Raw genomic sequence first — 57,671 nt, 5'->3', positions numbered from 1 at the left:
ATGGAGGGCTCGAAGGACGCAGGCGTGGCGCCGCCGGTGATGTCGTTTTCCAGCTCGTCCAGCGTATAGCCGATAGCGAGCTTGGCGGCGACCTTGGCAATCGGGAAGCCGGTTGCCTTGGAAGCAAGAGCCGAGGAGCGGGAAACGCGCGGGTTCATTTCGATGACGACCAGACGGCCATCCTTCGGGTTCACGGCGAACTGCACGTTGGAGCCGCCGGTCTCGACGCCAATCTCGCGCAACACCGCAATCGATGCGTTGCGCATCATCTGGTATTCTTTGTCGGTCAGCGTCAAAGCAGGGGCAACGGTGATGCTGTCGCCGGTGTGCACGCCCATCGGGTCGATGTTTTCGATGGAGCAGATGATGATGCAGTTGTCCGCCTTGTCGCGGACCACTTCCATTTCATATTCTTTCCAGCCGAGAACGGATTCTTCGATCAGCACTTCGGTGGTGGGCGATGCGTCGAGACCGCCGCCGATGATTTCGAAGAATTCCGAGCGGTTATAGGCGATGCCGCCGCCTGTGCCGCCCATGGTGAAGGAAGGGCGGATAATGGCGGGCAGGCCGACGACGTCGATGGCCTGCGCGGCAATGGCCATGGCGTGGCTGATATAGCGCTGCTTGCGGTCCGTCTCGCCGAGGTTCCACTGGTTTTCGAGGTTGTCGAGAGCCTTGTCCAGCTCTGCGCCTGACAGTTTTGCCTTGAGTTCAGTGCGGGCGGCTTCGTGCGTCTTGCGGTCGGCGTCCTTGATTTCAGTGGCGTTGGCGAGCATCGACTTCGGCGTTTCAAGGCCGATGCGGGCCATCGCCTCGCGGAACAAAGCGCGGTCTTCAGCCATGTCGATGGCTTCGGGCTTGGCGCCGATCATTTCGACATTGTAGCGATCGAGAACGCCCATGCGCTTGAGAGAAAGCGCAGTGTTCAGCGCGGTCTGGCCGCCCATGGTCGGCAGAAGCGCATCCGGGCGCTCCTTGGCGATGATCTTGGCGACGACTTCCGGTGTGATCGGCTCGACGTAAGTGGCATCGGCAAGACCGGGATCGGTCATGATGGTGGCCGGGTTGGAGTTGACCAGAATGACCCGGTAACCCTCTTCCTTCAGCGCCTTGCACGCCTGCGTGCCGGAATAGTCAAATTCACATGCCTGACCGATAACGATCGGTCCCGCGCCGATGATGAGGATGGACTTGATATCTTGGCGCTTCGGCATGGCTCTCTCGTTCCGCTTTTTGGTTGCGCAAAGCACCAGCCAGGGTGACGGATCACCGGCCGGTGCGCGCAATTCAAAGTTTTCAGGCTAGAAGCGGCTTATAGGCAAATGTTTTTGAGAACGGAACCCCATAAATTCCGGAATCGACAGAAACCTTAACGGATAGGGACTTGCGTGGCGAAACGGGCCTGTACCGCAGCACGGTAAGAGCGGCTAACCGGGATTTCCGTGCTGTCTCTCGTCATGACATGCAGACGACCGGCCTGTTTCCGGAGGGAAACAATGTCGGCATCGGCAATCCAGTGGGAACGATGCACCTGCAGGCCCGCCGTCTGGCCGAGTTCTTTCAGCGCATCGGCAAAACGCAGCAGAACCAGCTGCTGCCCGCGCGTGGTGACGATTTGCGTGTAATGATCCTGCACGGATAGTCGCAGCAACTCTCCGCGCTTTTGCGGCGGCAGCCGCTCCAACAATGGGATACTGGCGTTCACGTCAAGATCGGCATCTGCATTTATGTCCGTTGCAGCCTCCACCACTTTTTCGAAGGACCGGCAGGTCGTGAGATAACTCAACAGGCAAAAGATCGCGCAGAGGGGCAGGGATGAGAGGCTGCTTTTCAGAACCGATGCAAGAGCCATCTCCCTGCCGTAGAAAATCTGATTGGTGACCGTGAGCAGCAGCCCGATAGGCAGTGCAGACGTCAGCGAGCCGATCATCATGCGTGTCAGCATGTTGCCGATGTGGCCTGCAAGGATTGTATTGGCGATGACCGAAAAGGATATGGCGAACATCCAGGCGCCCCCCTGGACGATCGTCCAGTAAAGCAGCCGATCGGCGAAGCTCATGGTTTCGCTGGTCCCGAAAGGCCCGGTCAGAATGAAAATCGCCAGCACGGCAAGAAATGTCAGCCACAGCCTGCGCGATTGCAGGATGGCGCGCATTTCACGAAGCGTGGATTGCAGATACGGGTGATCCACGAAGTTTTCCTGCTGATGGCGCCAATCCGTTTTTCTTGTCCGTATGTTTCGCTGAAATTGCCGGTGATTTCAACCGAGCCGAAGCAGCGCCCATGTCATTCCAGCCTTTGTTAGATGCACCGCTTGCCGTGCAGTTCCATGTCGCCACCGTTATACCTGCAGCCGTTCTTGGCGCCTTCATTTTCCTGCGTCCCAAGGGCACCGCCATCCACCGGCTGCTCGGCAAGATCTGGGTGGCGCTGATGGTCGCGACATCAGTTTCGACCTTCTTCATCCATGAATTGAAGGTGTTTTATGGTTTCAGCCCGATCCATCTGCTGTCCATCTTCACCATTTACGGCTGTCTGCAATCGGTCTATTTCGCGCGCCGCGGCGATATCCGACGCCATAGGCGCATCATGCAGAGTGTTTATCTCGGCGGTATCGTGATTGCCGGCGGCTTCACCTTCCTTCCCGGACGTATCATGCATGAGGCCGTTTTGGGTGACGGAAAAGCCGATTTTGTGGCCCTTTCCGCCGGTGTGCTGGTGTTTGCCTTCCTGTTTCTGACGGTATTGAAACAGCGCCGTCGGACCATATGAAAGGTTCCGTTGGCCTCCTCTGCTTTCTTCCGGAACAAGATGTATTATAGTGCCGTTATAAAGCAGCTTGTTGAGGCGACGTTCGCCGGGAGAAAAATATGGAATGGAAAGGGCGTCGCCAGTCGGACAATATCGAGGACCGGCGCGGCATGTCGGCGGGTTCGGGTGATCCTTTTTCCCGAGGCGGGATGCGCGTGCCAATCGGGCGTCGCGGCGGCGGTATAGGGATTGGTGGTCTTCTGGTCATTCTTCTGATCAGCTGGGTGCTTGGCATCAACCCACTGACGCTGCTGACCGGCGGCGATATGTCGATGGATGGCGGCGGCACGACGCAATCGGGAACCCAGCAATCCGGCACACGTCCGCAGGGCCAGTCATCCGATGAGACGACGGCTTTCGTGCGCACCGTGCTGGCGGAAACCGAGGATACCTGGAGCGGTATCTTCCAATCCGCCGGTGAGACCTATCAGAAACCGACGCTGGTGCTGTTCTCCGGGCAGGTTTCTTCCGCCTGTGGCAATGCTTCCGCTGCCAGCGGCCCGTTTTATTGCCCTGGTGACCGCAAGGTCTATCTCGATACCAACTTCTTCAAGGAACTGGATCAGCGTTTCGGCGCGTCCGGCGACTTCGCGCAGGCCTATGTGATTGCGCATGAGGTTGGCCACCACGTACAGAACCTCACCGGTGTCCTGCCGGAGTTCAACCGTCGCCGCCAGTCGATGAGCCAGACGGATGCAAACAAGATGTCGGTGCGTGTGGAGCTTCAGGCGGATTGTTATGCCGGCATCTGGGGCAAGTTCACCGAACAGAAGGGCATTCTCGAGACCGGCGATCTTGAGGAAGCGCTGAATGCGGCCCATCAGATCGGCGACGATACGTTGCAGAAGCAGACGCAAGGTTATGTGGTGCCTGACAGTTTCAACCACGGCACCTCGGCGCAGCGCATGGAATGGTTCAAGCGCGGCTTCCAGAATGGTCGTGTCGAGGATTGCGATACTTTCTCGGCGAATATCTGAGAGATCAGATGAAAAAGGGGGCTTTCAGCCCCCTTTTTCATTCAGCTCATCAAGAGCGCCACGGCATACATGCCCAGCGCGAAGATGGTATGGGCCACGAGGTTCAGGATACGGACCTTTGTGGGGTTCGGCGTCTTCGATGCCGCCCAGCCGATGCCCAGCCCCGGCTGCAGCAGGAACCAGCCCGCGCCGACCGTTACGATGCCGACGATCCACGGCTCGATGAAGGACGGATTGGCAAACCATGCGGCCGGGACGACCAGCGCGAGAATGATGCCGTAGAGGATGCCGACGGCGTAATGCGAAATCCAGCCGAGCGCCAGTTCGTGCTCATAGGGTGTCGCCGTGGCGATGCTGTCGTGAAATATCCGACCCTTCGGCACATGCCAGAACCAGCGGCCGACCGGCGCCCAGTTCGGCGCGGACTGGCCGAAAAACCGGTGCAGAATGATTGCCCATATATCCATAAACACGGTGCCGCCAATGCCCATGGCAATGCCGCGCCAAATCAGTTCCAGCATAGATCCCTCCGCATGATCATGATCGATCAAGCTCTAGCGGATTGGGTCGATGGCGGGAATGGTCTATTGCCGGGGTGGCGAAGAAAAATGGCCGGATTGCTCCGGCCATGAGATTGGTGAGAGACAGGCTAAACCTCTCCTCCGTCATGCTCGGGCTTGTCCCGAGCATCTGCAACGTGTCGATCAATGAGACGTGGTTAGATCCTCGGGACAAGCCCGAGGATGACGCCAAGAGGGGGGTAATGTTTGACGGATGTCTGCCTGCTGTAGCGAATCCAACAAATTGTTTATCCCGTTAAGCAGCCCGACCATATTCCGCCTGCCGCCGCGTGGCGGCGGCGAGCTGGAACTGTGCAAGCAACTCGTTGAGCGCCGCCGCTTCCGAGGCAAGGCCGTGGCTTGCCGCCGTCTGTTCCTCGACCATGGCGGCATTCTGCTGCGTGCCCTGATCGATGGTGTTGATGGCGGTGTTGATTTCCTGAAGTCCGGTCGACTGTTCGCGCGACGATGTCACGATGGCATCGATGTGGCGGTTGATCTCCTGCACTTCGCGAACGATGGTTTCCAGCGCCTTGCCGGCATTGCCGACGAGTTCGACGCCGGACTGCACCTGCGATGTCGAGGCGTTGATCAATGTCTTGATCGCTTTGGCGGCATTGGCGGAGCGCTGGGCGAGTTCGCGCACTTCCTGTGCGACGACGGCAAAACCCTTGCCGGCCTCACCGGCGCGGGCGGCTTCGACACCGGCATTCAGCGCCAGGAGGTTGGTCTGGAAGGCGATCTCGTCGATTACGCCGATGATGTTGCTGATCTCCGACGAGGATTTTTCGATGCCTTCCATGGCACGCACGGCATCTTCCACAATGACGCCGGACTGTTCGGCATTGCCGCGGGCGCGATCGACCAGACGGCCGACTTCTTCGGCACGGCGGGCGGAATCCTTCACCGTCGTGGTGATCTCTTCGAGTGCTGCGGCGGTTTCCTCGACGGAGGCCGCCTGCTGCTCGGTGCGGCGTGCCAGATCGTCGGCGGACTGGCGGATTTCGCCGGCTCCGGCGTCGATGGCGAGCGCATTCTGGCCGACCGTGCTGAGCGCCGCATTCAGCTTCGCAACGGAATTGTTGAAATCGTTACGAAGGCGATCGATGCGGGTCACGAAAGGCGTGTCGATGCGATAGTTGAGATCGCCATCGGAAAGATGCGCCAGACCCTTGGCAAGCGAGTCGACCGCGAACTGGATATCCGCCGCGTCTTTTGCTGCGGTTCTTTCGCGCTCGTTGCGCTCCTGTTCGGAAAGCGTGCGGTTCTGTTCGGCATCGCCCTCAAGGCGTAGGCGCTCCATTGCGTTCGAGCGGAACACGGCGACGGCTGCAGCCATGGAGCCGATCTGGTCGGTGCGTTCCTGGCCGGGAATGCCGACATCGAGATTACCGGCGGCAAGACCTTCCATGGCAGAGGTCATCTGCGTGACAGGGCGGACGATGAAGCGGGACAGCACGGTCGCCAGCAGGCCAATCATGATCGCGGCGGCGAGAACCGTTGCGATGGTCGCCGCCAGGCGGAACTGGCCGATCGCGCTGTAGGCGACGTCGGAATCCACGACGAAACCGAGATACCAGTCGACCGAAGGCAGGCCCGCAACCGGGATGAAGCTGGTGATCTTGCCCTTGCCGTCGATTTCGGTCTGGGAAATCGCGGAGGAAATCGCCGGCGTATCGACCTTGAAGAGATCGGCCAGCGGCTTGTCGACGAATTTTGGATCCGGATGAATGAGGATTTTGCCGTCCTTGCTGACGAGGAACGCGTAGCCATCCGTGCCGGCATCCACCGACTTGATCATCTTCACCAGCGAATCCAGCGAGAAATCGCTGCCTGTCACACCGGCAAGCTTGCCATCGATGGAAACGGGAATAGCGGCGGTGATGATAAGGCCTCCGGTCGAGGCGTCATTATAGGGTTCCGTCAGAACCGTCTTGCCGGCTTTCACCGCATCCAGATACCACGGACGCTTGCGCGGATCGTAACCTTCCGGCAGCGGTGTCTTCGGGAAGGTGGTGAAGGTGCCTGTCTCGGCATTGCCGAAATAGGTCGACATGAACTGTGCCGTCAGCACGTCATTTTCCAGAAAACGCAGCTTTGCCTCGTCATCCGGAAGCTTGGCCAGGGTTGCCGCCACCGTTTGTGTCAGCATGATGCGACCGTTCAGCCAGTTGGCGATGCTTTGCGCAGCCTGCTTGCCGGAAGAATCAATGTTTTCCGCGACTGCTTCGGTAGTAACCCGATGCTGGAGGCTGTCGATGTAATAGGAAAAGCCTGCAAAGGCTGCAACGACAAGAGATGACGCTGCAACCAGAATGCGCGTCATAAGATTGGTTTTCTTTGGCAAGCTACGGATCCTTGAAGCCGGATGTACCGTCGAGGTCATCTTTAACATTGATGGGGGAAACATGCCTCAAAGGCGGGAATAATCTGCGTCATGCAGCTTATGATTTTAAAAGAGCTATCCGATGTTCTAATAGATAAAAGCGAATGGTAAAATTGGACTAAATTTATCTTGTGTCAGGACGCAATACGGTCGGATTTCGCGTGGTTGCCGATGTGCGTAATTTTTAATCACGCACTGCTGCCGGTTGCGTGCAGGATGGGAATATTTTATTCATCCTCGTGCTGCCGTTGCGCAATTCGCGGGCAACGGCCAAGGTTCAGGTGAATTACAATGTCTTCGTCGGTTGTTGCAGAAACCGTTCCTTCCGGATCGGGGTCGTGGTTTTCGCATTTCAAGGCTACGCTCGTTCTCGGGATTCCGCTTATCGGCGCCCAGCTTGCTCAGCTTGGTATCCACACCACTGATATGGTGATCGTCGGTCAGCTGGGAGCAGAGAAGCTTGCGGCCATGGTGCTGGCCGGACAGTTCTTCTTCGTCGTCTTTATTTTCGGCTCGGGCTTTTCTGTTGCCGTCGTGCCGATGGTGGCGCAGGCTTACGGGCAGGGCGATGCGACATCGGCCCGCCGCTCGCTGCGCATGGGCATGTGGGTGGCGATCGCCTATTGGCTGCTCGCCTTGCCGATCTTCTTCAATGCCGAACGCATTCTGGTCTATCTCGGGCAGAACCCCAATGTTGCGGCACTGACCGGCCATTATCTCGCCATTGCCAAGTTCGGCCTCCTGCCGGCGCTGCTTTTTTATGTGCTGCGCGGGCTTGTCAGCGCCATCGGCCGTGCAGGCATCATTCTTTATGTCACCATCATCATGCTGGTGATGAACGGTCTGATGGCCTATGTGCTGGTCTTCGGCCATTTCGGATTGCCGGCGATGGGCATGAATGGTGCTGCCGTTGTTGCCGTCATCGTTAATGCCTTCAGCTTCATCTTCATCGTCGCTTATGTGCAGACGCGGGAGGAAACGAAGAAATACGAGCTGTTCGTGCGCTTCTGGCGGCCGGACTGGCATGCGCTTTTCGAAGTCCTGCGGCTTGGCCTGCCGATCAGCATCACCATTCTAGCCGAAGTGACGCTGTTTGCGGCCGCTTCGATCCTGATGGGGCAGATCGGCACGGTGCAACTTGCCGCCCACGGTATTGCCCTCCAGCTCGCCTCCATCGCCTTCATGATTCCGCTTGGTCTTTCCCAAGCGGCGACGGTGCGTGTGGGCGTGGCGCGCGGGCAGGGGGATTTCAAAAACCTCATCCGCGCCTCGATCATGATCTATGCCATCGCCTGTGGCATCGCCCTTTGCGGTGGCATCCTGTTTGCGGCCGTGCCGGAATTCCTGGCGAAATGGTTCCTCGATCCGAAATTGCCGGAAGCTGCTGAAGTGCTTGCCTATGCCAGCAGCCTCGTGGTGATTGCCGGCATCTTCCAGCTGGTGGACGGCATTCAGGCCGTGACGGCAGGTTTGCTGCGTGGCCTTAAGGATGCACGCATACCGGCGATGCTGGCGCTGATTTCCTATTGGCCGATCGGGCTGGCGCTCGCCTGGACCATGGCCTTTCCGCTCGGCTTTGGCGGGCGCGGCGTATGGTTCGGTTTCGTGATCGGTCTTTCGACGGCCGCCGTTCTGTTGACGGTGCGCTTCGTGCTCTTGGTGAAGCGCGAAATGAAAACGGCCCGCTAAAAGCGGGCCGTCGGGTGGTCATCCGGCCATGGCGCGTCTGCGCCTCGAAAAGAGTTCCTCACGGGATGCCTCAATCGCAAGCCTTGTCTTGTCTGGGTTCTGTTGGCTTCAACAGATAACTCGTAACTTCCTGATCGACGCACTTGTCGGACCCCGTAAGTACCAAAGTGTGACCATCCGCGTTTTTGCTGACGAGTGGGCTACGAAAATAGTCTGCCATACGCCGCGCGTTGATATGGGGCGTGGTCGGATCATATTTCTGAGCAACAAACAGCAAAGCGGGCAGGTTGTCGGGCAGAGTGGGAATGCGGGCGCTTAATTTGCCAGCGAAGGGCCACATATCGCAGACATTGATTTCTATGACGTCAGGGTTATAGTTGGCATAGGGAGCTGCTTCCTTGACTGCCTTTGCGCGGGCGATTCGCTCCTGCCGATCCTTCGTCGGAGATGCAGAATCTGCACAGGTGATCGCCACGGAAGCATCAATCTCGTCTTCTTTCAGTATTGTTTCGGCCAATTCCTTGATCTTGTCCGCTTTGCCGTTCGATAGCGCTTCAAAGGCTTCGCCGAGTGTCGGCCAGTGCGTTTTCCACAACAGGCCGTAGGTCGTGACGGCCAGAACCTCTCTCGTCGTCACTCTGTAGCCGCCGGTTGTTGAAAACGGCCTGTTGTCGACGGCTTGCAGCAGTCGATGAAAATCGGCCGTTGTTTTTTCGACGCTGTCCTTGAAGGGACACGATTTTTCCAGATTGCAAAAGGAAACAAAGCGTTCGAATGTATTTTGATAACCACGCTGCTGGTTCAATCGCATCGTTTGCCAGTCCTCTGCGAGGTCTACGACGCCGTCCAATACAATTGCCCGAACTGAGCCAGGATAACGTTCCGCGTAGAGAGCGGCGACTTGGGTCCCATAGGAGTAAGCGATCGCCGTAAGGAACTCTTCCCCGAGTTGCCGCCGCAGAAGATCGAGATCATCGACCGCTTCGTTCGTACCGATGTGTTCAAGAACTGTTCGCCCGGTTGTTTTTATGCAGGCTTCAACATAGGCGGCCATCGCCCGATCGCCTGCGTCGTCAACCACCAGCGCGTTTTCGCGGCTTACGTATGAAGCACATGAAATTTTTGGAGTCGATTGTCCGACCCCACGAGGATCGTAGCGGATAATATCGTATGACTCTCTCAACCGCTTGACCGCGTCTGTTCTCGGGTCGAGCAGTTGAATAATGCCTGACATCCCTGGACCCCCCGTAATAATGACGAGGCTTCCTTGTTTTCGGCCCGTTGCAGGCAATCTTGTGATCGCAAGCGAGACTCGCCGTCTGGGTGGAGATGAACCCGCCTCGCGCCGATTGGAATATATTAACGGTGCTGCCATTCTTGCGCATTCAAGCATAGGCGGCGGAAGTCTGCCTTCGAACCAAAATTTAAATTGAGGCTTGGTGCAAGGCAGCCAGTTTATACGTGATTTATTGAATGATGATGAAGCTGCTTCCGCAGGTGGTGACAATAATATTATCAAGGAAAGTGCGATGCAATCTGTAGTAATTACAATGATGTTTTTTATATATAAATTTATTGATATCATAATGCTTTCCTATAATTTAGGAATCTATGATGATAGAGATATTTACTTTATAATTTTACTAATATTTTCGATTAAATAATAAAATTATATAAATATACGTGATTTTTTACGGAAATGTATTTAAAAACCGTCTTTATTAATTTTTTTACTGAAAGTCTTTAAGGCTCGCGCAATTTTTCCATAAGCCGGCAGCTACCTTTAAAAGAATGCGTTCCCAAAGATTTTTCTGTCAGCGGCCGGCCTCAATGCCGATCGCGGCCGTCAACGTTCGCTGCCTGTAAAGATGCCTTTCAGCGCACGCAAATTGAAACGGTTGATAAGGTCGCACTTCGGATTTCTCTCGCTTAATACAACGAGTCACGATGAGCGCGCAGATGCGTAGTATGGTGGGGAGCTGGAAAATTTTACGATTAAACGAGGACAACGGGCGCAGGGTCTCGCAGACCCTGCCTTCCGCCGAGTATTACAATCAGTTGTCCGACCGCAGCTCTCGGGAGCGGCGGCGGTTCTTTCACGATTTCCTCGGATTGTCTCAGCGCTCGGCGAGTGCTGCCTCACCCTTGTTTTCGCGCAGCAGGTTGACGAAGCGGCGGAAGAGATAGTGGCTGTCCTGCGGGCCGGGCGATGCTTCCGGATGGTGCTGGACGGAGAAGACCGGCTTGCCGACGATGCGCAGGCCGCAATTGGTGCCGTCGAACAGCGACGTGTGGGTTTCCTCGACGCCCTCGGGCAGCGATTTGGTGTCGACCGCAAAGCCGTGGTTCATAGAGACGATTTCCACCTTGCCGGTGGTGAAGTCCTTGACCGGATGGTTGGCGCCGTGATGGCCCTGATGCATCTTTTCGGTCTTCGCGCCAACGGCGAGGCCAAGCATCTGGTGACCGAGGCAGATGCCGAAGATCGGCAGTTCGCTCTTGATGAGGTTCTGGATAACAGGCACGGCATATTCGCCCGTCGCGGCCGGATCTCCCGGACCGTTGGAGAGAAAGACGCCATCCGGCTTCAGCGCCAGAATATCTTCAGCCGAGGTCTGCGCCGGAACAACCGTCACCTTGCAATCGAGGCCGGCAAACAGGCGCAGGATGTTGCGCTTGACGCCGAAATCCACGCAGACGACGTGGTATTTCGCATCGGCTTCACCGAGCGTGCCGTAACCCTTGTTCCATACCCACGGCGTTTCCGTCCAGGTGGAGGACTGGCCGGACGTCGCTTCGATGGCGAGGTCGAGGCCGACGAGACCGCTCCATGCCTTGGCTTCGGCCTTCAGCGCTTCGATGTCAAAGACGCCGTTCGGGTCATGAGCGATGACCGCGTTCGGCGCACCGTTTTCGCGGATCCAGGCCGTCAGCGCGCGTGTATCGATACCGCAGAGGCCGATGACCCCACGCGCCTTCAGCCAGGCATCCAGATGCTTGACGGCGCGGAAGTTCGAGGGGTCGGTGATATCGGCCTTGAAGATGACGCCGACGGCGCCGCGACGGGCGGCGGGCGTCAGGTCTTCGATGTCTTCCTCATTGGTGCCGACATTGCCGATATGAGGGAAGGTGAAGGTGACGATCTGGCCGAGATAGGAGGGGTCGGTGAGGATTTCCTCGTAACCCGTCAGCGCCGTGTTGAAGCAGACTTCGGCCTGAACCTTGCCGGTTGCACCGATGCCTGTTCCTTCAATCACCGTGCCATCGGCTAGAACAAGCATTGCGGTGGGTTTGCGGGTAGTCCAGGGCGCTGTCTCGGTCATCTCGTTCCGTTTCTGCCGCTTCGCACCCCGCCTCTTGAAAGGCAGGGGGTAAGGGGCCATTTCTGTCGCAGGCTTCGTGACATAAAGGGGCGCGCGATAAAGCTCGCGTTCCGACCCTTCGTTAAAATCTCGTGCAGGTGCCGGAAAATAACGAAAGCAGCCCAAGCGGTCAACCGCAGGCCCAAGATTTACGCGGATTTAAGCTGTCGTAGATTCAAGGGTTTATGCAATTGATTTGCTTGAGCGTGTTTGCTCGTTTATGTCGTTGCGAAAAATAAGGCGGAAAGTTTGCCGATCAGGAAGCTGCGGAATGAGCTTTCCCAAGGAGAAGAAAAATGCTGCGCGACACGTTCGCTAATACTTTGAAAGACGCTTTGAAGGCTCGTGATGCACGCCGCACCTCGACCGTGCGTCTCATCCAGGCGGCCGTCAAGGATCGCGATATCGCCAATCGTGGCGTGGGCAAGGACCCCGTCAGCGATGAGGACATCATGCAGATCCTGACCAAGATGGTGAAGCAGCGGGAGGAGTCCGCCACCATCTATGAAGGTGCCGGCCGTCCCGAGCTTGCCGCTCAGGAGCGCGAAGAAATCGTCATCATCAAGGAATTCATGCCGGAAGAAATCCCGGCCGAGAAGGTGCGCGAACTCTGCCAGGCGGTCATCAGCGAGACCGGCGCATCCGGACTGCGCGACATGGGCAAGTGCATGAATGCGCTGAAAGAGCGTTATCCAGGACAGATCGACTTTGCGAAGGCCTCCGGCGTCGTCAAGGACTTGCTGAAGTAGCGTTGGTCACTTCTGAAAAAGTAAAGGCAGGGTAGCCATGGCTACCCTGCCTTTTTTCTGCCGACGAAGATGCATTCCGGCGGATCAAAATGCTCTCCCGCGCAGGCTTTTCGGGGGGACGTGCCTGCGGGTGTCGGCAGATGTATGGAAATGTTCAGACACTGCCTTTGACTGTGTTTCGTTTTTACATCGTCGCAACGCGTCGCTCAAATTACAAAAACATAATTTTTAGTGATGTTGCGCTGCCATAAATTCGCCGGAAGCAGGCGCCAAGGCGGCGTCGGTTTTATCTCTGTGGCCTGTGAATATCGGGTATTGTCTTTCTTTGGGTTGGTGCTCAAGCCTTTCTGCGCTTATATGAAAGACTGGCCTCGAACAGGTAACCCATGCGCTTTTCCAATTCTTTTCTCGATGAGATACGCGACCGCGTGAACATCTCCGATGTGATCGGCCGACGTGTGTCCTGGGATAAGAAAAAGACCAATGCGCCGAGGGGGGATTATTGGGCCTGCTGCCCGTTCCATGGCGAGAAAAGCCCGAGCTTTCACTGCGAAGACCGCAAGGGGCGCTATCATTGTTTTGGTTGCGGCGTTTCTGGCGATCATTTCCGCTTTCTGACGGAGCTTGAGGGGCTGAGTTTTCCCGAAGCCGTGCAGCAGATTGCCGATATGGCCGGCATTTCCATGCCGCAGCCCGATCCGCAGGCGGAAAAGCGCGAGCGCGAGCGCACCTCGCTGCAGGACGTCATGGAAATGGCGACGCTGTTCTTTCAGGATCAGTTGCAGACCTCGCTCGGCGCGCGGGCGCGGGCTTACCTTCGGGATCGCGGGCTGACCGGGCGCACCATCGAGACCTTCCGGCTGGGTTATGCGCCTGACAGCCGCAATGCACTGAAGGAGCATCTTGCAAGCAAGGGCGTGTCCAAGGAGCAGATGGAAGCCTGCGGGCTGGTGGTGCATGAAAACGTGCCGGTTTCCTACGACCGGTTCCGCGACCGCATCATGTTCCCGATCCTGTCGTCGCGGGAAAAAGTGATCGCCTTTGGCGGCCGCGCCATGGCGGCGGATGCGGTGGCGAAATATCTCAATTCCAACGAGACCGAACTCTTTCACAAGGGCAATGTTCTCTACAATTTCGCCCGCGCGCGCCGCGCTTCGCAGGCGGCCGGCGGCACTGTTATCGCCGTCGAAGGTTATATGGATGTCATCGCGCTTTATCAGGCGGGTGTCGAAAATGCTGTCGCGCCGCTCGGGACGGCGTTGACCGACAGCCAGCTCGATCTCCTCTGGAAGATGTCGCCGCAGCCGGTTCTCTGCTTCGATGGGGATGGCGCCGGCATTCGTGCCGCCAACCGTGCGGCTGATCTTGCCCTGCCGCATATCAAGCCGGATCGTTCCGTCAGCTTTGCCCTGTTGCCTGACGGCAAGGATCCGGATGATCTTGTGCGGCTGGAGGGGCGCGCGCCCTTTGACCGGGTGCTTTCGGAAGCCAAGCCGCTTGCCGCGATGATCTGGAGCCGCGAGACATCAGGCGTCACGTTCGATACGCCTGAAAAACGGGCTCAGCTTGAAAGCCGCCTGCGTCAGATCGTTACCGTGATTGCCGACGAGACGGTGCGCCGCTTTTACCAGCAGGATATGCGCGACAGGCTGAACGGCTTCTTCCAGCCGCGCTTTCAGCAGGGCGGCTCGCAGGGCGGGAATTTCCGCCGCGACGGCGGTCAGGGTGCCGGTCGCGGTTTCCAGCGCAATGCGCCGGGGCGGGGCGGGGCGATGTCTGCGCCGGCCAGCAGCATTTCCGACCGGCTGACGCAATCCGGTCTCGTCAGGGGGCATCAGACCAAGCCGTCTCTGCGCGAAAGCGTTCTTGCCATCACCATCGTCAACCATCCCGAGTTGCTGCTGGAGGAATATGACGAGATCGCCGCCATCGATTACGAGAACCGCGATCTGCAGCGGCTGTGGTCGACGGTGTTGACCTATGCGGCCGAGAGTGCAGCGGACATATCGCGGGCAGGGCTGATCGACCGGCTGTCGCAGCACGGTTTCGAGCCGTTGTTGAAGACCATGGATCAGCAGGTGCGCAATGCGCGCCTGTGGACGGCGACGGAACAGGCGGCGATGGAGGATGCGCGCGAAGGTTACGTGCAGGCACTTTCGCTGCATAAGAGAACCAAATCCCTGCTCTGGCAGAAACGGGAGCTGGAGCGGGAAATCGCCGAGGCGACCGATGATGAGCGTGGCACGCTTCTGGTGCGGGCGATTGCCGAAGTTCAATTGGAAATCGGCCGCATGGAAAATCAGGAAGCGATCATCGATGGTTTCGGGGTCATGTCGGGCCGGGTGAAGGGTCCGGCCTTTGGCCATGGCTGAGAGGCTGGCCAAGAATAGAAAGACGTGTGGGGTTGCCTTTTGCGGCAAGCGTCCTAAATAGGGGATAGTCTGGTGATAACCGCGAAATGCGGCCTTTTTTGAGAATTTCCGTGGCTGTCTCGCCCTCAAAGGCTTGACGGGGCGGTAAATAGCGGGAATCACCATTTCAGGAAAAGTAAGGTGGAATGAGCCTTGGCGGATAGAAATTGCATGAGCAAGCATTTCCGGGTGCACTGTCTTTGCATTCTGCCTGAGGCTGCCGTGGTTAATCGGCAATTAAAGATCACTCCGTTAGGTGTCTGACAGTGATTCGCGGCAAACCGCTGGATGCTCAAGGGGCGGACGGCGATGCGGCGGAACAGGTGTTAGCGTCAGGGAAAGCGACGAGATAGATGGCAACCAAAGTCAAAGAAAACGAAGAAGCAGAAAACGAACGCGACGGTGCGACGGACGGTCCGCTTCTCGATCTTTCGGATGACGCGGTCAAAAAGATGATCAAGGCCGCCAAGAAGCGCGGCTATGTGACGATGGACGAGCTGAATTCCGTCCTGCCGTCCGAAGAGGTGACGTCCGAGCAGATCGAAGACACGATGGCGATGCTGTCCGATATGGGCATCAACGTTATCGAGGACGAGGATGCCGAGGAAGCCGCGCCTGCCGAAGACGACGGCGATTCCGACAATGAGGAGTCCGAAGGCGGCGAACTGGCGCCGTCCGGCGGCACGGCGCTTGCGACCGCCAAGAAGAAAGAACCGACCGACCGCACCGATGATCCCGTGCGCATGTATCTGCGCGAAATGGGTTCCGTCGAGCTTCTGTCGCGCGAAGGCGAAATCGCCATCGCCAAGCGCATCGAGGCCGGCCGCGAAACGATGATTTCGGGCCTGTGCGAAAGCCCGCTGACGTTCCAGGCGCTGATCATCTGGCGCGACGAACTGAACGAGGGCACGACGCTGCTGCGCGAGATCATCGATCTCGAAACGACCTATTCCGGTCCGGAAGCCAAGGCTGCACCGCAGTTCCAGAGCCCGGAAAAGATCGAGGCTGACCGCAAGGCCGCCGAAGAAAAGGAAAAGACCCGCAGGCTGCGTGCGCCAACCGGCGACGAAGACGTGACTGACGTGGGTGGCGATGGCCTGCCTCCGGAAGAGGAAGAAGAGGACGACGACGAGTCCAATCTTTCGCTTGCCGCGATGGAAGCCGAGCTGCGCCCGCAGGTCATGGAAACGCTCGACACCATTGCCGACACCTACAAGAAGCTGCGCAAGCTTCAGGATCAGCAGGTCGAGGCCCGTCTCGCCTGCACCGGTACCCTGTCTTCCGGCCAGGAGCGTCGTTACAAGGAACTGAAGGATCAGCTGATCACGGCCGTCAAGTCGCTGTCGCTGAACCAGAACCGCATCGACAGCCTCGTCGAGCAGCTCTACGACATTTCCAAGCGGCTGATGCAGAACGAAGGCCGGCTGCTGCGTCTTGCCGAATCCTATGGCGTCAAGCGCGACAGCTTCCTCGAGCAGTATCACGGTGCGGAACTCGATCCGAACTGGATGAAGTCGATCACCAATCTGGCCGCGCGCGGCTGGAAGGAATTCGCCCGCGAGGAAAGCAACACGATCCGGGAAATCCGTCAGGAAATCCAGAACCTCTCCACGGAAACCGGCATTTCCATTGCCGAATTCCGCCGCATCGTTTCGATGGTGCAGAAGGGCGAACGTGAAGCGCGTATCGCCAAGAAGGAGATGGTCGAAGCGAACCTGCGTCTCGTGATCTCGATTGCGAAGAAATACACCAACCGCGGTCTGCAGTTCCTCGACCTCATTCAAGAAGGCAATATCGGCCTGATGAAGGCGGTGGACAAGTTCGAATATCGCCGTGGTTACAAGTTCTCGACCTATGCGACCTGGTGGATCAGGCAGGCGATCACCCGCTCGATCGCCGACCAGGCCCGCACGATCCGTATTCCGGTTCACATGATCGAGACGATCAACAAGATCGTTCGCACCTCGCGCCAGATGCTTCACGAGATCGGCCGCGAGCCGACCCCGGAAGAACTGGCGGAAAAGCTGGCCATGCCGCTTGAAAAGGTGCGCAAGGTTCTGAAGATCGCCAAGGAGCCGATCTCGCTCGAAACCCCTGTTGGTGACGAAGAGGATTCGCATCTCGGCGACTTCATCGAGGACAAGAACGCGCTGCTGCCGATCGACGCCGCCATTCAGGCGAACCTGCGTGAGACGACCACCCGGGTTCTCGCCTCGCTGACGCCGCGTGAGGAACGTGTTCTGCGCATGCGCTTCGGCATCGGCATGAATACCGACCATACGCTGGAAGAAGTCGGCCAGCAGTTCTCGGTCACGCGCGAACGTATTCGCCAGATCGAGGCAAAGGCGTTGCGCAAGCTGAAGCACCCGAGCCGCTCGAGAAAGCTGCGCAGCTTCCTCGACAGCTAAGTTTCCCGCTTCCTTCAAAATTGAACCCGGTCAGTGAGCGCTGGCCGGGTTTTTTGTTTCCCGCACTGGCGAACTCTGCGACAAGCCTTATGTGTGAAAACAGGCATTCCGCTTTACTGGAAATGCTCAGCTTCGATTTGGTTCGACAGGATGCAACAGGTTTCGGCAGGCAAATGGCGGCGGGGAGGATGGGCTGTGCCCGTCTCCGTGTTGCTGCATCTTGTCGTCGTTGCACTCTTCTTTTTCGAATTGCCGGAACGGATAGCCGAGCCGCAGGAGCCCGAAAGCGTCAACGTTGAACTCGTGCCGCCGCCCGAGGAGAAAAAAGAAGAAGCTGCCCCGCCGCCGGCTGCGGCGGCCAAGGCGGAGAAACCGCAACCTCCGCCGCCACCACCGCCCGCACCGCCGAAGGAAGATGTAAAACCGACGCCGCAACCGCAGGCGACGCTGCCGTCCATCTCCATGCGGCCGGAGGAAATGCAGGCCGACAAAGAGGACAAGCCGGGCAAGGCGGAAGAAGCTGAAAAGAGCCAAGCGTCCGAGGAGCCTGCAAGCCAGCCTGAAAAGGCCGCTGAGGAGAAGCCTGCGCCACCCGCCGCCAACAGCGATCTTCAGGCTTCCGCCGAGCAGGGGGAGATCGCGGTTTCACCCGTGAAGGAAGAAACACCGCCGGAGCAGCCACCGGTGCCGCAGGCCAAGCCGGCAGAGGAAAAGCCTGCGGAGGTTGCGGAGAAGAAACCCGCGAAGCTTCCTGCGGTGAAGAGTTTGCTATCATCGGCGTTGCTAACACCGGCGCAGCGACGACAGATTTTTGGCGATCTACCGCCCCGCCGTCGGATCGTGCAGCTTTGCCAGACGGAGGCGTTGGCGCAAATAAGAGAGGTTTATCCAGCTACCCGAGGCATGTACGGCTTTTCCGACACTGGTGGACGCATATCCGGCAATGTCCTTGACGCTACTGGGGGCGCATTCAACGTCGGCGACGTCTGGCACGATGTCACGTTTCAATGTGATGTGGATGTGGACAATTACGCGGTGACGGCCTTCAGATTTAAGATAGGGGATGTCATTACGCCGGCCGAAGCAACGAAGCGCGGTTTCACGGGGCGATAGCGGATCATTGGTCTGCGCGCGCCTCTACCTCATTCCTGTTACAAGCACAGGGATGAGGGGAGGCTACGCTCAAACCCGCTCCGTATCCCCCACCAACACCCCAATCCCAGCCATCAGCGCATCCTCGTCATAGGGTTTTCGGATAACCGGCACGGCGCCAAATTCATCCGGCACCATGCTGCCATCCGCATAACCGGTGGCGAAGAGGAACGGGATGCCGCGGCGGTGCAGTTCGCGGGCGACGGGGATGGAGGTGTCGGAACCAAGATTGATGTCGAGAATGGCGACGTCAGGCAGATAGGTTTTCAGCTTTTCAATCGCCATGGCCGACGAGGTCGCGGTTTCGATTGCCTTGATGCCATTATCTTCCAGCATGTTCTCGACATCCATGGCGATCAGCATCTGGTCTTCGACGAGCAATACTTTCAATGGCTCCTCCCGATTGTAACGTCTGGGTTGCGGCAGGGTTTCCGCCTCGGTTTTTGTCTCGAACGCCGCTGAGACCGATGATACATGGCGGAACGGCAGGAGAATCTCTGCCTCCAGCCCATTCGGCAAATACCGTATCGTGCTGCGCCCGCCGAGATCGTAGGGAATGCTGCGGCTGATGAGCGCCGTGCCGAAACCGGCGCGCGATGGGGCCGGCAGAGTGGTCAGCAGGGTCTCGCGCCATGATATTTCGCAATCGCGATTCTCGTTAACGTCCCAGCGCACATGCAATTGCCCGCCATTTTGCGAGAGCGCACCATATTTGGCGGCATTCGTCGCCAGTTCGTGCAGAACCAGCGCCATCACCGAAAAGGCGCGGGAATCGAGTGTGATCTGGGGTCCTTCGAGCTTCACCGTCGTTTCCGGCGAACGATGGGGCGACAATTCGGCCTCCAGCAGATCGCGCAGCGCGCCGCCGCCTTCGCCGCGAATGATCTGGTCATGGGCAAAGGACAGCGCCTGGATGCGGCCCTTCAGCGCGGTGACATACTCCTGCAGGGTCTTGCCCTCCTGCGAGGGATTGCCGACCAGCGATTTGATGATGGCGAGAACATTCTTGACGCGGTGATTAAGCTCCTCGTTTAGCATGCGCTGGCGCACCTCGGCGCGCTCTCTTTCGCCTGCCATCAACTCGCTGTGGTGGAACGCCACTTCGACAAGCGCGATTCTCGCGGCTTCGGCGATTTCCCGGTCGGCTTCCGACCAGGGCTGTGCCTGCAGGCGAACGGTCTCTTTCCAGATTGCGAAGCTTTTACGCGGCGTGAGGCGGTCGCCCATCGGGCCGGTTTCATAGGATTTTTCCGGATTGCCGGCCCAGTTCAGGTTCTGCACGATCTCCTTGCGGAAAAACAGGAGATAGTCGCTCTTGACCTGCGAAAGCGGGATAGCAAGCATTCCGGCCGCGGTGCCGGCGTATATTTCCGCTTCCGGTATGGCCTGCGACAGGGCGTGTGTTGCCCAGACCCTGCCTTCCGAAGCCGAAGCGACGAAACGCGCCAGCCTTGGAATGGCATCATGCGGTGGCGTTGCGCCATGGCCGTGCCAGTTGTTGCCGACCCACAGCCCGACACCGTCGCAGGGCATCAGATCGGCAAAATCCTGAAAACTGTCGACCAGCAGTTCTTCAATGTTGGCGTGATGGGCGGCCAGCCGCAGAAACCGGTCGAGCGCCGCATGGGCGTGGTTGATGGTGTCGAGGCGGCGCTTCTGCTTCAGAACCTGCAGATGCATGGAGAAAAATTCCCCGAACATTTCCGCAGCGATCCGAACTGGCATGCTCAGCACACGCGGCGAATAATGGTGGCAGGCGATCAGGCCCCACAGGGCGCCATCGACAATCACAGAAATCGACATGGAGGCGGCAACACCCATATTGCGGAGATATTCGCAATGGATGGGCGAGACGCTGCGCAAATGCGCGTAAGAGAGATCGAGCGGCTCACCGGAGACATCGACGGCTGGCAGGACCGGAATGCGGGTGCCGCTGGCATCGGAGATGATGCGCAAGGTGTTCTTGAGATAAAGTGCGCGAGCCTGCTGTGGAATATCGCTGGCGGGGAAATATTGCCCGAGAAAGCTCTCCAGCTCGGGCTGCTTGGCCTCCGACACGACCTTGCCGGCGCCGTCTTCCTGGAAGCGGTAGATCATCACCCGGTCGTAACCCAGCGTCGCCTTTACCAGGCGTGTGGTTCTGGAGATCAGGCTTTCGACGCTGTCGGCTTCGCGGATGCGGTCCACCATCTTGCGCGCCGTGCCGAGCGGCTGCGCGTCGCTGCCCGAGGGCTCGAATTCGATGATGGTGGTGGATTTGTAGCGATGGAGTGAAATATCGAAGCTGCGGCCGTCGCTTGTTTCCATTGCGGGCAGCATGGCGGGGCGCGTGGTTCTACCGGTGACGGTGAGCGCGTTGCGGAGATCGTGGACGAGCTTTTTGCCGAGCACATCCTCGGCGGTCCTGCCGTTGAGATCGCCCTCAAGTCCCAGCAGTTCGCCGCAGTTTTCGGAATGCCGCAGCACCATTCGCATGGCGTTATCGCAGGCGATGAGGCAGCCATGCGGTTGAATATAGCCTGGAATATGAATGGGTTCGCGGTCGCAATTGGTCAGGTCGACATGATAGTCCGTGGATGCCATGAATCAGTCTTTCGCACCCAGTGCATGAAGAAATGCCGTTTGCCGAATAAAGGGGAAGCCAAAGTCGATCATTCTTAAAGGTCTGCCCTTCCCCGTTCTTTGCAACTATCAACCGGTTTCTTTGTTGTATGGTTTGGAAGCCGTCGTTGCATAATTGATGTATCCCTAACGTTGCTGGATACAATTTGACATCATAAAACGTCGGAAACGCTGATTTTGTTCCGACTACCAGAAAGAAAAAATGTGCCGCAAAGAACAATAACCATCGCAACCCGCGGACAAGGCCTCTACGAGTTTACATCTGAAGCAGAAGCGATGGTGAGGCAGGCAGGGCTGGAGGAGGGGTTGCTGACGATCTTTGTCCGGCACACATCCTGCTCGTTGCTTATTCAGGAAAATGCCGACCCTGACGTCAAGCACGATCTGCTGACATTTTTCTCTCGCCTCGTGCCGCCTTCCAGCGATCCTTCCATGCGCTGGATCGTTCATACGCTCGAAGGTCCGGATGATATGCCCGCCCACATCAAATCGGCGCTGACGGCGGTTTCCATCGGTGTGCCGATCGGCGAGGGGCGGCTCGTGCTCGGCACGTGGCAGGGGCTTTACCTGTTTGAACACCGTGACCAGCCGCATCGCCGTGAAATTGTGCTGCATATCTCACCCTGAGATATGGATCCCGAGCGACATGCTGCGCGTTAAGCACCCTGAACGCCTGCTGAACATTCGGTTCTGCTGATATTCAGATGGGCGGGTCTAGGGTCTCGTCAATCGCCGGGGGATGTTCCCCTGTCGGCAATGACACAAACGGAGTGAGTTCATGTTCAGCAACTTTGCAAAAGCCGGCCTGGCTACCCTCATCGCCATTGGTGGAATTTCCTTTACGGCGCCGGCTGCTTCCGCAGGCCCGGATGTCCAGTACCGGGTTCAGGTCCAGGATGGCTATGGTCATCGTCCCGGTTGGGGCCGCCCGGACCGCCCGCATCGCGGTTGCTCGGCCTCGCTTGCAGAAGAAAAAGCCAGCCGCATGGGCCTTCGCCGTGCCCGCGTGGTTGACGTGTCGCCGCGCCGTGTCGTGGTAGCAGGCTTTGACCGTCGCGGCCGTGATCGCATCGTTTTCGCCAATGAGCGCGGTTGCCCGGTTATTCGCCGCTAACAGCAGCGATCTTCATTGATCTGTCGATATCCCCGTATGGCAGATCGATAAAAAATGCCCCTCGCTTCCGGAATGGCAGTGAGGGGCATTTCTTTTTATGCCTATGGCGGAAGTGAAGATGGCCAGGGCGGCACCAGGGTGCCGCCGCCGTCGATCTTACTGGTCGAGCGCGAAGGTGACGTTGACCACCACGCTATAATTGTTCTCACCCGAAGCGATCGGAACGCTGTCGGCTTCCTTCATCATCGAAGCACGCATCATGCCCGCCGGGACCGGCATGGGGCGCTGCGAGTTTTCGCTGATCTGAATGACGCGGCCGAGCTTCACGCCTGCGGCTTCCGTCAGCGTCTTCGCCTTGGCGATCGCATCGGCAACGGCCTGTTTGCGGGCTTCCGTTACCGTGGCTTCGGGCTTGTCATTGGTGAAGGTGATATCGCCGCCCTGGTTGATGCCGAGCTTTACGGAGGTATCGAGGATCGTGCCGAGCATCTTCAGATCGCGCACCCGCACCGTCAGGCCGTTGGAAACCTGATAACCGGTGATCTCGGGCGCGACATAAACGCCGTCCTTGGGCTCATAATGCTTGTAAAGCGGCTGCACCGAAAAATTGCTCGTCTGGAGGTCGCGGTCTTCGATGGCGGCCTCTTTCAGCGCCTTCAGCACCTCGGCCAGCGCCTTGGAGTTTTCCGTCAGTGCAGCCGCTGCGGTTTCCGCCTGCTTGACGACACTGAAGGAGAGGATCGCCATATCGGGCGCGATGGCCGCCTGGCCTTCGCCGGAAACACTGATGGTGGCTTCGCGCGGGGAAGCCTCCTGCGCAGATACCTGGGCGGCAAGCGGCATCGTGGTCGCCGCGGTCAATGCGGTGAGTGCGAAAAGGCGGGCCGTTTTAGTCTTCATGGTGTTTCCTCGTTGATTGAGTCCCTTTGAAGGGTATTGCCTTAGATTGTGTAGCTAATACGGCGACACTGCTTTGCGAAAGAAGGATTGGCTTGTCGGGCTGTAAAAATTGCGTTAGAGCGTGACCTGCCGGATTCGAGCCATTGCGAAACCGGTGTTTCGGATCGTTTTTTCCGAAAGGGCCTGTAGCTCAATGGTTAGAGCCGGCGGCTCATAACCGCTTGGTTGGGAGTTCGAGTCTCTCCGGGCCCACCATTTTTCTTCTGAAATCATATGCTTACGAGGATACCCCTGCCGCTGCGCAGGTTGGGAAGCGTGGTATCTCATTGGGAGATCGGTCTGGCTTGTGCATATGACAAACCAGACCTCAAGGTATCTCAGATCAGTTGCAGACCCGCATGCTCTCCATGTGCCAGCCGCCGTCATAGGCGTTGGGCACGCGGCGGTCTTCGAACCAGCAGCGTGGCGGGGGTGGCGGTTCGTAATAGCGCGGGCCGCCATTGCCGTTGGCGATGGCGCCGCCGATCAGGCCGCCGATGACGCCTGCGGCAAGGCCGCCGGCGATGGCTGCGCCATCATTGTGGCGGCGATGTTCGCGATAGGGCGGTGGGGGCGGACCGCCGCGGTCATAACCACGGTCGTAGCGCGGACGATAGGGATAGTCCTGCGCGGCAGCGGTGCCGTAGGACGCAAAGACGCTGCCGCTGGCGACCAGGGCAGCAATTGTGGAAAGAATTATCTTTTTCATCGGGGCTACTCCATAAGCCTGCTTGCGGAGATAGAGGCTCATTATGCCCGCATGATGGCATGGCACGGGTGAACGGCCTGTGAATGTTTCAGTGCCCCGGTGTTCATATTCAAACCTTCGGATGGGTGGATAGCCCACGCAGGCTTCCCACAAAAAAGCCCGGCGGATGGCCGGGCTTTTTACTGAACTTATGCGGTCGACTCAGAACTTCACGCCGAGACCCACTTTCACGGTATGCTGGTCGAAATCGGTGTTGATGCCGAAGATGTCCTTGTCGCCATAGTCGTTATATCGATATTCCAGCCTGCCGAAGACATTGTCGGTGAAGGCATAATCCACACCTGCGCCAACCGTGTAGCCGTTGAAGGTAGCTTTGTCGTCGCCGACGGGCGTTTCGATGAAACCGCGGGTGGCCGTCCAGCCGGCGGTGGCATAGATCAATGCGTGGTCAAAGGCATAACCGACGCGACCGCGGACAGAGCCCTGCCAGTCGGTGCCGACTTTGATGCCCGAATAGTCATTATCGTTCCAGTTATAATCGACATCGCCCTCGATGCCGAGGACCATGTTATTGTCGAACTGGTAATTGTAACCGGCGAAGGCGCCGAGAATTCCGCCGTTGAAATCATCCGAAACAACGGGGCCGCCCGCCGAAAAATCGCCATTTGCCCAGCCTGCGCCACCTTGAATACCAAGATAGGGGCCAGACCAGGTGAAGACCGGCAGGGTTTCCTGCGCAACCGGCGGGGCCGGGGTTTCGTAGACGGCATCCGCGGCCATTGCGGTGCTGGCCGACAGGGCCAGGAGTGACGTTACGATCAGCGTTTTCATCGTTTTCTCCCTGAGCTGACTGACATCCATAGCATAGATTAGCTACTTTTAATATGGGTTGGGGTTCGGCGGTTCCAAGAGGCGTTTTTGTCCTCCCGGCGTTCTGGCCGCTCTTGCCCCGGTTCGTGGCGTTCTATCGCCCCGTCATGCGGTTCTGATGCAGCGAACGTCCCTGCCCGCGTTTGGTTCCCATTGGTGTTTCGTCAAAGCTCGGGCGTGGCCATCAGCCGGTGTCACGCTTGGTTGTCTTGACAGAAGGGGAGGCGACCATAGAGTTGTGGTCGACAGTGATAATGCCGGTGCTTTGTGCCGCATCTCAGGACGCATCATCGCTGTCGAGACGATACCGCCACGCCCACGCCACGAGGGTGGTCGTTGCGGCAGGAAGGGCATGGGAGGATAAGATCGCATGGGGTTTTGTATTTGCTGGGGAGGAACGACGTGATTGTCGGAGCCGTTCTCAGCGCCATTCTTCTTCTCACCCTCATTGCGTTTCCGCGGCATCTCAAACCCGTCGTCATCTGCCTGCTGCTGATCTGGACGACCACTGCCGCCTTTGTCATTTATGACTGGTGGCGTGGCAGCAAGCGGATCGAGCATATCGTTGCGACCGCCAGTTTCGATACTGCCTGCGCGGATTCGGCCTTGCCCATTCGCGTCAGCTTCCGCAACGACAATAATGTCGCCGTGCAGCGGCTGACCTATACGCTGGAAGGTTTTGAACCGGCATTCCGCGCCTCCGTTGCCTTCGATCCCTACCAGGTGAGCGAAAGGCGGATCGAGGCCAGCGAGACTTTCGCGGCCTGCCGGTCTTTCCGGCTGCGCAACAATGAACGGGTGGAGCCGCAGCGGCTGGATTGGCGCGTGACCGTCATTTCCGCGGAATTCGACTGAGCTGTTCTCACGACATTTTGCGATCACGGGATTTTGAAAATTTTCGGCGCTGATGAATGGTGCGCGTGAAAGCCTTTGGCCACAGCGACTTCAGCGGAGAGGCGAATGCCTCGCGCCAGCGCTGGCAAAGCCGACGACTTGTTTTCGTCCATTTGCGATGCCATCTCCCCGTCCATCCGATGAATGTGACGGGCTGATGGTTTGTATAGTGTTCTGAAGTTTCTGAAAATCACGGCCATTGGCCTTGTCGCGCTGCCGGTTCTCGCCGGCGCGCATATGGGCATCGGCCAGCTGACGGGGAATTTTCACGAAGTCATTCCCGGCGAGCTCTATCGTTCGGCGCAGCCGAGCGGCAAGGACATCGCTGCTTATGCCAAGGCCTATGGCATCAAGACGATCATCAACCTGCGTGATGAAAAGCGTGAAGGCTGGTATGAGGCCGAAAGCCTTGCTGCGAAAAACAACGGCATCCGGCTCGTCGATTATCCGCTGAGCTCAAGCGAAAAGGTCTCGGTGGAGGATTCAGAAACGCTGGCGGCGGTACTGCGCAATGCGGAAAAGCCTGTTCTCATCCATTGCGAACACGGCGCGAACCGCACCGGGCTTGCCTCCGCCATCTACGTGGCTGTTGTGGCCGGCAAAAGCGAGGCCGCAGCCGAGTTTCAGCTTTCGCCCTATTACGGGCATGTGCCGATCCCCGGCATCGGGCGCTACGAAATGTACCAGTCCTGGGATGATTTTGAGGAAACCATCGGGTTTTGAGGGTTTTGGAACGCCTTTTGATTTACCTTGGCGGTGTCCTTTTCTGCGTGGCGTTATCCTCGGACTTGTTCCGAGGATCCAACCACGTTGGTCCAGTGGATAGGTAGCAGATGCTCGGGACAAGCCCGAGCATGACGGCAGAGAAGTCTTCGACGCCGTCGTCCGCTGGCATCCGTTTCCCCCAATGCACCTCAATAATCCCCGCCGCTCTCCTTGATCACCGTCGTCAGGCTTCCCGCTGCCGGGAAAAGCGGGATCAGGCAGGCCTGAAGCGCGTGGTAGATATCGCCCTTGCCGGGGAACAGCGTGTGGGCCGGCACCAGATCTTCCGTCAGTTCTTCGTGCCAGCCGCCATTCTCGTGATCGATGAAGTTGTTGGCGATGGTGCTCCAGATGCGGCGGTAGCTATCCTCGTAGAAGGCATCGGCCGGCAGGTTCTCGTTGAGGAAGTGGGCCGCACCCGCCGCCTCGCACATGGGCCACCAGAGCTTTGCCCGCTTGTCGGGGTTGTCGTTCCAGTCGAGCGTATAAAAGAAGCCGCCCTTTTCCCGATCCCAGCCGAGCGCCATGGATTGTACGAATAGCGATTTGGCGGCCACCGGCATCCAGTCGTGCTGGCGCTCACCGAGCACCCATAATTGCAGGATGAGACGCGCCCATTCCAGCCAGTGGCCGGGGGTGGAGCCGGAGGGGCGGAACATTTCGTTGCCGCGATACGCCTTGTCGAGCGTCCAGTTCTCGTCAAAGTGCTCCGGCACGCGGAAATCCAGCTCACCGGCGCGGCGGCGGATGACGAGATCGGCGATGCGTTCAGCCTTGGTCAGGTAGTTGCTGTCGCCCGTCGCCTCATAGGCGGCCATCAGCGCTTCGGTCAGATGCATATTGGAATTCTGGCCGCGGTAATTATCGATGGGCGACCAGTCGCGATTGAATTCCTCGGCGATGGCGCCGTGTTTTTCTTCCCAGAACCGGGTTTCCAGCACTTCGGTAATGTCGGCCAGCATCTGGTCGGCAAGCGGATGCCCGACGGTCTTGGCGGAAGAAGCGGCCAGAAGCACGAAGGCATGGCCGTAGCCCTGTTTGGTGGCATCCACTGGGCCGGCATCATTCACCTGCCAGAAGTAACCGCCATGTTCGCCATCACGATGATTGTTCCAGAGATAGGTCATGCCGTGGTCGACAATATCGCCGCAGCCCGGGCGGCCGAGCAGGTGGCCGATGGAGAAGCAATGCACCATGCGGGCGGAGGCGTGAATGCCGCGCACCGGGTCATTCGCCTGTAGCGGCGCGCCCTTGGCGTCCAGATCGAAGAAACCGCCGGCGGGGTTGAGGGCACGGTGCTGGAAGAAGTCGAAAAGTCCCTCGACCTGTTTTACCAGCCACTGGCGGTGCCAGGGCAGGGTATTCCAGTTGCGGCTGTTGTGATCGTCTTCGGGCATCTCGTCCTCCATGCGGTTTGCTGCTTCGGCTTATATCCTTGCCGTATAAACCTGTCATCTGTCAGCGATATTTCGTAACGTGATGGAATGGCGCAAAGCCATGTCTGTACCTTGAAGATATATTGACATAAACATATCTTTATGTGACTTGACTGCTTGCGATCTTGCAAATCGAAATGAGGAGTGTGCCCGTGTTTGACGACCTGTTTGGCCCTGAAGGGGCAAAGCGCGACGGCGCGGAAATTTTCAAGGCGTTGCGCGATGCCGCCAGCGAACGCATCCTCATTCTCGATGGTGCCATGGGCACGCAGATCCAGGGTCTCGGTTTTGACGAGGATCATTTTCGTGGCGACCGTTTTATCGGCTGCGCCTGTCACCAGAAGGGCAATAACGACCTTCTGATCCTGACACAGCCCGATGCCATCGAGGAAATCCACTATCGCTACGCCATGGCGGGCGCGGATATTCTCGAAACCAACACGTTTTCCTCCACCCGCATCGCGCAGGCCGATTACGAGATGGAGAATGCCGTCTACGATCTCAACCGCGAGGGCGCGGCGATCGTGCGCCGGGCGGCTCAGCGCGCCGAGCGCGAGGATGGCCGCCGCCGTTTCGTGGCCGGTGCCATCGGTCCGACCAACCGCACGGCCTCGATCTCGCCTGACGTCAACAATCCCGGTTACCGCGCCGTCAGTTTCGACGATCTGCGCATTGCCTATGGCGAGCAGATCGATGGCCTGATCGACGGTGGTGCCGATATCATCCTCATCGAGACGATCTTCGATACGCTGAACGCCAAGGCGGCGATCTTCGCCTGCGAGGAACGTTTCGAGGCTAAGGGCATCCGCCTGCCGGTCATGATCTCAGGCACGATCACCGACCTTTCCGGTCGCACGTTGTCCGGCCAGACGCCTTCGGCGTTCTGGAACTCGGTGCGCCACGCCAACCCCTTCACCATCGGCCTCAACTGCGCGCTCGGTGCGGATGCCATGCGCCCGCATCTGCAGGAACTGTCCGATGTGGCCGACACCTTTGTCTGCGCCTATCCGAATGCCGGCCTGCCGAACGAGTTCGGCCAATATGACGAAACGCCCGAGATGATGGCGCGCCAGGTTGAGGGCTTCGTTCGTGACGGTCTCGTCAACATCGTCGGCGGTTGCTGCGGTTCGACGCCGGAACATATCCGGGCGATTGCCGAAGCCGTCAAGGATTACAAGCCCCGCGAAATTCCTGAACACAAGCCGTTCATGTCGCTTTCCGGCCTTGAACCCTTCGTGCTGACCAAGGACATTCCCTTCGTCAACGTGGGCGAGCGCACCAACGTCACCGGTTCGGCCCGCTTCCGCAAGCTCATCACTGCCGGCGACTATACGGCGGCGCTGGCTGTTGCCCGCGACCAGGTGGAAAACGGCGCGCAGATCATCGACATCAACATGGATGAGGGCCTGATCGATTCGGAAAAGGCGATGGTCGAGTTCCTGAACCTCATCGCCGCCGAGCCTGACATTGCCCGTGTGCCCGTCATGATCGACTCATCCAAGTTCGAGATCATCGAGGCCGGCCTGAAATGCGTGCAGGGCAAATCGATCGTCAATTCCATTTCGCTGAAGGAAGGCGAGGAGAAGTTTCTCCAGCAGGCTCGGCTCGTCCACAATTACGGTGCGGCGGTTGTCGTCATGGCCTTTGATGAGGTCGGGCAGGCGGATACCTATCAGCGCAAGGTGGAAATCTGCGCGCGCGCCTACAAGCTTCTGACCGAAAAGGCCGGTCTGTCTCCGGAAGACATCATCTTCGACCCGAATGTGTTTGCGGTAGCTACGGGCATCGAGGAGCACAATAATTACGGCGTGGACTTCATCGAGGCCACCAAGACCATCCGCGAAACCATGCCGCTCACGCATATTTCCGGGGGCGTTTCCAACCTGTCCTTCTCCTTCCGCGGCAATGAGCCGGTGCGTGAGGCGATGCATGCCGTGTTCCTCTATCACGCCATTCAGGTCGGCATGGATATGGGCATCGTCAACGCCGGGCAGCTTGCGGTTTACGACAATATCGATGCGGAACTGCGCGAGGCCTGCGAAGACGTGGTGCTGAACCGCCGCGACGATGCCACGGAGCGTCTGCTCGAGGTGGCGGAGCGTTTCCGTGGTACGGGTGAAAAACAGGCCAAGGTGCAGGATCTTTCCTGGCGCGAGTATCCCGTTGAAAAGCGGCTGGAACATGCTCTGGTCAACGGCATTACCGACTATATCGAGGCCGATACGGAAGAGGCACGCCAGCAGGCCGCCCGCCCGCTGCATGTCATCGAAGGGCCGCTGATGGCCGGTATGAATGTGGTGGGTGACCTGTTCGGTTCCGGCAAGATGTTCCTGCCACAGGTGGTGAAATCCGCCCGTGTGATGAAGCAGGCGGTTGCCGTTCTGCTGCCTTACATGGAAGAGGAAAAGCGCCTGAATGGCGGTTCCGAGCGCAGTGCCGCCGGCAAGGTGCTAATGGCGACCGTGAAGGGCGACGTGCACGATATCGGCAAGAACATCGTCGGCGTTGTGCTAGCCTGCAACAATTACGAGATCATTGATCTCGGCGTGATGGTGCCGACGACGAAAATCCTCGAAACGGCGATCGCCGAAAAGGTGGATGTGATCGGCCTCTCCGGCCTCATCACCCCGTCGCTGGATGAGATGGTGCATGTGGCGGCCGAAATGGAGCGACAGGGTTTCGACATTCCGCTGCTGATCGGCGGTGCGACGACCAGCCGTGTGCATACGGCGGTAAAAATCCATCCGCGTTACGAGCAGGGGCAGGCGATCTATGTCACCGACGCCTCGCGCGCGGTGGGCGTCGTTTCAGCGCTCCTCTCCGAAGAGCAGAAGCCCGCTTATATCGACGGCATCCGAGCCGAATATGCCAAGGTGGCGGAAGCCCATGCCCGCAATGAGCGCGAAAAGCAGCGCCTGCCGCTTTCCCGCGCCCGGGAGAATGCGCACAAGATCGACTGGTCGAGCTACAGCGTTGTCAAGCCGCAGTTCTTCGGCACCAAGGTTTTTGAGACCTATGATCTGGAAGAGCTTTCCCGTTACATCGACTGGACGCCGTTCTTCCAGACCTGGGAATTGAAGGGCCGTTTCCCGGCGATCCTTGAAGACGAAAAGCAGGGCGAGGCGGCGCGGCAGCTTTATGCCGATGCGCAGGCCATGCTTGCGAAGATCATCGAGGAAAAGTGGTTCCGACCACGCGCGGTGATCGGCTTCTGGCCGGCCAATGCCGTGGGTGACGATATCAGGCTCTTTACGGATGAAGGTCGGAAGGAAGAGTTGGCGACGTTCTTCACGCTGCGCCAGCAGCTTTCCAAGCGCGATGGCCGTCCGAACGTGGCGCTGTCCGATTTCGTCGCGCCCGTCGATAGCGGCGTTGCCGATTATGTCGGCGGTTTCGTGGTAACGGCGGGTATCGAGGAAGTGGCGATTGCCGAGCGCTTCGAGCGGGCCAATGACGATTATTCGTCCATCCTCGTCAAGGCGTTGGCTGACCGTTTTGCCGAAGCCTTTGCCGAGCGTATGCATGAGCGCGTGCGCAAGGAGTTCTGGGGTTATGCGCCGGACGAGGCTCTTGCCGGTGACGATCTGATAGGCGAAGCCTATGCCGGTATCCGCCCGGCACCGGGTTATCCGGCCCAGCCGGACCACACCGAAAAGAAGACGCTGTTTGCTCTGCTGGACGCCACCAATGCGGCGGGTGTGGAATTGACGGAAAGCTATGCGATGTGGCCCGGCTCGTCGGTTTCGGGCCTCTATATCGGCCATCCCGAAAGCTATTATTTCGGCGTTGCCAAGGTGGAGCGGGATCAGGTTCTCGACTATGCGCGCCGCAAGGATATGCCGGTCACAGAGGTGGAGCGCTGGCTCGGGCCGGTGCTCAACTACGTGCCGACCAACGGCGAGGAGAAAATCGACAGCGCTGCGTGATGTTTCACGCATCGCCGGGACAAATAAAAAAGCGCGGGTCTTGCCCGCGCTTTTTTTGTGTTTTCTGTTGAGCTTACGACCGCAATGCCGCCAGCTCCTCAATGCCGACATGGCTTTCTACCTCGCTGCCGCGCAGATGGAGGTAGAGGCCGATCGCGAAGGCGAGGAAGGCGATGAAGACCAGATACCAGGCGTGGGCCATCGGATTGATGGCAAGCGCCGTCGTTACGCCAATCGGTGTCAGCCCGCCGAAGACGGCATAAGAGACGTTGTAGGCGAAGGAGAGGCCGGAGAAGCGGACCGATGCCGGGAAGGCCCGCACCATGACATAGGGCACGGCGCCGGCCATGCCCACCGAAAGGCCCATCACGCCATAAAGCACGAACATGGTTTCGAGCGAGGTGCCGGCATAGCTGTAGAAGGTGAAGGTGGCGATGCCGAAGAAGATGCTGGCGCCCATGAAAAAGATGCCGGAGCCGACGCGGTCGATCAGCGCTCCGGCGATGATGACGCCGAAGATCAGGAACAGCGTGCCGAAGCTGGTACCGGCTAAGGCCTGCGTCGGGGTGTAACCGTAGAGCTTCTGCAGGAAGGTGGCCGTCATCAGCGTGGTGACGACGATGGCCGCTGACAGAACCCAGGTCAGCAGGGCGGAAATGATCACGCCACGCCTGTGATGCTTCAGCACGAGGCCAAGCGGCAGCTTGTCCGTGAGGGACTTCGACTTCTTCATCTCCATGTAGATCGGCGTCTCTTCCAGCCAACGGCGCAGATAGACGGCGATGAGGCCGAAAACGCCGCCAAGCAGGAACGGGATGCGCCAGGCGTAGCCGGCCACGTCTTCCGGTGTGAAGAGCGAGTTGATCGCAAAGGCGATCAGCGACCCCAGCATGATGCCGAACGAAAGCCCGGAGGTGAGGAAACCGCAGGCGAGGCCAACGCGGCGGAAGGGCACATGTTCGGCGACAAATGTCCAGGCTCCCGGTACTTCACCACCGATGGCGGCGCCCTGCAGCATGCGCAGGATGATGAGCAGGATCGGGGCCGCCACGCCGATGGTGGCATAGGTCGGCATCAGCGCCATGCCGAGTGTGGAGAGCGCCATCAGGAGGATGGAGAAGGCGAAGACGCGCTTGCGTCCATACCTGTCGCCATAATGGGCGAGCACGATGCCGCCGAGCGGCCGCACCAGATAACCGGCGGCGAAGATGCCGAAGGTCTGAATCATCACCAGCCAGTCCGGCATTTCCGGCGGGAAAAACAGATGGCCGATGACGGTGGCGAAAAATACGAAAATGATGAAGTCGTAAAATTCGAGCGCGCCGCCAAGGGCCGAAAGACCGAGCGTTCTGAAATCCTGGCTGTTGAGGGGACGGGCCGCCGCCGGGGTGGTGGTGGGAGACATAAGCCTGCTTCTTTTCTAAATTACGTATTACTTATGGGAATGCGGCAAGCGCGGCGGGATTTCAAGCCTTATCGATCCTCAATCGTCCAGGTATTTCGACGGACGATCGAGAAAGCGGCGCAGGAAGGCGATGTTTTCCAGTTCGTCATAGAGCCGTTCTGTAATGCCATCCTCATCGAAATAATAAATCGTCGCCTCTGGAATGGCTAAAAGCACGGGCGAGTGGGTGGCAATGATCAATTGCCCGCCGCTATCGGCCGCTTGGCGGATGATTGCCGCCAGTTCCAGCTGCTTTTGCGGCGAAAGTGGGCTTTCCGGTTCGTCGAGAAAATAGAGGCCAGCGCCGTGAAGCCGCCGGTGCATGATATCGAGGAAGCCTTCACCATGTGACCGTCGGTCGAGGCTGTTGTTCCTGACAATCCCGCGAAAGATCTCCGGCGTTTCCTCCGGAAAATCCTCGCCTTTCTTCAGGGCCTTTTCCCGTTCCCAGCGAAAATCGTCCAGCGCATTTTCGTTCTGCCGACGGATATAGCCCAGCACATCTTCGGCGCGCAGAAACATGCGTATCTTCGGATATTTCTTGCGGGCGAAATAGAAGGCCTTCGCCACGGTCTCGGCATGCTGGAGATAGAGGTCACCCTTGACATCGCCATGATTGCCAATGGCATAGGCCGTCATTCCCGCCGCCAGACCTTCCAACAATGTCGATTTGCCGGAACCGTTATTGCCGGCAAAAAAGGTGATCGGTGTCTTGAATTCGAGGCGTTCCAGATGGCGCATGGCTGGGACGGAAAAAGGATATTCCTCCCGTCCTTCCGGCTTTTCCTTCATGGCTACGCTGTCGAGAAACAGCATGTCGTAGTCCTTGCCAATATTGATCCTGTTCAGAAATGTTTCGCCCGAATGCCTGTTCGAGGCCCGTGCACCGGGGCGGGTGAGTGTGGCCGGAGCTTAACGCGTCGCGTGGCCCGCGCCAACGGCCCACTCAGTATGCTCCACCGTGTTGATTCTCGTGGTGATTTAGAGAGGTATGAAATAATAATTCAGATATTTAAAATAAATACTCTAATTTATTCGGTCTATTCTAAATATATCTGGTATTGTTAAAACTATAATTCTGATGTAAATGTCAGTTTAAGCGAGATATTCTATTAGTTTTTCATTCTTTTTTCTATTTTGAGGAATGGATGAGTTACACAGCACTATTTTCAGCCGGAGCCTTATTTTCCGTGATATTCGCGAGTGTGGCGGAAGCGCGGAAGGATCGTTTATTCGCCATCTCCGAATCCGGTGGCGGCGAGACGATTGCTCTCGTCTACGATTTGCCGAATACCCCCGCTTTTCTGGCGGAGGGAAACACGCTCGATCTCGGTTTTCTGAACAGCGACAGTGGCAGCGGTTATGTTCTGTATTATGGCGACCGTTATACCAGGCTCAGCGATGCCGATGTTGGGCGATTGAAGTCTAGGCTTGGTTTCGATCCGACGATCCAGCACCGCCTGGAACGCGCAGCCCGCGAAAAGCAGAATGAGCGCTGGAATCTGGCTATTTTTTTCATCGTGCTGGTGGTCGGCTTTTTTCTGGTCGTCCTTAAGGGTCTGGACGCCGTCCGGTGGTTTTGGCGATTGCTGACAATGCTCGTCGACACTGACAAAGGGCAGGCGGCTGAGCCTCACGATCCACTCAAAGCTCGCAAGAAGCGGCTGGTGAGACCTCAGTACAGCCGGCCTCGGACAGATTCCGTTGCCGCCAGCCCGGCGCCCCCGCCGGTGGAGGCCTCACCCCCGACAGGCGGCACGGCCCGGGCTTTTGGGCGCAGGACCAAGTGAAGCGAAACCGAATGGCTGCGACCGGTACTATTCGAACCGGTCGATGATGCTGATGCCGCTCTCCTGGAACCTATCCATTCCGGGCAGGGCGACGGCCGCTTCGGTCAGCGAGATATGGCGGCCAATCAGCTTTTCCGGCGCAAGCCTGCCGCTTTCGATCATGGCCAGCATGTCCTCGTAACGCCATGCCTGCATGCCGTGGCTGCCATAGATCTCCAGCTCATGAGCGATCACCCGGGCCATGGGAATGGCCGGCATGGCATGGTCTGCCAGCATCAGCCCCACCTGCACATGGCGTCCGCGCCGGCGCAGGTTGCTGATGGAATTGCAGCAGGTCTGCGGATGGCCAAGCGCATCCACCGACACATGCGCGCCGCCACCGGTGATGTCGCGCACCGCTTCGGCGACATCGGCAACGGAGCGGCTGTTGATGGTTGCGGTTGCACCCAGTTGCCGGGCGAGTTCGAGCTTGTCTTCGGCAATATCGATGGCGACGACCTGTGCGCCGAGGCCGGCGCCGATCATGATGGCGGAGAGACCGACACCGCCGCAGCCATGGACAGCCAGCCATTCGCCGCCCTTCAGGCGTCCCTGATCCGTCACCGCCCGGAAGGAGGTGGCGAAACGGCAACCGAGGCCGGCGGCGGTGGCGTAACTCATCGATTCCGGCAGGTGCACGAGGTTCTGATCGGCATAGTCGATGGCGACATATTCGGCGAAGGAACCCCAATGGGTGAAGCCGGGCTGGAACTGCGTTTCGCAGACCTGCTGATTGCCGGAGCGGCACTCATGGCAATGGCCGCAGCCGGAGACGAAAGGCACGGTAACGCGATCACCCGTCTTGAAGCGGGTGACGTTTCTGCCGACTGCGGAGATGACGCCGGCGAACTCGTGGCCGGGCACATGCGGCAGACGGATATCCGTGTCATGTCCCATCCAGCCATGCCAGTCGCTGCGGCAGAGGCCGGTTGCCTTCACCGCAATCACCACGCCGCCATCGCTCGGTGCCGGATCAGGCAGGGACGCGACTACAGGGGTCTCGCCGAATCGTTCGTAATAAAGCGCGCGCATCATGGCCTCATCATTGGTCCGCAGGTTCAATCCGAACCTGCTCTAGAGCATTTTCAGCAAAAGTGCGAAGCCGTTTTACGTCTGGGGAAGCGCTTCAGTCCTTGATGAGCATCAGGTCGCCGGCAGCGAATTTCAGTGTCACCCGCTCACCGACAGCGGGCGGCGCTGTGCCGGGGTCGTTGAACATGTCGAAGGACAGCGTCGAACCGCCCAGATCAAGGCGGGTGCGGATGACGGAGCCGAGGAACTGGCTGGAGGTGACGAGGCCGGAAATGGCAACATCGCCTTTCGCATCGCTGCCGAGGGAACCTGCTTCCGGGCGAAGTGCCAGCGTGATTTTTTCGCCATTCGCTGCATCGACCGGCTTCGGCAGGGTGATCTGCTGCTCTCCGACACGGATGGTATTGGATGAGGAATCCACCACGGTGGCGTCGATGAGGTTCAACGTACCGACGAAGGAGGCGACGAAGCGGGTGGCGGGTTTGTTGTAGATATCGAAGGGCGAACCGATCTGGTCGGCACGGCCGCCATTCATCACGACGATGCGGTCGGATATCGACAGGGCCTCTTCCTGATCGTGGGTCACGAAAATGGTGGTGATGCCGAGTTTCTGCTGGATCTGGCGGATTTCCTCACGCAGCGAGACGCGGATCTTGGCGTCGAGGGCGGAGAGCGGTTCGTCCAGCAGAAGCACTTCCGGCTTCGGCGCAAGCGCCCGGGCGAGCGCCACGCGCTGCTGCTGACCGCCCGACATCTGATAGGGGTAGCGGTCCGCCAGATGTTCCAGATGGATGAGCTGGAGCATTTCCTTCACGCGGGCGTCGATCTCGGCTTTTGGTTTGCCGGCGACTTTCAGACCGAAGGCGACGTTTTCATAGACATTCATGTTCGGGAACAGGGCATAGGCCTGGAACACCATGCCGATATTGCGCTGGTTCGGTCTGAGCGTCGTCTGGTCCTTGCCGTTGATGACGATCGATCCGCCGGTCGGGATTTCGAAACCGGCGATCATGCGCAGCACGGTGGTCTTGCCACAGCCCGATGGCCCGAGAAAGGAGACGAATTCGCCCTTTTCGATGGCCATGTTGAAATCATGCACGACCTGCACGGAGCCGAAGGATTTCTTGATGTTGCTAAGTGTCAAAAAGCTCATGAAAATCTTGTCCTCAGGCCTTGGGAGGCGCGCCCTTCTGATAGCGGGAAACGAGTTGGATCAGACCGAGGCAACCCCAGGTGATGCCGAAGGAAATCACGGCAAGCGCTGCCGGTTCATAGGCGCGGTTGGCGCCGAGCAGCTGCATGTAGGGGCCAAAGGCCGGGCGGTTCAAAAGGGCCGCCATGGTGAATTCACCGATGACGATGGCGAAGGTCAAGAACGCGCCCGAAAGCACGGCGACCAGTACATTGGGCAGGATGATGCGCGACAGGATGGTCGTCCATCCCGCGCCAAGGCTCTGCGCCGCTTCCGTCAGCGTCGAGACGTCGATGGTTCTAAGACCCGTGTCTACGGCGCGGTACATGTAGGGCAGGGCAAGCGTGGCATAACCGAACATCAAAAGCAGGTTGGTGCCGAAGGTCGTGCCGGTCAGTGGCAGCCAGCTCGAGGTGTTGTAGAGCCTGATATAACCGAACACGATGACGATGGCCGGAATGACCAGCGGTAGCAGCGTGATGAATTCGATATAGGGGCGCAGGCCCGGCAGTTTCAGGCGCACCCAATAGGCTGTCGGCACCACCAGAAGAACCCCGAAAACGATGGTGAACAGCGCCATCACCACCGAATAGCTGAAGGTTTCCTGAAAGCGCGGATCGGTGAGCACCTTGCCATAGGCATCGAAGGAATATTCGCCGCGCCGCATCTTCAGTGAAAAGTTGGTCATGCCGATCAGCGGCAGAGCGAAATAAAGGAGGCCGAATGTCAGCGCGCCCCAGGCGAAGAAACGCTTCATTTCAGCCACCTTTCGCTGCGGGCGCGTAGCCAGATGTAAAGTGCATTAGCGATGCCGGTCAGGACGATCATGCCGAAGGCGAGCGCGTAACCGAGATGCGGATTGCCGAGAACGTCGCCGCGGATTTGCGCGAAGAGCAGGATCGGCACGATGTTGAGCGAGGAGCCGGTGAGCGCGATCGCGGTGGCCACTGCGCCGAAGGCATTGGCAAACAGCAGCGACATGGTGCCGAGCAGCGACGGCAACAGGATCGGGAAAGCCACCATGCGCCAATATTGCAGGCCGGTGGCGCCGAGAATTTCGGCCGCCTCGCGCCATTCACGCTTCAGCCCGTCCAGCGCCGGCGTGATGATGAGGATCATCAGCGGTATCTGGAAAAACAGATAGGTGACCGTCAGGCCCCAGAAGGACAGGATGTTGAAACCGAGGAGCCTCAGATCAATGCCGATCTGCGTCTTCAGGAAGACGGTGAGCAGGCCGACCGGGCCAAGTGTAGCGATGAAGGCGAAGGCGAGCGGCACGCCGGCAAATTGCGAGGCGACACCGGAAAAGGTGAGAAGCGGGCCGCGGATACGTTGCGGCAGGCCACCCAAAACGACGGCTGCGGCCACGGCAAAACCGATCAGGCAGCCCAGCGCCGCGGAGGCGAGGCTGATCTTGATCGAGATCCAGTAGGCAGCAAGGATCGAAGAGGTGAAAAGCCCGGCAATGTTGTCCAGCGTGAAGCTGCCATCCGTTTGCTGAAACGCGCCGATGACGATCTTCATCGTCGGCAGGATCAGGAACAGCATAACAAAGACGGCAAAAGGTACGACGCCTATCCAGTTCAGCGGCAACTTTCTGCCCGCGTCGGATGGTCCGCCGGTGTTGTTTGATGGCATGCCTTGTCCCCAAACGCCGTTTTCAAAACGGTCTGTCTCTAAAGGTCTTTCTCGAGCACATCCGGTTAAAACGGAAACGTCGGACGCGCGCTCTATTTTTGTCTTGCGCATTTTCCGGACGTAAAACCGCGACGCACTTTTACTGGAAATGCTTTTAAAGAAGCACCCCGGCTTTGGATCGGCCGGGGTGCGTTTTCAGCAGTTTACTTCACGTTTGCGCCGACGACTTTGTCCCAGCCGCCGGTGACGGCAGCCTTGTTGGCATCAACTTCCTCGAGTGTCGGGAAGATCGCCTTTTCATAGGCTGCTGCCGGCGGCAGGCTGTCGATCAGTTCCTGCGGAACCTTGCCGGCCTTGACCATGGCGTTGAAGCGGATCGGGTGGCAATAGCCCTTCAGCCAGCCGAGCTGACCGTCGTCCGAATAGAGATGCTCCATCCAGAGCTTTGCAGCATTCGGATGCGGCGCGTAGGCGGAAATGCCCTGAACGTAAACGCCAGCGAGAACACCCTTTTCAGGCACGACGACTTCGGTCGGCGGGTTGTCGTTCAGCGTCTTCTTCCAGGAAAGGGCGTTGTAGTCCCAGGCGACGATGATCGGGGTCGCGCCCTGTGCCAGCGTGCCAGCCTTGCCGATGACCGGAAGGAAGTTACCAGCCTTGTTGAGGTCGGCGAAATACTTCAGGCCAGCTTCACCGGCTTCCTTGCCGGATTTCGCGCCGGTGGAAAGACCGGCGGCGAGAACGCCGAGGATCGCCTGGTTGGAGGCGCGCGGATCGCCAGCGAGCGCTACCTGACCGGAATATTCCGGCTTCAGCAGGTCGGCCCAATCCTTCGGCACGTTCTTGACGAGATCCTTGTTTACGAACATCGACATGACGCCGTAATAGTCGCCGTACCAGTAACCGTCGGCATCCTTGACGTTGTCAGGGATTTCGGCCCAGGTGGAGACCTTGTAGGGCTGCAGCAGGCCTTCGGCCTTCATCTGCGGTCCAAAGGCGAGACCGACGTCGACAACGTCAGGAGCCTGCGGCCCCTTATTGTCCTTGTTCGCCTTGACCGCTTCCACTTCGTCGGCGGAACCGGCGTCGGGGTTCAGTTCGTTGACGGTGATTTCCGGATATTTTGCCTTGAACGCGGCGATCACGTCGCCATATCCGCACCAGTCGTGCGGCAGCGCGACGGTGGTCAGCATGCCTTCCTTCTTGGCGGCAGCGATCAGTTCAGCGCTCGGTTCAGCGGCGGCAATCGCGGTGGAGGCGATGACCAGTGCGGTGGTCGTAGCAAGCAGTCGGCGGCAGTGAGAGATCACTTTTTTCTCCTCTTCGTGTTCTCATATTGCGGACGCTGATACGGAGTCTCGATGAAGCTAATGTGACGGTTGGATTGCAATTTATTTATCCGGATTCCGCCACTTTACACTCGTTTTCCGCCATCATCAGGCTTTTGTGCCTGCAATTGCGGGAGATTCCCCTCGTTATCCGATTGTCCAGATATGTTCCCCAGCTTGGTCTATTATCCTGTTTTATCGTGCTGGTAGCGATTACAGGTATCCAATCAGCGTGCGGCATCCGCGTCAAGTAAGTTGCCGGCTAGATAGTTTCATGTTCTTTCCGGCCTGCGGAACAGCCGTGTCTGTTCGAACAGCCCCTCGAGTGCGTTCATGCGTTCCTTGGTTTCATCCCAGGTGCCGTTCTGCACCGCTTCGATCAGGGCTTCGACCACGAACAGGGTGACGACGGAGGAATCCCACGCCGAGGGAGCCTCGATCCGGACCCGGAAGGTGTGCAGCGCATGGCGCGCCACCGGCGATGTCCATTGGTCGGTGAAGAGGATGATCTGCACACCGTTTGCCTTCGCGACTTCGGCCAACGTCGTCATGTCGTGCTCGTAACGGCGGATGTCGAAAATGACCAGCACGTCGCCGGCGCTCATGTTCAGCATATATTGCGGCCAGGCGCTGGAATTGGACGACATCAGCGTCGTTTTTGGTCGAATCACCTGCATGTGGGTGAAGAAATATTCGGCAATCGCGCCGGTGATGCGCCCGCCGACGAAATAGATGCTGCGTTTGCGGTCCGAGAGCAGCCTTGCCGCATTGTCGAAGACGGCAGTGTCGAGATCACCAAGCGTGTCGCGCAGATTGCCGGTGATGGCGTCGGCGAAGCGGTTGAGAATGTGCAGCCCGGGGGCATTGGTCGCCCAGCGGTCATGTTTGGCGACCGGGCCTGAGATCGTCGCCTCCAGCTCCTGATGCAGATGCGCCTGGAATTCCGGATAACCCTTATAACCGAGCTTCTGCACCATGCGCGCCACCGTCGGCGTCGAAACGCCGGCGTTTTCGGCGATGGTGGTGATGCTGCCGAGACCCGAAACCGGGTAGTTGCCGAGCAGGCTTTCCGCCAGCCGTTTTTCCGAACGGGTCAGTGCGTCGTAATGGGCATGGATGACATCCGAGACGGTGGCCGTCGTGCTGCGCAAACTTTTCCCCCTCCGGTCTTCTGCCGGTGCATGGCTAAAATAAACATCTGTGCCAGCCGCCGAGTCAATGGAAAAATGAAGAGAAAATTTCAAATTCCATTTGACACTCGCGATAATGTGAAGAATTCTTTTCGTCATTGGCGGGATAGCGGGTTTCCGGGCGGGGTCGTGCATGACGGTGCGTTCACGGTTTTTCACAGAAGCGGAGGGGAAGGCTGTCGGCGTCGAGAATGCGGCGGCGAAGGGCGATGTTCTTCTTGTCTGTGAACATGCCTCCGCCACCATTCCGCAGAAATACGGCACGTTGGGTCTTTCGGCGGATGTGCTTTCAAGCCATGCGGCCTGGGATCCGGGTGCTCTTGCCGTTGCCCGTCTGCTATCTGAAAAATTCCACGCCACGCTTGTCTATCAACGGTTTTCGCGTCTGGTCTATGATTGCAACCGCCCGCCCGAATCGCCTTCCGCGATGCCGGTGAAGAGCGAGATTTACGATATTCCCGGCAATTTCGATCTCGATGAAGCGGAACGTTTCGCGCGCACGTCGGCGCTTTACGTGCCGTTTCATGACCGCGTGAGCGAGATCATCGCGGAGCGGCAGGCCGCCGGCCGCAAGGTGGTGGTGGTGACCATCCACAGTTTTACGCCGGTTTATCACGGCCGGTTCCGCGAGGTTGAAATCGGCATTCTGCACGATAACGACAGCCGCCTGGCGGACGCGATGCTGGCGGGTGCCGAAGGGGCCTCGCTGACGGTCAGGCGCAACGACCCTTACGGGCCGGAAGACGGTGTGACACATACGCTGCGGCTGCATGCGCTGCCGGACGGTCTTTTGAATGTCATGATCGAAATCCGCAACGATCTCATCGCCAATGAAGGGGAACAGGCGGCTATTGCCGGTTTCCTCCACGAACTTATGGGGAAAGCGCTCTCATCGATTGAAGAGTGAGGGAGCAAGGGCTGGCCGATGGTGAAGACACCGGGGCCGCCGTCAAAGGAGACTGCCGCCATTCGATAAAGCCGGCCAGAGAAGCCGGAAAGACGCGAAGCGGCAAGGGAACAGCAGTGCGTGCGGCAGATCGCGGCAAACATCCGTGTGACGCTGAAAACTGGGGCACAATCGGCCAATAATGGCTGACTGGCTTGTTTTTTTCTTATCAGGAGAGAAGGGCATGGACAGTTCATCATCGGGCGTCAGCTACAAGAAGGCTGATGCATCCTATTTCGAAAAACGCGGACTTTCCCGTTATGCGGGGGTATGGTCGCTCTGGGCACTCGGCGTCGGAGCGGTTATTTCAGGGCATTTCTCCGGATGGAATTTCGGCTTTTCCACCGGCGGCTGGGGCGGCATGCTGGTGGCGGGCATCATCATCGCCATCATGTATCTCGGGCTGACATTTTCGATCGCGGAAATGAGCCCGGCCTTGCCGCACACGGGCGCGGCCTATTCCTTCGCCCGCACGGCCATGGGCCCGTGGGGCGGTTTCGTCACCGGACTTTGCGAGAATGTCGAATATGTGCTGACGCCGGCGGTCGTCGTCACCTTCATTACCGCTTATGTGAATTCCATTCTCGGCCTTGATCCAGCCTATTCGCCGTTCGTGTGGATCGTGTTTTATGCGATTTTCCTTGCGCTCAACGTCTTCGGGCTGGAGCTTTCCTTCAAGGTCACGCTGGTCATCACGCTGATTTCGCTTGCCGTTCTGGTGTTCTTCTGGATCAGCGCCATTCCGAATATCGATTTTTCGCGTTTCGCGCTCAATATTGGCGTCGGACCGGACGGCAAGGCTGTGGAACTGCCGGAAGGCGGCGGCTCCTTCTTCCCCTTTGGTTTCTCGGGCGTTCTTGCCACGCTGCCTTTCGCGGTGTGGCTGTTCCTCGCCATCGAGCAGCTGCCGCTGGCGGCTGAAGAATCGGTGGATCCCAAGCGCGACATGCCGAAGGGCATCATTCTCGGCATGGTCACGCTGATGGTCTCGGCCTTCATGATCGTGCTGCTCAACCCGTCCCTGCCGGGCGTCGGCGCCTTCCATCTCAGCTCCTCGCTGGAACCGCTGCTGGATGGCTTCAAGGCGATCTATGGCGATGGCGGCGTGGTGCTGCTCGGTCTCGTGGCGCTCACGGGCCTGATCGCCAGCTTCCACACGATCCTCTATGCGCAGGGCCGCCAGATCTATTCGTTGTCGCGTGCGGGTTACTTCCCGACCGTGCTGTCCATCACCCACTCGAAATACCGCACGCCATACGTGGCCAATATTACCGGCGCCATAGTCGGGCTCGCGGTCATGCTGGTCATCTGGTTCTCGCTGGGTGCGGAACAGGGCGGCAGCATCATCGGCAGCGTGCTTTTGAACATGGCCGTGTTCGGCGCCATGTTCTCCTACATCATGCAGGCGATTTCCTTCATTCTGCTGCGTAAGAACCTGCCGAATATCGAGCGGCCGTTCCGTTCGCCTTTCGGCATTCCGGGTGCATTGCTGACGATCATCATCGCCATCGTGACGCTGCTCTACCAGATCCAAGATCCGAACTTCACCAAGGGTGTGCTGTGGGTAGCCGTATGGTTTGCGGTTGCCATCGCGTATTTCGCCTTTGTCGGACGCCATCGCCTCATCCTGTCGCCGGAAGAGGAGTTCGCGCTGGAGCACAAGCAGGCTGCCGTTGCGGCAGCGGCTGCAAAGGCCTGACGCTCAAATAAAACGGGCGGCCGTTTCCCGGCCGCCCTGTCTGCGCAATCAAGGGAACGGACAAAATGACGAGCTACACATTCGACGCACTTAAAATGGATGTCGCCGAGGGGCGCATCGACACTGTTCTGGCCTGCCTTGTCGACATGCAGGGGCGTCTGATGGGCAAACGGTTCCAGGCGGAATTCTTCGTTGAAAGCGCCTTTGAGGAAACCCATAGCTGCAACTATGTGCTTGCCACCGACATGGAGATGGAAACCGTTCCCGGTTACAAGTCCTCGAGCTGGGAAAAGGGATATGGCGATTATACGCTGAAGCCCGACCTTTCGACGCTGCGGAAGGTGCCGTGGCTGGAAGGTACGGCGCTGGTTTTGTGCGACGTGCTCGACCATCACACCCATGAAGAAGTGCCGCATTCGCCGCGCGCGCTCCTGAAAAAGCAGGTGGCGCGGCTGGAGGCGATGGGGCTGAAGGCCTATATGGCGACCGAACTAGAATTCTTTCTGTTCGACCAGACCTTCGATGCGGCGCGCGCCAGCGGTTATAAAGACCTCAATCTCGCCAGCGGCTATAATGAGGATTACCATATCTTCCAGACGACCAAGGAAGAGGATGTCATGCGGGCGTTGCGCAAGGGCCTGCAGGGTGCGGGAATTCCGGTCGAGAATTCCAAGGGCGAGGCGTCTCCCGGTCAGGCGGAAATCAATGTGCGTTATGCCGAGGCGCTGACCATGGCTGACCGGCACGCCATCATCAAGAACGCCACCAAGGAGATCGCCTGGTCGAAGGGCAAGGCAGTCACGTTCCTTGCCAAGTGGAACTACAATGCCGCGGGCAGTTCATCGCATATCCACCAGTCGCTCTGGAGCCTGGACGGTAAGCCGGCCTTCCTCGACAAGGATGGCGAACATGGCATGTCGGATGTGATGCGGCATTATGTTGCCGGGCTTCTGGCGCATGCCAGCGACATCACCTATTTCCTGGCGCCATACATCAATTCCTACAAGCGCTTCATGGCTGGCACGTTTGCGCCGACAAAGGCGATCTGGAGCCTCGACAACCGCACGGCAGGATACCGCCTTTGCGGCGCGGAAACCAAGGGCATCCGTATCGAGTGCCGCGTCGGCGGGTCGGACCTCAATCCCTATCTCGCCATGGCCGCTCTTCTTGCAGCGGGCATTGACGGTATCGAAAATAAACTCGAACTTGAGCCCGCTTTTGTCGGTGATGCCTATGGCGGTAAGGACGTGCGCGAGATACCCAAGACATTACGCGACGCGACCGCCTTTCTGGACGGATCGAAAATGCTGCGCCAGGCCTTTGGCGACGACGTGGTCGATCACTACGTGCATGCCGCAAGGTGGGAGCAGGAAGAATACGACCGCCGCGTGACCGACTGGGAAGTGGCACGCGGTTTCGAGCGAGCGTGAAACCATGGCGTTGTTGAAATCTCAATCGCATAGTATGCTGTTGCTATTACCTCAATGGGGGCGTGGCGATGACCGGCGATCAGATTGATAAGTCGTGGTTTTCACAACAGCTTAAGAGAAAAGGAAAGAGTCAGGCTGATTTGGCCCGCTTCCTGAATCTGGACCGCAGCGCGGTGACGCGAATGTTAAATGGGGATCGCAATATGAGCGTGGAGGAGCAGGATCGGATTGCTGAATATCTCGAGATTCCGGTCGGCGACGTCGCTCTTCATCGTCGGGGCGGAGTTGCCGGCTTTTCGGAAAACAACCAAACGGCCTATTCCGAACCTGCTCCGTCCGGAAGATCAGGCCCTGAGGCAGGCAATGTCAGTACAACTGAAAGTAGACATCCGATTTTCGGCTGTATGAAAGGCACGATTACCGTCATGCCCGATGTGGACTTAACCAAACCCGTTGATTTTGAATGGGGAGAAAAGCTCTACAATGAGTGACGGCTTTCTTCTCGATACATGTGCAGTGATCTGGATGTCGCAGGGTGAACCTGTTTCAGACGAGGCGGTCAGTGCCTTGAACCAGTCCTATCGGGCAGGCGATCCTGTTTGCGTTTCTGCCGTCACCGCATGGGAGATGGGTATGCTGGTTGCGAAGGGGCGCATCAGTGAGACCAAAAGTCCCCAGCGTTGGTACGACGATTTCAAAAGGGAGGCTGAAGTCATCGAGCAGCCGGTGACCGCAGATATCTTTATAGCATCCTGCTTTCTTCCTCAGCTCGTCCATAAAGACCCGATCGATCGTATTTTGATTACGACGGCGCGAGAACACGACCTGACCATCATCACGCGTGATCGCGTCATTCTGGCTTATGGCGAGGCCGGCCACGTTAAGACTTTAGCCTGTTAGAATCGGAGTTATTTGGCATGACCGTCATTCAAAATATCTCGCCCATTGACGGCTCGGTTTATGCCGAGCGGGAGGCGATGTCGCTGGAAGCGGCGCGCGCCGCCGTTTCGACCGCGCGCAGGGCGCAGAAAGACTGGGCGCGACGGCCGCTTGAGGACCGCGTTCAGCTGGTTCTCAAAGGTGTGGCGCGCCTTAACGAAATGGTGGCCGAGGTGGTGCCGGAACTCGCGCATATGATGGGCCGTCCGGTTCGTTATGGCGGTGAGTTTAGGGGATTCAACGAGCGTTCCAACTATGTCGCCTCCATTGCGGCGGACGCGCTGGCGCCGCTCGTTATCGAAGAAAGCGGCAATTTCGAACGCCGCATCGAGCGCGAGGCGCATGGCGTGGTCTTCGTCATCGCCCCCTGGAATTATCCTTACATGACCGCGATCAACACGGTTGCTCCGGCGCTGATGGCTGGCAATACGGTTGTCATCAAACATGCGGCGCAGACGCTTCTCGTCGGCGAGCGCATGGTGCGGGCCTTTGTCGAGGCTGGCGTGCCTGAGGATGTGTTCATCAATGTCTTCCTTGATCACGGCACGACCTCGACGCTCATCTCCGAAGGCCTGTTCAATTTCGTCAATTTCACCGGTTCGGTGGAAGGTGGCCGGGCCATCGAGCGCGCCGCTGCCGGCACCTTCACCGGTCTCGGGCTCGAGCTCGGCGGCAAAGACCCCGGTTATGTGATGGAGGATGCCGATCTCGACGCCGCCGTCGATACGCTGATGGACGGCGGCACTTATAATTCCGGGCAATGCTGCTGCGGTATCGAGCGCATCTACGTCAATGAAAACCTCTATGACGAATTCGTCGAGAAGTCGGTGGCGTGGGTTTCGAACTACAAGCTCGGCAATCCGCTCGAGCAGGAAACGACGCTTGGGCCGATGGCCAACAAGCGTTTCGCCAAGGTGGTGCGGGCGCAGATTGCGGACGCGGTTTCGAAGGGTGCCAAAGCGCTGGTCGATCCGAAGCTTTTCCCCGCTGACGATGGCGAGAGTGCCTATGTCGCGCCGCAGATCCTCGTCAATGTCGATCATTCCATGGAATTCATGACCGAAGAGACTTTCGGTCCTGCCATCGGCATCATGAAGGTCAAGAACGACGACGAAGCCATTGCGCTGATGAATGACAGCAAATACGGCCTCACCGCTTCGCTGTGGACGCAGGATGCGGCGCGGGCTGCCCGGATCGGCCGGGAAATCGAGACCGGAACGGTGTTCATGAACCGCGCCGATTATCTCGACCCGGCGCTTTGCTGGACCGGCGTCAAGGAAACCGGCCGTGGCGGTTCGCTCTCCGTCCTCGGTTTCCAGAATCTGACCCGCCCGAAATCCTACCATCTGAAGAAAGTCACGAAATGAATATCGTCGCCAACTGGAGTTATCCCACCGCCGTCAAGCTTGGCCGTGGCCGGATCAAGGAACTGGCGGAAGCCTGCAAAACGCTCGGCATCAGGAAGCCGCTGCTCGTCACGGATCGTGGCCTTGCCAATATGGCGATCACCGCGCATGCGCTGGATGTGCTGGAAGAGGCGGGTCTTGGCCGGGCGATCTTTGCCGATGTCGATCCGAACCCCAACGAAATCAACATGGAAGCCGGCGTCAAGGCTTACCGCGATGGCGGTCATGACGGCGTCGTCGCCTTTGGCGGCGGCTCGGGCCTCGATCTCGGCAAGATGATCGCCTTCATGGCCGGGCAGACACGTCCGGTCTGGGATTTCGAGGATATCGGTGATTGGTGGACACGCGCTGATGCGTCGAAGATCGCGCCCATCGTCGCAGTCCCGACGACGGCTGGCACCGGTTCGGAAGTCGGCCGCGCCAGCGTCATCACCAATTCGCAGACGCATGTGAAGAAGATCATCTTCCATCCCAAGCTGCTTCCCGGTGTCGTCATCTGCGATCCGGAACTGACGGTCGGCATGCCGAAGGTCATCACGGCCGGCACCGGCATGGATGCCTTCGCCCATTGCCTCGAAGCGTATTCGTCACCGTTCTTCCACCCGATGAGTGCTGGTGTCGCGCTTGAGGGCCTGCGTCTCGTCAAGGAATTCCTGCCGCGCGCCTATAAGGATGGCACGGATATCGAAGCCCGCACCAATATGATGGCGGCGGCGGCGATGGGGGCGGTTGCCTTCCAGAAGGGTCTCGGGGCCATTCATTCGCTCTCGCATCCGATCGGGGCGGTCTACAACACCCATCACGGCATGACCAATGCCGTCGTCATGCCGGCGGTGCTGCGTTTCAACCGTCCTGCCATCGAAGACAAGATCGCGCGTGCTGCCGCCTATCTCGGCATTTCCGGCGGTTTTGACGGTTTTTATGACTACGTGCTGGATCTTCGCAGGGAACTCGGCGTGCCGGAAAACCTGACCGCCATGGGCATCAAGCCTGATCGTATCGACGAGCTGGCGGCAGAAGCGATCAAGGATCCGAGCTGCGGTGGTAATCCGGTGCCGATGACGCTTGAGAATACCAAGGCGCTTTTTGAGGCTTGCTTTTAAAAGGTAGACAGAGTGACCGCGAGATTCTCACTTTTTTCGTCACTGATCGCGGTGGCGTTGTTGGGTTTGCCTGTCGTTGTGCAGGCTGCTTCTTTTAAGGAACTTTCAGGGCAGGGCTACAAAGTTGGAGCCCTCTCGAGCAACAAAGCGGGAATTCGAGGCTGGAACCTGTCTAAAGGTTCCGACCGCTATTTTTGCGAGATGCGCGCGACCATGGCCTATTCCGGAAAGAATGGCATGGTGTCCTTCACGAGTGCCGGGCGCATGATTTCGCTTGATCGCAATACCGTTGCGAAAGGGCTGGGCGGTTCGCTGGATCTGCCCAAATATGAGGATCTCAAAGCCGGCCGGCTGCGGGCGGACGATGTGGGTTCCTGCCGCAAAGTGACATAATCCACTGAACTGGAAGAAGCCCGCGTTACAAATCGCGGGCTTTTTGTTGCGCGGCAAACCGTTCTTAGCTTTTTGTTAACCCTGTTCGTTAAGATTGTGGAAAGCACCATGAAGGCGTCGGTGCGTGAATGAGCATGAAATGGCTCTGACCAACAGGGGGCATCATGTCAGTCATCACTTTTGCCAATACCAAGGGCGGGGCCGGGAAAACCACGGCCGTGCTGCTTCTGGCAACCGAACTGGCCCGCAGCGGCCATCGCGTCACGGTTCTGGATGCCGATCCGCAATTGTGGATTTCGCGCTGGCACGAATTATCAGGCGAGATCGAAAATCTCTCGGTGATTTCGCATGTGACGATTGCCTCGCTTGAGGGCCATATTCGCGAGAATAAAACAAATACCGACTGTTTCATCATCGACCTGCCGGGTGCGAAAACGCCGCTTCTGACCATGGCGCTCGGTATCTCCGATCATGTTCTGATCCCCGTTCAGGGCTCTGCCATGGATGCGCGGGGTGCTGCAGAAGTGCTCGATCACATCGAATTCCTGAACCGCAGGATGGGCAAGGAGATTGCCCATTCCATCGTGCTGACGCGGGTCAACGCCATGGTGGCGACGCGTTCGCTGCTGCTCGTCAAGATGCTGCTGGCGGAAAAGAACGTCTCCGTGCTCAATACGGCGATCGTCGAGCGGGCGGCCTATCGTGATATTTTCGACTATGGCGGCACGCTCCTCTGTCTGGACTGCAAGAAGGTCAGCAATATCGACAAGGCGGTCGAAAACGCGACGGCCTTTGCCGAGGAAGTCATCAAGCTCCTGCCGAAAAGACTTCCGAGGCGTGTTGCGCACCTAGCACGTCTCGTGACGCGCAAAGCTGCCTGACCCCACCTTGCGATTTCCGGCTGGTTGCAGCGACGTTGCCGCGGTTGGATAAAATGGGCACCCCCCCAAATTGCTGAGGAGAGGCGTCGTTATGAGGCGCTTCCCATCGCTTCCTCATGGCACGCGTTTTTCGCTTGATTTGGAAATGATCGTTTCCTATATTGCGTTCATGACCAATACGACCCAAACTCATTCCCAGGAGCAACGCCATCGCGGCCGGCCACGCGAGTTCGATCTCGATCGTGCGCTTGACGGCGCGATCCGTGTCTTTTCCCGGCGCGGCTACCACGCCACTTCGGTCGGTGATCTCACCGATGCGATGGAGCTGGCGCAGGGTAGTCTCTACAAGGCCTTCAAGGACAAGAAAGCCATCTTCATCGCTACGATGGAGCGCTACAGGATCGTGCAGACCGAGCGGTTCGAGGCGGCGGTGGCCGGCGGCGAGACTGGTTATGAACGTCTGAGAGCCGGACTGATGTTTTATGCCGAACGATCCCACGGCGGTGTGGGCTCGGACGGGTGTCTGGTGGTTGGCGCCGCTGCCGATCTGGCTGCCCTAGATGACGACATTGCCGTCGTGGTTGAGCGGGCGGTGAAGGCGAGGGAGCGGATCGTCGCCCGTATCATCACCGAAGGGCAGAAGGATGGTTCCGTGCATTCGACGGCCGACCCGGATGATCTCGCCCGGGCGATGCTGTGCATGATGTACGGCATGCGCGTAGTAGGGAAAACCGGGCGCACCCTGAAAGACATGGTGGCCGTGGTGGATATCGCCATGAAGCTTGCTGATTGATTTTGTGACTATTTAGGAAACATTTGTTTCCATATTGGAGAAAATGATGACAACGCGTGTAATTGATGGGGATGATGTTGAAGCGACATCCATTTCCCCGGCTCTGACGTTTTTGCTGGCAACAGCCTGCGGGCTGATTGCAGCCAATCTTTATTATGGCCAGCCGCTTGCCGGCATCATCGGGACGGAACTCGGTCTTTCCGCCGGCGCCACTGGCCTGATCGTGACGCTGACGCAGATCGGTTATGGTATCGGCCTGCTGTTCGTCGTGCCGCTCGGTGATCTCGTCGAAAACCGCAAGCTGGTGGTCAGTTCGGTCTCGATGGCGGTGTTGTCGCTCGTCGCTGCTGCGTTTGCGCCGCATGCGGCGCCGTTCCTGATCGCCGCCTTCCTGGTTGGCGTCAGTTCCGTGGCGGTACAGGTCATCGTTCCCTATGCTGCGCATATGGCGCCGCACGCCATTCGGGGGCGCGTGGTCGGCAATGTCATGAGCGGGCTGATGGCCGGCATCATGCTGGCGCGGCCGGTCTCCAGCCTGCTATCGGAGGTGGTTTCCTGGCGTGGCGTCTTTCTGACGTCCGCAGCGGTCATGGCGCTTCTTGCCGTGGTGCTTTTCCGACTTCTGCCCGTTCGTATGCCCGAAGCGCGGCTGAGCTACGGCGCGTTGATGGCCTCGATGGGCAGGCTTGCCTTGCATACTCCGATCCTGCGGCGGCGGGCGATCTACCACGCTTTCCTCTTTGCCGCCTTCAGCCTGTTCTGGACGACGACGCCGCTTTATCTGAGCGGGCCGCATTTCAATCTCAGCCAGGGTGAGATCGCGCTCTTCGCACTGGCGGGCGCGGCCGGCACCGTGGCCGCACCAATTGCCGGGCGGATGGCCGATCGTGGCTGGACCCGTGTGGCCACGCTCTTTGCGCTGGTGTCGGTGGCGCTCTCTTTCGCCGTCACGCATCTGGCGCCCGAAGGTTCGCATCTGGCGCTCGCCATTCTGGTCGTCGCGGCAATCGTTCTGGATTTCGGCGTCACCACCAATCTGGTACTCGGCCAACGAGCGATCTTCACGCTTGGGGCGGAATTCCGCAGCCGCCTGAACGGTATTTACATGGCGACGTTTTTCATGGGCGGTGCGATCGGTTCCGCCGTGGGTGGCTGGGCCTATGCGGTTGGCGAATGGCCAGCCGCCTCGTGGATCGGTTTCGCCTTGCCGGTAGCGGCGCTCCTGTATTTCCTGACGGAAAAGCGCGCATAAAGCCCCACAAATGAAAAAGCCCGGCGGACCATAATCCGCCGGGCTTTCTTTTTTTCTTGCCGTCGCTTTATTCGGCGAATTCGACCACAACGCCGGGGCGGACCATCTTAGCCAGTTCGGTCGCGTCCCAGTTGGTCAGGCGGATACAGCCGTGGCTGTTGGTCTTGCCGATCTTGGACGGTTCCGGCGTGCCGTGAATGCCGTAGGTCGGCTTCGACAGAGCGATCCAGACCGTGCCAACCGGGCCGTTCGGACCCGGCGGAATTTGCAGGATTTTGTCGTTCTGGCCCTGCTTGAAATTGATCTTCGGATTATAGGTGTAGCCGGGATTGAGCGCGATGCGCTCCACCGTATGCGTGCCGCTCGGCGAGGGGGTATCCGTGGAGCCGATGGTGGCGGGGTAAGCGGCGATCAGATTGCCGTCCTGACCGTAAGCGAAGACCTGTTTGATGCCCTTATGGGCAACGATGCGGGCGACCTGTCCCTTTTTCGCCTCGCCAGGATTAACGACCTTGATAATGGTGCCGGGTACGGTGAAATCGATGCCCGGGTTCAGCTCCTTCAGGTAGTTTTCATCCATGTGGAACCGTTCCGCCAGCGCTTCCGAAGTGGACGTGAAAGAGAGCGCCGGCAGCTGCGATTTCGCGGCATAATCGTCGGGAATGGAGGCGACATAGGGGCCAGCGGCATCGGCGGCGGTGATCGTATAATCCACGATCGGCATGCCGCCGGAAGCGCGCAGGCGTTCCAGAATATCATCAGAATTGTTCGGATCGAGCTTGTCGCCGGTCATGTCCTGCCAGGCGGCAATTGCCTTGTTGACGTTGTCACCCATCTTGCCGTCGATCACGCCGGGCGAAATGCCTTCGCGGTCGAGGAAGGTCTGGAGCGCGACGATTTCCTGGCGTGAACGGTTAACCGGCGTCGTGACCGGCGTGTGGCGTTCGATCAGGTGCTCCGGCTGCGGAACGGCGGCCGTGGTGCTTTCGCCCGGCATCGGCTGGCCAAGTGGCCCGCTTTCAACCGAGCCGGGGGCGGGAACGGAGCCGGTATAGACATTGTCGTCAGCGCCATCGCCGCGATATTCGCGATAATCGCGCACGCTGCCATTGTCCTGATAGCCATAGTCGCGCTGCGGCTCGCGGTACTGGCCGCCGGGGGCGGGCGGATAATAGGTGGTGTCCTGCTGCTGCCGTTGCTGATAGCCTGAGGGCATTTCGGTGGCCAGCAGATTGCCGTAGCGGTCGTAAAACACTGTGCGGCCCATCGTGTCACGGCTGATGACGATATCGCCACGCTCGGGCATGAAGTCGAGAACACGACCATCCGGCGTGACCAGCATGGTTTGCTGTTGGTCGCCATAACGCTGCTGCGCGCCAGCCTGTAGCGGGGCGAAAACCGACGCCAGCGCGACCGTCAGACCCAGAGCGGCGTTAAGAAAATGTTTCACGATTCTGCTATCCCTTGCTTCGTCACCGATAAACACACGCTAATCTTGACCCTATTGTGAAAAAGGTGAATTCGCGGTTAATGCAATCTTAATTTTCCTCACAGTTAGTAGCGTTTCCGTGATTTCTGCGTTTTTACTGCCAAGGAGGTTGTCTTGCGTTCGTTTCAGGCCGGCAGATCGCCACGCATTTTCCTCGATGAAACCTCCGTTTTCGATATCGGCGCCTGCGTCGTCAATGGAATCGATATCGCGCCCGGCCGCGCCATTCCCGATGATGGCGATGCGCGCATCGATCATTCGCTCGAAGGTTTTCTCTTCACCTGCGGCCCTGATCATATCCGCCATCCCGAGCCTATCGAGGGTGACGTTGAGGGGCGCCGGTATCCGTTGCATGGCTCCTTCTCCTCGCATCCCGCGACCATCATCGCTTTCGACGTTCATGAGACCAATGCGCTGGCGCGCGTTGAGGTTCCCGTGAAGCTTGCCGACGGTGGCACTGCACTCCTGGAGCGGACATGGCGTATCGATGGCGAAAGCGGCGAAGTCAGCCTTGATGACAGGGTCGTCAATACATCGGACCGGCCAATCCCGGTGTTCCTGATGTATCACATGAATATCGGCGCGCGCCTGTTTGACGATGCCGTGCGGCTTGAAGGCGCGATGATGGATGGTGGTGGCCACGGCTGGCGGTTTGGCGAGGAGCCGGGCAACGTTTTCTGCGTCTCCGCCGGCAAGAGCGAGTGGGCGGAATTGAAGCTGGGCCCGATCGCGGCCATCGGCGGCAAGACGCTGACCGTCGGTTTTCGCACCGAGACCTTGCCCTATCTGCAGATATGGCGGAACCAGCAGGACCCGGCCAATGTGCTTGGCATCGAACCGGTTTCGCATCGCTGGGTGGGGCGCAGGGAGCTGGAGGCGGCCGGCGAGTTCAATATTCTCCAACCGGGCGAAAGCCGTTCCTTCGGCCTGCGCTTTTCCATCCTCTGAGCCGTACCGAATGAAGATGTCCCGTCATTGACGCAGGGGTTTTGACCGCTTACATCGGATGCGGATTTCAAGGGTGACGGCCAGCGGAGGCATGAAGATGGATATCAGGCGCATAGACGACGAATATTCCGTAACGGGTCAGATCAGCGTCTCCGATCTGGATGAGGTCAAGGCACTCGGCTTCAAGTCGATCGTCTGCCACCGCCCCGACGGCGAAGAAGACGGCCAGCCGCTTTTCGCCGATATCGCTGAGCGTGCAGAGCAGCTCGGGCTCACCATCATGCATGTGCCTGTCGGTCGTTACGGCGTCGACGCCGATGCCGTTACCGGCATGGTGGATGCGCTTGATGAGTTGCAGCGCCCGATGCTCGGTTATTGCCGTTCCGGTGCGCGCTCGACGGCAATCTACGAAAAGACCCATCACCTGCGCGGCTGATTTTCCGCGCATCTTTGAATTTTAATGCCAATCAACAGGAGTTTTCCATGACCATCAAGCGTATCGAGCCGGGCAAGCGCATGAGCGGCGCCGTCGTTCACGGCAACACCGTTTATTTGGCCGGCCAGGTTGGCGAAGGCACTGGTGTGACGGAACAGAGCAAGTCGGCTCTCGCTGAAGTCGACCGCCTGCTGGCCGCTGCCGGTTCCGACAAGTCGAAGATCCTGCAGACCATCATCTACCTCTCCGACATGTCCACCTTCGGCGAAATGAACGCCGTCTGGGAAGGCTGGATCGACCCGGCAAACCCGCCAGCCCGCGCCACCAGCGAAGCAGCGCTGGCAACGCCGGACTACAAGGTTGAGTTTATCGTAACTGCCGCTCTCTGAGCGACGGTTTGATCTATGGGAAGGCCGGGTCGTGGAAGCGGCCCGGCCTTTTTTGATGGGATAATCAAAACATTCGTTTCGTCATCCTCGGGCTTGTCCCGAGAATCCAATCACCTATCGCAAATTGATAGGTAGCAGATGCTCGGGACAGGCCCGAGTATGACGGAGGAGAGCGATTGTCTCAGGGTTGTGAATCGCTTGAGCCCTTCACTTCAAAAGCTGAGCGAGCGCCTTCTCAAACTGCTTCAAGGTTTCTACCCGCTCCGCAAACCAGAGCCGCGCCAGATCGCTGGCCGAAGCGAGATCGATGCCGTCAGGATCGATGGATGTGATTTTCCAGCGTCCGGTTTTGGCACCAGCGAGAACTGCGAGCCGCGACGCCTCGCCCTTGATGGCGTTGAGGCGGGTCGCTTCGCTTTCAGCCGCCGCCATCAGTTCCTCCGCACCTGAGAGATCGGTGCGCAGGTCGGCCGGGGTGATGTTGCTGGCATTGCGGGCCGGGCCGCCATTGATCTGCACGCCTTCCGTCCGCAGCCGGTAAAGCCTTGTGTCGGGAAGGGAGAGATAAAGTTTCGCTTTGGGGTAGCGGGCAATGTAGCGCGCGATGGCGAGCGGCACTTCATCCGGGCCGATTCGGTCAGCCCTGCCCACCAGTGTCAGGCGCGGCAGCGTCAGCGCGTCACCCTTGCCGAAGGGAGCGAGTGTCACCGAGATGCGCGCGTCCGTCTCCATGTTACGGGCGTGCAGCGTCAGCCCCGCTGCAAAGAAGAACGGCGTGCCATCAGGCTCGATGCCGATATTGGTGGCGGTTGTATAGGGATAACCGCTGACGGGATCGAGGGTCGCAAGTGCTGCCGTGCGGGAAGTGTGCAGCACATCCCGGGCCACGCGCACAGCCTCGAAAGGCGCACCGGCGGAGGGTTCGATCTTTGTACCTCGTGGGGTGATGACGGGAGGGGCAACGTCCAGCATGTCTTATCCTGAGTTAGTGGATGCTGAGAGAAGCGTAAAACCTCTCCACGTCATGCTCGGGCCTGTCCCGAGCATTTGCAACCGATCGATTTAACGCGACGTGGTTGGATCCTCGGGACAAGCCCGAGGATGACGTGCAGCGAGCGTCAGGATTTACACCATGCCGGAGGCATGTCCATGCGTCATGTCAGCTTTTTGTCCTGATCTGCGTCAGCGTGCGCGTCGGCGTGATCGCTTCCGGGTCCAGCTTCACCTCGATGATGCCAGGCTTGCCGCTTGCACGCGCCCGCTCGAAGGCGGCGGCGAAGTCTTGCGTTCTTTCCACCGTTTCGCCATGGCCGCCATAGGCCTTGGCAAAAGCGTTGAAATCCGGATTGACGAGATCGGTGCCGCTGACACGGCCGGGGTATTCCCGCTCCTGATGCATGCGAATGGTGCCATAGGTGCCATTGTTAACAAGCACGGTGATGATCGGCAGGCCATAACGCACGGCAGTGATGAATTCCTGTCCGTGCATCATGAAACAGCCGTCACCGGCAAAGCAGATCACCTCACGCTCCGGGAACAGATGCTTGGCGGCGACAGCCGCCGGCAGGCCGTAACCCATGGAACCGGAGGTCGGGGCCGATTGCGTGTTGTAGCGGCGGAAGCGGTGGAAGCGGTGCAGCCAGGTGGCATAATTGCCGGCGCCATTGGTGAAGATGGCGTCGTCGGCCACATTGGCCTCGATCCAGTCCATGATCGGCCCCATCTGCACCGTGCCGGGGCCGGTCTGCGGCGGCGTCGACCAGGCGAGGTAAGCCGCGTGCATGGCGGCGGTGCGTTCCGCCCAGGCGGCGCTGCCGGAAAGGGTGAGCGAGGAGAGGACGGCGACGAAATCATCCGGCGCAGCACAGATCGCCAGATCGGGGCGATAGACGCGGCCGAGCTCTTCGGCTTCGGGATAAATATGGATCAGCTTCTGCGACGGGTAGGGGATGTCGATGAGCGTATAACCGGAGGACGGCATTTCCGAGAGGCGACCGCCGAGCAGCACCACCAGATCGGATTCCTTGATCTCCTTCGCTAAGGCCGGGTTGATGCCGATGCCGACATCTCCGGCATAAGAGGGGCTCAGATGATCGAACAGCATCTGGCGGCGGAAGGAACAGCCGACGGGCAG

51 protein-coding genes and 1 tRNA gene (2 of these 52 running past the window's edge) are annotated in these 57,671 nt (G+C 58.7%); 29 read left to right on the top strand and 23 right to left on the bottom strand.

The annotated features are described in order from the left end of the window. Together carB and ATU_RS10635 are read right to left on the bottom strand one after the other, a co-directional pair. Positions 1-1,214, bottom strand: the start of a protein-coding gene (gene carB, locus ATU_RS10640) for a carbamoyl-phosphate synthase large subunit (RefSeq protein WP_010972119.1). It extends 2,275 nt beyond the left edge of the window; only the first 1,214 of its 3,489 coding nucleotides appear in the window; its start codon is at positions 1,212-1,214; its stop codon lies beyond the left edge, outside the window. Between the two features lie 155 nt (positions 1,215-1,369). Then, positions 1,370-2,191 carry a LytTR family DNA-binding domain-containing protein gene (locus ATU_RS10635; RefSeq protein ID WP_046033582.1) on the bottom strand — a complete coding sequence of 274 codons (822 nt, stop codon included), beginning with the start codon at positions 2,189-2,191 and terminating at the stop codon, positions 1,370-1,372. A gap of 92 nt (positions 2,192-2,283) precedes the next feature. Between ATU_RS10635 and ATU_RS10630 the strand changes: the two genes are divergently transcribed. Together ATU_RS10630 and ypfJ are read left to right on the top strand one after the other, a co-directional pair. Then, positions 2,284-2,772 carry a DUF2306 domain-containing protein gene (locus ATU_RS10630; RefSeq protein ID WP_010972117.1) on the top strand — a complete coding sequence of 163 codons (489 nt, stop codon included), beginning with the start codon at positions 2,284-2,286 and terminating at the stop codon, positions 2,770-2,772. 98 nt (positions 2,773-2,870) lie between these two features. After that, on the top strand, positions 2,871-3,788 hold the full coding sequence (ypfJ, locus tag ATU_RS10625; protein ID WP_010972116.1) for a KPN_02809 family neutral zinc metallopeptidase: 918 nt from the start codon (positions 2,871-2,873) through the stop codon (positions 3,786-3,788). Between the two features lie 41 nt (positions 3,789-3,829). On the opposite strand, the gene ATU_RS10620 is transcribed toward ypfJ, so the two are convergent. Together ATU_RS10620 and mcpU are read right to left on the bottom strand one after the other, a co-directional pair. Continuing rightward, entirely contained in the window at positions 3,830-4,309 is a 480-nt protein-coding gene (locus ATU_RS10620) for a DUF2938 domain-containing protein (RefSeq protein WP_010972115.1), read from the bottom strand. Positions 4,310-4,604: 295 nt separating this feature from the next. Next, a complete protein-coding gene (mcpU, locus tag ATU_RS10615; protein WP_010972114.1) occupies positions 4,605-6,695 on the bottom strand; it encodes a methyl-accepting chemotaxis protein McpU in 2,091 nt (696 codons plus the stop codon). Positions 6,696-7,025: 330 nt separating this feature from the next. Between mcpU and ATU_RS10610 the strand changes: the two genes are divergently transcribed. Further along, positions 7,026-8,423 (top strand): MATE family efflux transporter, encoded by a 1,398-nt coding sequence (locus ATU_RS10610; RefSeq protein WP_010972113.1) that lies wholly within the window; start codon positions 7,026-7,028, stop codon positions 8,421-8,423. A 70-nt stretch (positions 8,424-8,493) separates the two neighbouring features. On the opposite strand, the gene ATU_RS10605 is transcribed toward ATU_RS10610, so the two are convergent. Next, positions 8,494-9,798 carry an alpha/beta hydrolase gene (locus ATU_RS10605; protein WP_266021165.1) on the bottom strand — a complete coding sequence of 435 codons (1,305 nt, stop codon included), beginning with the start codon at positions 9,796-9,798 and terminating at the stop codon, positions 8,494-8,496. A 64-nt stretch (positions 9,799-9,862) separates the two neighbouring features. On the opposite strand from ATU_RS10605, the gene ATU_RS10600 reads away from it, so the two are divergent. Then, positions 9,863-10,087: a hypothetical protein gene (locus ATU_RS10600; RefSeq protein ID WP_162180282.1), complete on the top strand. Its 225-nt coding sequence runs from the start codon at positions 9,863-9,865 to the stop codon at positions 10,085-10,087. A gap of 453 nt (positions 10,088-10,540) precedes the next feature. Here the strand turns inward: ATU_RS10600 and carA are convergent, their stop codons facing one another. Further along, complete coding sequence (gene carA, locus ATU_RS10595; protein WP_010972111.1) at positions 10,541-11,746, bottom strand: glutamine-hydrolyzing carbamoyl-phosphate synthase small subunit; 1,206 nt, start codon at positions 11,744-11,746, stop codon at positions 10,541-10,543. A gap of 335 nt (positions 11,747-12,081) precedes the next feature. On the opposite strand from carA, the gene ATU_RS10590 reads away from it, so the two are divergent. The 4 genes from ATU_RS10590 (at position 12,082) to ATU_RS10575 (ending at position 18,466) form a co-directional block, all read left to right on the top strand. After that, a complete protein-coding gene (locus ATU_RS10590) occupies positions 12,082-12,534 on the top strand; it encodes a GatB/YqeY domain-containing protein (RefSeq protein WP_006310543.1) in 453 nt (150 codons plus the stop codon). A gap of 386 nt (positions 12,535-12,920) precedes the next feature. Beyond that, entirely contained in the window at positions 12,921-14,906 is a 1,986-nt protein-coding gene (gene dnaG, locus ATU_RS10585) for a DNA primase (RefSeq protein ID WP_010972110.1), read from the top strand. 392 nt (positions 14,907-15,298) lie between these two features. Next, a complete protein-coding gene (rpoD, locus tag ATU_RS10580; RefSeq protein ID WP_010972109.1) occupies positions 15,299-17,353 on the top strand; it encodes an RNA polymerase sigma factor RpoD in 2,055 nt (684 codons plus the stop codon). A 195-nt stretch (positions 17,354-17,548) separates the two neighbouring features. Beyond that, a complete protein-coding gene (locus tag ATU_RS10575) occupies positions 17,549-18,466 on the top strand; it encodes a DUF930 domain-containing protein (protein ID WP_035255967.1) in 918 nt (305 codons plus the stop codon). Positions 18,467-18,535: 69 nt separating this feature from the next. Here ATU_RS10575 and ATU_RS10570 read toward each other — a convergent pair whose 3' ends face one another. Beyond that, entirely contained in the window at positions 18,536-21,088 is a 2,553-nt protein-coding gene (locus ATU_RS10570; RefSeq protein WP_010972107.1) for an HWE histidine kinase domain-containing protein, read from the bottom strand. Positions 21,089-21,331: 243 nt separating this feature from the next. Here ATU_RS10570 and ATU_RS10565 point away from each other — a divergent pair, with 243 nt between their 5' ends. Continuing rightward, positions 21,332-21,754 carry a secondary thiamine-phosphate synthase enzyme YjbQ gene (locus tag ATU_RS10565; RefSeq protein ID WP_010972106.1) on the top strand — a complete coding sequence of 141 codons (423 nt, stop codon included), beginning with the start codon at positions 21,332-21,334 and terminating at the stop codon, positions 21,752-21,754. 151 nt (positions 21,755-21,905) lie between these two features. Next, positions 21,906-22,241, top strand: coding sequence for a hypothetical protein (locus tag ATU_RS10560; protein ID WP_006310523.1), 336 nt, complete (start codon positions 21,906-21,908; stop codon positions 22,239-22,241). Between the two features lie 156 nt (positions 22,242-22,397). Here ATU_RS10560 and ATU_RS10555 read toward each other — a convergent pair whose 3' ends face one another. After that, the gene (locus ATU_RS10555) at positions 22,398-23,141 is read right to left on the bottom strand and encodes an SIMPL domain-containing protein (RefSeq protein ID WP_010972105.1); all 744 of its coding nucleotides are present in this window, start codon (positions 23,139-23,141) and stop codon (positions 22,398-22,400) included. 179 nt (positions 23,142-23,320) lie between these two features. Between ATU_RS10555 and ATU_RS10550 the strand changes: the two genes are divergently transcribed. Beyond that, positions 23,321-23,396 (top strand) — tRNA-Ile (locus ATU_RS10550). 127 nt (positions 23,397-23,523) lie between these two features. Here the strand turns inward: ATU_RS10550 and ATU_RS10545 are convergent. Then, on the bottom strand, positions 23,524-23,889 hold the full coding sequence (locus ATU_RS10545; RefSeq protein WP_035255970.1) for a hypothetical protein: 366 nt from the start codon (positions 23,887-23,889) through the stop codon (positions 23,524-23,526). A gap of 201 nt (positions 23,890-24,090) precedes the next feature. After that, positions 24,091-24,720 carry an outer membrane protein gene (locus ATU_RS10540; protein WP_010972103.1) on the bottom strand — a complete coding sequence of 210 codons (630 nt, stop codon included), beginning with the start codon at positions 24,718-24,720 and terminating at the stop codon, positions 24,091-24,093. Between the two features lie 441 nt (positions 24,721-25,161). Between ATU_RS10540 and ATU_RS10535 the strand changes: the two genes are divergently transcribed. After that, on the top strand, positions 25,162-25,614 hold the full coding sequence (locus ATU_RS10535) for a hypothetical protein (RefSeq protein ID WP_010972102.1): 453 nt from the start codon (positions 25,162-25,164) through the stop codon (positions 25,612-25,614). 23 nt (positions 25,615-25,637) lie between these two features. On the opposite strand, the gene ATU_RS26905 is transcribed toward ATU_RS10535, so the two are convergent. Beyond that, positions 25,638-25,766 carry a hypothetical protein gene (locus ATU_RS26905; RefSeq protein ID WP_266020966.1) on the bottom strand — a complete coding sequence of 43 codons (129 nt, stop codon included), beginning with the start codon at positions 25,764-25,766 and terminating at the stop codon, positions 25,638-25,640. Between the two features lie 49 nt (positions 25,767-25,815). On the opposite strand from ATU_RS26905, the gene ATU_RS10530 reads away from it, so the two are divergent. Beyond that, positions 25,816-26,376, top strand: coding sequence for a dual specificity protein phosphatase family protein (locus tag ATU_RS10530; RefSeq protein WP_006310516.1), 561 nt, complete (start codon positions 25,816-25,818; stop codon positions 26,374-26,376). 191 nt (positions 26,377-26,567) lie between these two features. On the opposite strand, the gene ATU_RS10525 is transcribed toward ATU_RS10530, so the two are convergent. Beyond that, positions 26,568-27,827 carry an AGE family epimerase/isomerase gene (locus ATU_RS10525; protein WP_035255972.1) on the bottom strand — a complete coding sequence of 420 codons (1,260 nt, stop codon included), beginning with the start codon at positions 27,825-27,827 and terminating at the stop codon, positions 26,568-26,570. 179 nt (positions 27,828-28,006) lie between these two features. Here ATU_RS10525 and metH point away from each other — a divergent pair, with 179 nt between their 5' ends. Next, entirely contained in the window at positions 28,007-31,780 is a 3,774-nt protein-coding gene (gene metH, locus ATU_RS10520; protein ID WP_010972100.1) for a methionine synthase, read from the top strand. Between the two features lie 73 nt (positions 31,781-31,853). Here metH and ATU_RS10515 read toward each other — a convergent pair whose 3' ends face one another. Both ATU_RS10515 and ATU_RS10510 read right to left on the bottom strand, forming a co-directional pair. Next, complete coding sequence (locus ATU_RS10515; protein WP_010972099.1) at positions 31,854-33,185, bottom strand: MFS transporter; 1,332 nt, start codon at positions 33,183-33,185, stop codon at positions 31,854-31,856. A gap of 78 nt (positions 33,186-33,263) precedes the next feature. Continuing rightward, on the bottom strand, positions 33,264-34,040 hold the full coding sequence (locus ATU_RS10510) for an AAA family ATPase (RefSeq protein WP_006310510.1): 777 nt from the start codon (positions 34,038-34,040) through the stop codon (positions 33,264-33,266). 332 nt (positions 34,041-34,372) lie between these two features. Between ATU_RS10510 and ATU_RS10505 the strand changes: the two genes are divergently transcribed. Continuing rightward, a complete protein-coding gene (locus tag ATU_RS10505; RefSeq protein ID WP_010972098.1) occupies positions 34,373-35,014 on the top strand; it encodes a hypothetical protein in 642 nt (213 codons plus the stop codon). A gap of 27 nt (positions 35,015-35,041) precedes the next feature. On the opposite strand, the gene ATU_RS10500 is transcribed toward ATU_RS10505, so the two are convergent. From ATU_RS10500 to ATU_RS10475, 6 genes are all read right to left on the bottom strand, one after another. Continuing rightward, entirely contained in the window at positions 35,042-36,085 is a 1,044-nt protein-coding gene (locus tag ATU_RS10500; protein ID WP_010972097.1) for a zinc-dependent alcohol dehydrogenase family protein, read from the bottom strand. Between the two features lie 94 nt (positions 36,086-36,179). Then, positions 36,180-37,238, bottom strand: a complete 1,059-nt coding sequence (locus ATU_RS10495) for an ABC transporter ATP-binding protein (RefSeq protein ID WP_010972096.1) — start codon at positions 37,236-37,238, stop codon at positions 36,180-36,182. Positions 37,239-37,251: 13 nt separating this feature from the next. Then, entirely contained in the window at positions 37,252-38,034 is a 783-nt protein-coding gene (locus tag ATU_RS10490; protein ID WP_006310499.1) for an ABC transporter permease, read from the bottom strand. After that, complete coding sequence (locus tag ATU_RS10485) at positions 38,031-38,915, bottom strand: ABC transporter permease (RefSeq protein WP_006310498.1); 885 nt, start codon at positions 38,913-38,915, stop codon at positions 38,031-38,033. The genes ATU_RS10490 and ATU_RS10485 overlap by 4 nt, the downstream gene beginning before the upstream one ends. A 203-nt stretch (positions 38,916-39,118) precedes the next feature. Continuing rightward, positions 39,119-40,225, bottom strand: a complete 1,107-nt coding sequence (locus ATU_RS10480) for an ABC transporter substrate-binding protein (RefSeq protein ID WP_010972095.1) — start codon at positions 40,223-40,225, stop codon at positions 39,119-39,121. Between the two features lie 290 nt (positions 40,226-40,515). After that, positions 40,516-41,394 (bottom strand): MurR/RpiR family transcriptional regulator, encoded by an 879-nt coding sequence (locus ATU_RS10475; protein WP_010972093.1) that lies wholly within the window; start codon positions 41,392-41,394, stop codon positions 40,516-40,518. Between the two features lie 172 nt (positions 41,395-41,566). On the opposite strand from ATU_RS10475, the gene ATU_RS10470 reads away from it, so the two are divergent. The 11 genes from ATU_RS10470 (at position 41,567) to ATU_RS10420 (ending at position 52,275) form a co-directional block, all read left to right on the top strand. Further along, positions 41,567-42,340: an N-formylglutamate amidohydrolase gene (locus ATU_RS10470; protein WP_010972092.1), complete on the top strand. Its 774-nt coding sequence runs from the start codon at positions 41,567-41,569 to the stop codon at positions 42,338-42,340. Between the two features lie 223 nt (positions 42,341-42,563). Next, positions 42,564-44,078 carry an amino acid permease gene (locus ATU_RS10465; RefSeq protein ID WP_010972091.1) on the top strand — a complete coding sequence of 505 codons (1,515 nt, stop codon included), beginning with the start codon at positions 42,564-42,566 and terminating at the stop codon, positions 44,076-44,078. Positions 44,079-44,143: 65 nt separating this feature from the next. Beyond that, positions 44,144-45,508, top strand: a complete 1,365-nt coding sequence (locus ATU_RS10460; protein WP_010972090.1) for a glutamine synthetase family protein — start codon at positions 44,144-44,146, stop codon at positions 45,506-45,508. 68 nt (positions 45,509-45,576) lie between these two features. After that, a complete protein-coding gene (locus ATU_RS10455) occupies positions 45,577-45,999 on the top strand; it encodes a helix-turn-helix domain-containing protein (RefSeq protein ID WP_010972089.1) in 423 nt (140 codons plus the stop codon). Then, complete coding sequence (locus ATU_RS10450; protein ID WP_035255975.1) at positions 45,992-46,408, top strand: type II toxin-antitoxin system VapC family toxin; 417 nt, start codon at positions 45,992-45,994, stop codon at positions 46,406-46,408. The genes ATU_RS10455 and ATU_RS10450 overlap by 8 nt, the downstream gene beginning before the upstream one ends. A 17-nt stretch (positions 46,409-46,425) precedes the next feature. Continuing rightward, positions 46,426-47,814 (top strand): aldehyde dehydrogenase family protein, encoded by a 1,389-nt coding sequence (locus ATU_RS10445; protein ID WP_010972087.1) that lies wholly within the window; start codon positions 46,426-46,428, stop codon positions 47,812-47,814. Next, positions 47,811-48,956, top strand: a complete 1,146-nt coding sequence (locus ATU_RS10440) for an iron-containing alcohol dehydrogenase (RefSeq protein WP_010972086.1) — start codon at positions 47,811-47,813, stop codon at positions 48,954-48,956. Before ATU_RS10445 ends, ATU_RS10440 begins: the two co-directional genes overlap by 4 nt. A gap of 12 nt (positions 48,957-48,968) precedes the next feature. Then, on the top strand, positions 48,969-49,349 hold the full coding sequence (locus ATU_RS10435; protein ID WP_010972085.1) for a hypothetical protein: 381 nt from the start codon (positions 48,969-48,971) through the stop codon (positions 49,347-49,349). A gap of 164 nt (positions 49,350-49,513) precedes the next feature. Continuing rightward, positions 49,514-50,230 (top strand): ParA family protein, encoded by a 717-nt coding sequence (locus tag ATU_RS10430; RefSeq protein WP_010972084.1) that lies wholly within the window; start codon positions 49,514-49,516, stop codon positions 50,228-50,230. 145 nt (positions 50,231-50,375) lie between these two features. After that, complete coding sequence (locus ATU_RS10425) at positions 50,376-51,023, top strand: TetR/AcrR family transcriptional regulator (protein ID WP_035256013.1); 648 nt, start codon at positions 50,376-50,378, stop codon at positions 51,021-51,023. Between the two features lie 46 nt (positions 51,024-51,069). Then, a complete protein-coding gene (locus ATU_RS10420; protein ID WP_035255979.1) occupies positions 51,070-52,275 on the top strand; it encodes an MFS transporter in 1,206 nt (401 codons plus the stop codon). A 67-nt stretch (positions 52,276-52,342) separates the two neighbouring features. On the opposite strand, the gene ATU_RS10415 is transcribed toward ATU_RS10420, so the two are convergent. Then, on the bottom strand, positions 52,343-53,725 hold the full coding sequence (locus ATU_RS10415; RefSeq protein WP_010972081.1) for a L,D-transpeptidase family protein: 1,383 nt from the start codon (positions 53,723-53,725) through the stop codon (positions 52,343-52,345). Positions 53,726-53,878: 153 nt separating this feature from the next. Between ATU_RS10415 and ATU_RS10410 the strand changes: the two genes are divergently transcribed. The 3 genes from ATU_RS10410 (at position 53,879) to ATU_RS10400 (ending at position 55,537) form a co-directional block, all read left to right on the top strand. Then, a complete protein-coding gene (locus ATU_RS10410) occupies positions 53,879-54,712 on the top strand; it encodes an aldose 1-epimerase family protein (RefSeq protein ID WP_010972080.1) in 834 nt (277 codons plus the stop codon). Between the two features lie 97 nt (positions 54,713-54,809). Continuing rightward, positions 54,810-55,148: a protein tyrosine phosphatase family protein gene (locus tag ATU_RS10405; RefSeq protein WP_010972079.1), complete on the top strand. Its 339-nt coding sequence runs from the start codon at positions 54,810-54,812 to the stop codon at positions 55,146-55,148. 47 nt (positions 55,149-55,195) lie between these two features. After that, positions 55,196-55,537: a RidA family protein gene (locus ATU_RS10400; RefSeq protein WP_006310481.1), complete on the top strand. Its 342-nt coding sequence runs from the start codon at positions 55,196-55,198 to the stop codon at positions 55,535-55,537. A gap of 207 nt (positions 55,538-55,744) precedes the next feature. Here the strand turns inward: ATU_RS10400 and ATU_RS10395 are convergent, their stop codons facing one another. Both ATU_RS10395 and ATU_RS10390 read right to left on the bottom strand, forming a co-directional pair. Beyond that, a complete protein-coding gene (locus tag ATU_RS10395) occupies positions 55,745-56,509 on the bottom strand; it encodes a HugZ family pyridoxamine 5'-phosphate oxidase (RefSeq protein ID WP_010972078.1) in 765 nt (254 codons plus the stop codon). Positions 56,510-56,696: 187 nt separating this feature from the next. Continuing rightward, on the bottom strand, positions 56,697-57,671 hold the 3' portion of the coding sequence (locus ATU_RS10390; protein ID WP_010972077.1) for a thiamine pyrophosphate-binding protein. 678 nt of this gene lie beyond the right edge of the window; 975 of the gene's 1,653 nt are visible here — the last part of the coding sequence; its start codon lies off the right edge, out of view — the gene reads right to left on this strand; its stop codon occupies positions 56,697-56,699.

Origin of the sequence: Agrobacterium fabrum str. C58 (genome assembly GCF_000092025.1) — a bacterium.
Classification (GTDB): domain Bacteria; phylum Pseudomonadota; class Alphaproteobacteria; order Rhizobiales; family Rhizobiaceae; genus Agrobacterium; species Agrobacterium fabrum.
The sequence above is the reverse complement of the archived record's forward strand: the minus strand, read 5'-3'. Positions and strand labels throughout refer to the sequence as shown.

Excerpts from the sequence above, each read along its gene's own strand:
- ATU_RS10395 (WP_010972078.1), bottom strand. The coding sequence starts at position 56,509 with ATGCTGGACGTTGCCCCTCCCGTCATCACCCCACGAGGTACAAAGATC.
- rpoD (WP_010972109.1), top strand. The coding sequence starts at position 15,299 with ATGGCAACCAAAGTCAAAGAAAACGAAGAAGCAGAAAACGAACGCGAC.
- ATU_RS10510 (WP_006310510.1), bottom strand. The coding sequence starts at position 34,040 with ATGCTGTTTCTCGACAGCGTAGCCATGAAGGAAAAGCCGGAAGGACGG.
- ATU_RS10545 (WP_035255970.1), bottom strand. The coding sequence starts at position 23,889 with ATGAAAAAGATAATTCTTTCCACAATTGCTGCCCTGGTCGCCAGCGGC.
- ATU_RS10460 (WP_010972090.1), top strand. The coding sequence starts at position 44,144 with ATGACGAGCTACACATTCGACGCACTTAAAATGGATGTCGCCGAGGGG.
- carA (WP_010972111.1), bottom strand. The coding sequence starts at position 11,746 with ATGACCGAGACAGCGCCCTGGACTACCCGCAAACCCACCGCAATGCTT.
- ATU_RS10620 (WP_010972115.1), bottom strand. The coding sequence starts at position 4,309 with ATGCTGGAACTGATTTGGCGCGGCATTGCCATGGGCATTGGCGGCACC.
- ATU_RS26905 (WP_266020966.1), bottom strand. The coding sequence starts at position 25,766 with ATGGACGAAAACAAGTCGTCGGCTTTGCCAGCGCTGGCGCGAGGCATT.
- ATU_RS10500 (WP_010972097.1), bottom strand. The coding sequence starts at position 36,085 with ATGCGCGCGCTTTATTACGAACGATTCGGCGAGACCCCTGTAGTCGCG.
- ATU_RS10490 (WP_006310499.1), bottom strand. The coding sequence starts at position 38,034 with ATGAAGCGTTTCTTCGCCTGGGGCGCGCTGACATTCGGCCTCCTTTAT.
- ATU_RS10560 (WP_006310523.1), top strand. The coding sequence starts at position 21,906 with ATGTTCAGCAACTTTGCAAAAGCCGGCCTGGCTACCCTCATCGCCATT.
- ATU_RS10445 (WP_010972087.1), top strand. The coding sequence starts at position 46,426 with ATGACCGTCATTCAAAATATCTCGCCCATTGACGGCTCGGTTTATGCC.
- ATU_RS10470 (WP_010972092.1), top strand. The coding sequence starts at position 41,567 with ATGACGGTGCGTTCACGGTTTTTCACAGAAGCGGAGGGGAAGGCTGTC.
- ATU_RS10430 (WP_010972084.1), top strand. The coding sequence starts at position 49,514 with ATGTCAGTCATCACTTTTGCCAATACCAAGGGCGGGGCCGGGAAAACC.
- ATU_RS10465 (WP_010972091.1), top strand. The coding sequence starts at position 42,564 with ATGGACAGTTCATCATCGGGCGTCAGCTACAAGAAGGCTGATGCATCC.
- ATU_RS10495 (WP_010972096.1), bottom strand. The coding sequence starts at position 37,238 with ATGAGCTTTTTGACACTTAGCAACATCAAGAAATCCTTCGGCTCCGTG.
- ATU_RS10590 (WP_006310543.1), top strand. The coding sequence starts at position 12,082 with ATGCTGCGCGACACGTTCGCTAATACTTTGAAAGACGCTTTGAAGGCT.
- ATU_RS10525 (WP_035255972.1), bottom strand. The coding sequence starts at position 27,827 with ATGGAGGACGAGATGCCCGAAGACGATCACAACAGCCGCAACTGGAAT.
- ATU_RS10570 (WP_010972107.1), bottom strand. The coding sequence starts at position 21,088 with ATGGCATCCACGGACTATCATGTCGACCTGACCAATTGCGACCGCGAA.
- ATU_RS10485 (WP_006310498.1), bottom strand. The coding sequence starts at position 38,915 with ATGCCATCAAACAACACCGGCGGACCATCCGACGCGGGCAGAAAGTTG.
- ATU_RS10455 (WP_010972089.1), top strand. The coding sequence starts at position 45,577 with ATGACCGGCGATCAGATTGATAAGTCGTGGTTTTCACAACAGCTTAAG.
- ATU_RS10610 (WP_010972113.1), top strand. The coding sequence starts at position 7,026 with ATGTCTTCGTCGGTTGTTGCAGAAACCGTTCCTTCCGGATCGGGGTCG.
- ypfJ (WP_010972116.1), top strand. The coding sequence starts at position 2,871 with ATGGAATGGAAAGGGCGTCGCCAGTCGGACAATATCGAGGACCGGCGC.
- ATU_RS10420 (WP_035255979.1), top strand. The coding sequence starts at position 51,070 with ATGACAACGCGTGTAATTGATGGGGATGATGTTGAAGCGACATCCATT.
- ATU_RS10630 (WP_010972117.1), top strand. The coding sequence starts at position 2,284 with ATGTCATTCCAGCCTTTGTTAGATGCACCGCTTGCCGTGCAGTTCCAT.
- ATU_RS10405 (WP_010972079.1), top strand. The coding sequence starts at position 54,810 with ATGGATATCAGGCGCATAGACGACGAATATTCCGTAACGGGTCAGATC.
- ATU_RS10505 (WP_010972098.1), top strand. The coding sequence starts at position 34,373 with ATGAGTTACACAGCACTATTTTCAGCCGGAGCCTTATTTTCCGTGATA.
- ATU_RS10450 (WP_035255975.1), top strand. The coding sequence starts at position 45,992 with ATGAGTGACGGCTTTCTTCTCGATACATGTGCAGTGATCTGGATGTCG.
- ATU_RS10555 (WP_010972105.1), bottom strand. The coding sequence starts at position 23,141 with ATGAAGACTAAAACGGCCCGCCTTTTCGCACTCACCGCATTGACCGCG.
- ATU_RS10605 (WP_266021165.1), bottom strand. The coding sequence starts at position 9,798 with ATGGCAGCACCGTTAATATATTCCAATCGGCGCGAGGCGGGTTCATCT.
- ATU_RS10540 (WP_010972103.1), bottom strand. The coding sequence starts at position 24,720 with ATGAAAACGCTGATCGTAACGTCACTCCTGGCCCTGTCGGCCAGCACC.
- ATU_RS10425 (WP_035256013.1), top strand. The coding sequence starts at position 50,376 with ATGATCGTTTCCTATATTGCGTTCATGACCAATACGACCCAAACTCAT.
- ATU_RS10440 (WP_010972086.1), top strand. The coding sequence starts at position 47,811 with ATGAATATCGTCGCCAACTGGAGTTATCCCACCGCCGTCAAGCTTGGC.
- dnaG (WP_010972110.1), top strand. The coding sequence starts at position 12,921 with ATGCGCTTTTCCAATTCTTTTCTCGATGAGATACGCGACCGCGTGAAC.
- ATU_RS10515 (WP_010972099.1), bottom strand. The coding sequence starts at position 33,185 with ATGTCTCCCACCACCACCCCGGCGGCGGCCCGTCCCCTCAACAGCCAG.
- ATU_RS10400 (WP_006310481.1), top strand. The coding sequence starts at position 55,196 with ATGACCATCAAGCGTATCGAGCCGGGCAAGCGCATGAGCGGCGCCGTC.